57 protein-coding genes and 2 tRNA genes (2 of these 59 only partly in view) are annotated in these 55335 nt (G+C 70.5%); 34 read left to right on the top strand and 25 right to left on the bottom strand.

What is annotated here, in order from left to right; all coding sequences use genetic code 11:
- Window positions 1-1046 carry the 5' portion of an NAD-dependent succinate-semialdehyde dehydrogenase gene (locus HRU81_11865; protein QOJ32751.1) on the bottom strand. The gene continues 424 nt to the left of window position 1, outside the view, so only the first 1046 of its 1470 coding nucleotides appear in the window; its start codon is at window positions 1044-1046; the stop codon falls past the left edge of the window.
- Between the two features lie 55 nt (window positions 1047-1101).
- Here HRU81_11865 and HRU81_11860 point away from each other — a divergent pair, with 55 nt between their 5' ends.
- A complete protein-coding gene (locus tag HRU81_11860; GenBank protein ID QOJ32750.1) occupies window positions 1102-1953 on the top strand; it encodes a fumarylacetoacetate hydrolase family protein in 852 nt (283 codons plus the stop codon).
- A 6-nt stretch (window positions 1954-1959) separates the two neighbouring features.
- On the opposite strand, the gene HRU81_11855 is transcribed toward HRU81_11860, so the two are convergent.
- Complete coding sequence (locus tag HRU81_11855; protein ID QOJ32749.1) at window positions 1960-2346, bottom strand: MAPEG family protein; 387 nt, start codon at window positions 2344-2346, stop codon at window positions 1960-1962.
- 65 nt (window positions 2347-2411) lie between these two features.
- On the opposite strand from HRU81_11855, the gene HRU81_11850 reads away from it, so the two are divergent.
- The 5 genes from HRU81_11850 to HRU81_11830 all read left to right on the top strand — a co-directional run bounded on the left by HRU81_11850 (window position 2412) and on the right by HRU81_11830 (window position 8201).
- Window positions 2412-3713: a dicarboxylate/amino acid:cation symporter gene (locus HRU81_11850; GenBank protein ID QOJ32748.1), complete on the top strand. Its 1302-nt coding sequence runs from the start codon at window positions 2412-2414 to the stop codon at window positions 3711-3713.
- A gap of 43 nt (window positions 3714-3756) precedes the next feature.
- Entirely contained in the window at window positions 3757-4758 is a 1002-nt protein-coding gene (locus HRU81_11845; protein QOJ32747.1) for a DUF3617 family protein, read from the top strand.
- A 14-nt stretch (window positions 4759-4772) separates the two neighbouring features.
- On the top strand, window positions 4773-5597 hold the full coding sequence (locus tag HRU81_11840; GenBank protein ID QOJ32746.1) for a D-alanyl-D-alanine carboxypeptidase: 825 nt from the start codon (window positions 4773-4775) through the stop codon (window positions 5595-5597).
- Window positions 5575-6972: a hypothetical protein gene (locus HRU81_11835; GenBank protein QOJ32745.1), complete on the top strand. Its 1398-nt coding sequence runs from the start codon at window positions 5575-5577 to the stop codon at window positions 6970-6972. Before HRU81_11840 ends, HRU81_11835 begins: the two co-directional genes overlap by 23 nt.
- Window positions 6973-7049: 77 nt before the next feature.
- Window positions 7050-8201, top strand: coding sequence for a Rieske 2Fe-2S domain-containing protein (locus tag HRU81_11830; protein ID QOJ32744.1), 1152 nt, complete (start codon window positions 7050-7052; stop codon window positions 8199-8201).
- A gap of 71 nt (window positions 8202-8272) precedes the next feature.
- Here the strand turns inward: HRU81_11830 and HRU81_11825 are convergent, their stop codons facing one another.
- The 5 genes from HRU81_11825 to HRU81_11805 all read right to left on the bottom strand — a co-directional run bounded on the left by HRU81_11825 (window position 8273) and on the right by HRU81_11805 (window position 12952).
- On the bottom strand, window positions 8273-8935 hold the full coding sequence (locus HRU81_11825) for a dienelactone hydrolase family protein (protein QOJ32743.1): 663 nt from the start codon (window positions 8933-8935) through the stop codon (window positions 8273-8275).
- 49 nt (window positions 8936-8984) lie between these two features.
- Window positions 8985-10265: an acetyl-CoA C-acetyltransferase gene (locus HRU81_11820; protein QOJ32742.1), complete on the bottom strand. Its 1281-nt coding sequence runs from the start codon at window positions 10263-10265 to the stop codon at window positions 8985-8987.
- A 41-nt stretch (window positions 10266-10306) separates the two neighbouring features.
- Window positions 10307-10918 (bottom strand): DUF924 domain-containing protein, encoded by a 612-nt coding sequence (locus HRU81_11815; GenBank protein ID QOJ32741.1) that lies wholly within the window; start codon window positions 10916-10918, stop codon window positions 10307-10309.
- Between the two features lie 56 nt (window positions 10919-10974).
- Window positions 10975-11529, bottom strand: coding sequence for an NUDIX hydrolase (locus HRU81_11810; GenBank protein ID QOJ32740.1), 555 nt, complete (start codon window positions 11527-11529; stop codon window positions 10975-10977).
- 94 nt (window positions 11530-11623) lie between these two features.
- Window positions 11624-12952: an MATE family efflux transporter gene (locus HRU81_11805; GenBank protein ID QOJ33391.1), complete on the bottom strand. Its 1329-nt coding sequence runs from the start codon at window positions 12950-12952 to the stop codon at window positions 11624-11626.
- Between the two features lie 271 nt (window positions 12953-13223).
- Here HRU81_11805 and HRU81_11800 point away from each other — a divergent pair, with 271 nt between their 5' ends.
- Window positions 13224-13913 carry an OmpA family protein gene (locus tag HRU81_11800; protein ID QOJ33390.1) on the top strand — a complete coding sequence of 230 codons (690 nt, stop codon included), beginning with the start codon at window positions 13224-13226 and terminating at the stop codon, window positions 13911-13913.
- Between the two features lie 2 nt (window positions 13914-13915).
- On the opposite strand, the gene rpoH is transcribed toward HRU81_11800, so the two are convergent.
- From rpoH to ftsY, 4 genes are all read right to left on the bottom strand, one after another.
- On the bottom strand, window positions 13916-14779 hold the full coding sequence (rpoH, locus tag HRU81_11795) for an RNA polymerase sigma factor RpoH (protein QOJ32739.1): 864 nt from the start codon (window positions 14777-14779) through the stop codon (window positions 13916-13918).
- Between the two features lie 111 nt (window positions 14780-14890).
- Window positions 14891-15805 (bottom strand): cell division protein, encoded by a 915-nt coding sequence (locus HRU81_11790; GenBank protein QOJ32738.1) that lies wholly within the window; start codon window positions 15803-15805, stop codon window positions 14891-14893.
- 12 nt (window positions 15806-15817) lie between these two features.
- Window positions 15818-16519 (bottom strand): cell division ATP-binding protein FtsE, encoded by a 702-nt coding sequence (gene ftsE / locus HRU81_11785; protein QOJ32737.1) that lies wholly within the window; start codon window positions 16517-16519, stop codon window positions 15818-15820.
- Window positions 16516-17496 (bottom strand): signal recognition particle-docking protein FtsY, encoded by a 981-nt coding sequence (gene ftsY, locus HRU81_11780; GenBank protein ID QOJ32736.1) that lies wholly within the window; start codon window positions 17494-17496, stop codon window positions 16516-16518. The genes ftsE and ftsY overlap by 4 nt, the downstream gene beginning before the upstream one ends.
- A gap of 68 nt (window positions 17497-17564) precedes the next feature.
- Here ftsY and rsmD point away from each other — a divergent pair, with 68 nt between their 5' ends.
- From rsmD to ggt, 3 genes are all read left to right on the top strand, one after another.
- Window positions 17565-18167, top strand: coding sequence for a 16S rRNA (guanine(966)-N(2))-methyltransferase RsmD (gene rsmD / locus HRU81_11775; protein ID QOJ32735.1), 603 nt, complete (start codon window positions 17565-17567; stop codon window positions 18165-18167).
- Between the two features lie 29 nt (window positions 18168-18196).
- Complete coding sequence (coaD, locus tag HRU81_11770) at window positions 18197-18667, top strand: pantetheine-phosphate adenylyltransferase (GenBank protein QOJ33389.1); 471 nt, start codon at window positions 18197-18199, stop codon at window positions 18665-18667.
- 98 nt (window positions 18668-18765) lie between these two features.
- Window positions 18766-20397, top strand: a complete 1632-nt coding sequence (ggt, locus tag HRU81_11765) for a gamma-glutamyltransferase (protein ID QOJ33388.1) — start codon at window positions 18766-18768, stop codon at window positions 20395-20397.
- On the opposite strand, the gene mutM is transcribed toward ggt, so the two are convergent.
- Window positions 20321-21220: a bifunctional DNA-formamidopyrimidine glycosylase/DNA-(apurinic or apyrimidinic site) lyase gene (gene mutM, locus HRU81_11760; protein ID QOJ32734.1), complete on the bottom strand. Its 900-nt coding sequence runs from the start codon at window positions 21218-21220 to the stop codon at window positions 20321-20323. The two genes, ggt and mutM, sit on opposite strands and share 77 nt — an antisense overlap.
- A gap of 142 nt (window positions 21221-21362) precedes the next feature.
- Here mutM and HRU81_11755 point away from each other — a divergent pair, with 142 nt between their 5' ends.
- Window positions 21363-22559, top strand: a complete 1197-nt coding sequence (locus tag HRU81_11755) for a fatty acid desaturase (GenBank protein QOJ32733.1) — start codon at window positions 21363-21365, stop codon at window positions 22557-22559.
- A 51-nt stretch (window positions 22560-22610) separates the two neighbouring features.
- Here the strand turns inward: HRU81_11755 and rpmG are convergent, their stop codons facing one another.
- From rpmG to radC, 3 genes are all read right to left on the bottom strand, one after another.
- Complete coding sequence (gene rpmG, locus HRU81_11750) at window positions 22611-22775, bottom strand: 50S ribosomal protein L33 (protein QOJ32732.1); 165 nt, start codon at window positions 22773-22775, stop codon at window positions 22611-22613.
- 11 nt (window positions 22776-22786) lie between these two features.
- The gene (rpmB, locus tag HRU81_11745) at window positions 22787-23023 is read right to left on the bottom strand and encodes a 50S ribosomal protein L28 (GenBank protein QOJ32731.1); all 237 of its coding nucleotides are present in this window, start codon (window positions 23021-23023) and stop codon (window positions 22787-22789) included.
- Window positions 23024-23136: 113 nt separating this feature from the next.
- On the bottom strand, window positions 23137-23820 hold the full coding sequence (radC, locus tag HRU81_11740) for a DNA repair protein RadC (GenBank protein QOJ32730.1): 684 nt from the start codon (window positions 23818-23820) through the stop codon (window positions 23137-23139).
- A 106-nt stretch (window positions 23821-23926) separates the two neighbouring features.
- On the opposite strand from radC, the gene coaBC reads away from it, so the two are divergent.
- Window positions 23927-25171 carry a bifunctional phosphopantothenoylcysteine decarboxylase/phosphopantothenate--cysteine ligase CoaBC gene (coaBC, locus tag HRU81_11735; protein QOJ32729.1) on the top strand — a complete coding sequence of 415 codons (1245 nt, stop codon included), beginning with the start codon at window positions 23927-23929 and terminating at the stop codon, window positions 25169-25171.
- Between the two features lie 47 nt (window positions 25172-25218).
- Window positions 25219-25632, top strand: coding sequence for a dUTP diphosphatase (gene dut, locus HRU81_11730; GenBank protein ID QOJ33387.1), 414 nt, complete (start codon window positions 25219-25221; stop codon window positions 25630-25632).
- Window positions 25633-25674: 42 nt separating this feature from the next.
- On the opposite strand, the gene HRU81_11725 is transcribed toward dut, so the two are convergent.
- Window positions 25675-26370 carry a DUF4124 domain-containing protein gene (locus HRU81_11725; GenBank protein QOJ32728.1) on the bottom strand — a complete coding sequence of 232 codons (696 nt, stop codon included), beginning with the start codon at window positions 26368-26370 and terminating at the stop codon, window positions 25675-25677.
- An 89-nt stretch (window positions 26371-26459) separates the two neighbouring features.
- Window positions 26460-27107: an orotate phosphoribosyltransferase gene (pyrE, locus tag HRU81_11720; GenBank protein ID QOJ32727.1), complete on the bottom strand. Its 648-nt coding sequence runs from the start codon at window positions 27105-27107 to the stop codon at window positions 26460-26462.
- A gap of 70 nt (window positions 27108-27177) precedes the next feature.
- On the opposite strand from pyrE, the gene xth reads away from it, so the two are divergent.
- Both xth and HRU81_11710 read left to right on the top strand, forming a co-directional pair.
- Window positions 27178-27954: an exodeoxyribonuclease III gene (gene xth, locus HRU81_11715; protein ID QOJ32726.1), complete on the top strand. Its 777-nt coding sequence runs from the start codon at window positions 27178-27180 to the stop codon at window positions 27952-27954.
- Window positions 27955-28021: 67 nt separating this feature from the next.
- Window positions 28022-29275 (top strand): MFS transporter, encoded by a 1254-nt coding sequence (locus HRU81_11710; GenBank protein ID QOJ33386.1) that lies wholly within the window; start codon window positions 28022-28024, stop codon window positions 29273-29275.
- Window positions 29276-29284: 9 nt separating this feature from the next.
- On the opposite strand, the gene HRU81_11705 is transcribed toward HRU81_11710, so the two are convergent.
- Window positions 29285-29575, bottom strand: a complete 291-nt coding sequence (locus HRU81_11705) for a hypothetical protein (GenBank protein QOJ32725.1) — start codon at window positions 29573-29575, stop codon at window positions 29285-29287.
- A gap of 64 nt (window positions 29576-29639) precedes the next feature.
- A complete protein-coding gene (gene trmB, locus HRU81_11700) occupies window positions 29640-30347 on the bottom strand; it encodes a tRNA (guanosine(46)-N7)-methyltransferase TrmB (protein ID QOJ32724.1) in 708 nt (235 codons plus the stop codon).
- Window positions 30348-30504: 157 nt separating this feature from the next.
- On the opposite strand from trmB, the gene HRU81_11695 reads away from it, so the two are divergent.
- The 3 genes from HRU81_11695 to HRU81_11685 all read left to right on the top strand — a co-directional run bounded on the left by HRU81_11695 (window position 30505) and on the right by HRU81_11685 (window position 32433).
- Window positions 30505-30578 (top strand) — tRNA-Gly (locus tag HRU81_11695).
- A 54-nt stretch (window positions 30579-30632) separates the two neighbouring features.
- On the top strand, window positions 30633-32015 hold the full coding sequence (locus tag HRU81_11690) for an MFS transporter (protein QOJ32723.1): 1383 nt from the start codon (window positions 30633-30635) through the stop codon (window positions 32013-32015).
- Between the two features lie 16 nt (window positions 32016-32031).
- Complete coding sequence (locus HRU81_11685; protein ID QOJ32722.1) at window positions 32032-32433, top strand: CrcB family protein; 402 nt, start codon at window positions 32032-32034, stop codon at window positions 32431-32433.
- 18 nt (window positions 32434-32451) lie between these two features.
- On the opposite strand, the gene HRU81_11680 is transcribed toward HRU81_11685, so the two are convergent.
- Window positions 32452-33984 (bottom strand): PAS domain-containing protein, encoded by a 1533-nt coding sequence (locus HRU81_11680; GenBank protein QOJ32721.1) that lies wholly within the window; start codon window positions 33982-33984, stop codon window positions 32452-32454.
- A gap of 7 nt (window positions 33985-33991) precedes the next feature.
- Window positions 33992-35731 (bottom strand): EAL domain-containing protein, encoded by a 1740-nt coding sequence (locus HRU81_11675; GenBank protein ID QOJ32720.1) that lies wholly within the window; start codon window positions 35729-35731, stop codon window positions 33992-33994.
- Between the two features lie 217 nt (window positions 35732-35948).
- Here HRU81_11675 and HRU81_11670 point away from each other — a divergent pair, with 217 nt between their 5' ends.
- From HRU81_11670 to HRU81_11650, 5 genes are read left to right on the top strand one after another with little or no spacing between them, the layout of a single operon-like run.
- Complete coding sequence (locus HRU81_11670) at window positions 35949-36500, top strand: hypothetical protein (GenBank protein ID QOJ32719.1); 552 nt, start codon at window positions 35949-35951, stop codon at window positions 36498-36500.
- Complete coding sequence (locus tag HRU81_11665) at window positions 36446-36790, top strand: hypothetical protein (protein ID QOJ32718.1); 345 nt, start codon at window positions 36446-36448, stop codon at window positions 36788-36790. Before HRU81_11670 ends, HRU81_11665 begins: the two co-directional genes overlap by 55 nt.
- Before the next feature lie 51 nt (window positions 36791-36841).
- Window positions 36842-39310: an AsmA family protein gene (locus HRU81_11660; protein QOJ32717.1), complete on the top strand. Its 2469-nt coding sequence runs from the start codon at window positions 36842-36844 to the stop codon at window positions 39308-39310.
- Window positions 39307-40347, top strand: coding sequence for an A/G-specific adenine glycosylase (gene mutY / locus HRU81_11655; protein QOJ32716.1), 1041 nt, complete (start codon window positions 39307-39309; stop codon window positions 40345-40347). The genes HRU81_11660 and mutY overlap by 4 nt, the downstream gene beginning before the upstream one ends.
- Window positions 40348-40368: 21 nt before the next feature.
- The gene (locus tag HRU81_11650) at window positions 40369-40635 is read left to right on the top strand and encodes an oxidative damage protection protein (protein QOJ32715.1); all 267 of its coding nucleotides are present in this window, start codon (window positions 40369-40371) and stop codon (window positions 40633-40635) included.
- 1 nt (window position 40636) lies between these two features.
- On the opposite strand, the gene HRU81_11645 is transcribed toward HRU81_11650, so the two are convergent.
- A complete protein-coding gene (locus tag HRU81_11645) occupies window positions 40637-42349 on the bottom strand; it encodes a BamA/TamA family outer membrane protein (GenBank protein ID QOJ32714.1) in 1713 nt (570 codons plus the stop codon).
- Window positions 42350-42540: 191 nt separating this feature from the next.
- Between HRU81_11645 and HRU81_11640 the strand changes: the two genes are divergently transcribed.
- Window positions 42541-42616, top strand: a tRNA-Phe gene (locus tag HRU81_11640).
- 156 nt (window positions 42617-42772) lie between these two features.
- Here the strand turns inward: HRU81_11640 and HRU81_11635 are convergent.
- Entirely contained in the window at window positions 42773-43936 is a 1164-nt protein-coding gene (locus HRU81_11635) for a Fic family protein (protein ID QOJ32713.1), read from the bottom strand.
- Between the two features lie 357 nt (window positions 43937-44293).
- Here HRU81_11635 and HRU81_11630 point away from each other — a divergent pair, with 357 nt between their 5' ends.
- Both HRU81_11630 and HRU81_11625 read left to right on the top strand, forming a co-directional pair.
- A complete protein-coding gene (locus HRU81_11630; GenBank protein ID QOJ32712.1) occupies window positions 44294-45007 on the top strand; it encodes a hypothetical protein in 714 nt (237 codons plus the stop codon).
- Window positions 45000-46298, top strand: a complete 1299-nt coding sequence (locus HRU81_11625) for a hypothetical protein (protein QOJ32711.1) — start codon at window positions 45000-45002, stop codon at window positions 46296-46298. Before HRU81_11630 ends, HRU81_11625 begins: the two co-directional genes overlap by 8 nt.
- On the opposite strand, the gene HRU81_11620 is transcribed toward HRU81_11625, so the two are convergent.
- On the bottom strand, window positions 46295-46909 hold the full coding sequence (locus HRU81_11620) for a hypothetical protein (GenBank protein ID QOJ32710.1): 615 nt from the start codon (window positions 46907-46909) through the stop codon (window positions 46295-46297). The two genes, HRU81_11625 and HRU81_11620, sit on opposite strands and share 4 nt — an antisense overlap.
- Window positions 46910-47194: 285 nt before the next feature.
- On the opposite strand from HRU81_11620, the gene HRU81_11615 reads away from it, so the two are divergent.
- From HRU81_11615 to HRU81_11595, 5 genes are all read left to right on the top strand, one after another.
- Window positions 47195-48337 (top strand): MFS transporter, encoded by a 1143-nt coding sequence (locus HRU81_11615; protein ID QOJ33385.1) that lies wholly within the window; start codon window positions 47195-47197, stop codon window positions 48335-48337.
- Between the two features lie 71 nt (window positions 48338-48408).
- A complete protein-coding gene (locus HRU81_11610) occupies window positions 48409-48876 on the top strand; it encodes a MarR family transcriptional regulator (GenBank protein ID QOJ32709.1) in 468 nt (155 codons plus the stop codon).
- Between the two features lie 3 nt (window positions 48877-48879).
- The gene (locus tag HRU81_11605) at window positions 48880-50328 is read left to right on the top strand and encodes an efflux transporter outer membrane subunit (GenBank protein ID QOJ32708.1); all 1449 of its coding nucleotides are present in this window, start codon (window positions 48880-48882) and stop codon (window positions 50326-50328) included.
- Window positions 50325-51512: an efflux RND transporter periplasmic adaptor subunit gene (locus HRU81_11600; protein QOJ32707.1), complete on the top strand. Its 1188-nt coding sequence runs from the start codon at window positions 50325-50327 to the stop codon at window positions 51510-51512. The genes HRU81_11605 and HRU81_11600 overlap by 4 nt, the downstream gene beginning before the upstream one ends.
- Before the next feature lie 77 nt (window positions 51513-51589).
- Window positions 51590-53035: a DHA2 family efflux MFS transporter permease subunit gene (locus HRU81_11595; GenBank protein QOJ33384.1), complete on the top strand. Its 1446-nt coding sequence runs from the start codon at window positions 51590-51592 to the stop codon at window positions 53033-53035.
- A gap of 11 nt (window positions 53036-53046) precedes the next feature.
- On the opposite strand, the gene HRU81_11590 is transcribed toward HRU81_11595, so the two are convergent.
- Window positions 53047-53757 carry an MOSC domain-containing protein gene (locus tag HRU81_11590; GenBank protein ID QOJ32706.1) on the bottom strand — a complete coding sequence of 237 codons (711 nt, stop codon included), beginning with the start codon at window positions 53755-53757 and terminating at the stop codon, window positions 53047-53049.
- Window positions 53758-53858: 101 nt separating this feature from the next.
- Here HRU81_11590 and HRU81_11585 point away from each other — a divergent pair, with 101 nt between their 5' ends.
- From HRU81_11585 to HRU81_11575, 3 genes are all read left to right on the top strand, one after another.
- Window positions 53859-54206 carry a nucleotide pyrophosphohydrolase gene (locus tag HRU81_11585; GenBank protein QOJ32705.1) on the top strand — a complete coding sequence of 116 codons (348 nt, stop codon included), beginning with the start codon at window positions 53859-53861 and terminating at the stop codon, window positions 54204-54206.
- A gap of 112 nt (window positions 54207-54318) precedes the next feature.
- Entirely contained in the window at window positions 54319-54624 is a 306-nt protein-coding gene (locus HRU81_11580) for a hypothetical protein (GenBank protein ID QOJ32704.1), read from the top strand.
- Between the two features lie 200 nt (window positions 54625-54824).
- Window positions 54825-55335, top strand: the 5' portion of a protein-coding gene (locus HRU81_11575; protein QOJ32703.1) for a hypothetical protein. Its footprint extends 386 nt past the window's final position; only the first 511 of its 897 coding nucleotides appear in the window; its start codon is at window positions 54825-54827; the stop codon falls past the right edge of the window.

Below are 55335 nucleotides of genomic sequence, written 5' to 3'. Positions count from 1 at the left end.
GCCACGGCATCGGCGATGTGCGCCTCGACCTTGGCCACCGCCTGCATGCTGATCAGCGGGCCCTGGTCGGTCTCGCCCTGCAGGCCATCGCCCACGCGCAGCCTGGCGACGGCGGCGGCCAGGCGGCGCGCGAACTCGTCATGGATGCCGGATTGCACCAGCAGCCGGTTGGCGCAGACGCAGGTCTGGCCAGAGTTGCGGAACTTGCTGGCCATGGCACCGGCCACCGCGGCGTCGAGGTCGGCATCGTCGAAGACGATGAAGGGCGCATTGCCGCCGAGTTCCATCGACACCTTCTTCACGGTGCCGGCACACTGTGCCAGCAGCAGCTTGCCGACCGCGGTGGAGCCGGTGAAGCTCAGCTTGCGCACCAGCGGGTTGGCGGTGAGCTCGGCGCCGATCTCCGGCCCGGGCCCGGTGATGATGTTGACCACCCCGGGTGGCAGGCCGGCGCGGCAGGCGAGCTCGGCGAGCGCCAGCGCGGAGAACGGCGTCTCGGCCGCCGGCTTGATCACCATGGTGCAGCCCGCCGCCAGCGCGGGGGCCAGCTTGCGCGCGATCATCGCCGAGGGGAAATTCCACGGCGTGATGGCGGCGACGACGCCCACCGGCTGCTTGAGCACCAGGATGCGCCGGTCACGCTGCGGGCCGGGAATGACATCGCCGTAGATGCGCCGGGCTTCCTCGGCGAACCACTCGACGAAGGAGGCCGCATAGCCGATCTCGCCGCGGGATTCGGCCAGTGGCTTGCCCTGCTCGGCGGTCATGAGGATGGCCAGGTCTTCCTGGTGCGCGAGCATCAGCGCATGCAGCCGCCGCAGCAGTGCCGCGCGCTCCGGTGCCGCCAGTGCCCGCCAGGCCGGCAGCGCCGCCTGCGCCGCCTCGACGGCGCGGCGCGCGTCGGCCGCTCCCATGCCGGGCACGCTGCCGATGCTGGCTCCCGTCGCCGGATTGAGCACCGCGCTGGTGGCACCGGAGGCGGCGCCCACCCATTGCCCGCCGATATGGCTGAGCTGGCGCAGGAGGTTCGGGTCGGTGAGTCGCATCGGGCCGCCTATACTAGCGGATTCCGCCATCGCGACCCGAAGGGGAGGCCACGACGTGAAGTTCGCGAGTTTCCGCATCCGCGGCGTGCCGGGCTACGGCCTGGCCAGCGGGGATGAGCTGCGTCCGGTGCCGGCCACGTTTGCAGCGCGCTTCCCCGACCTGAAATCGGTGCTGGCCGCCGGCATGCTCGGGGCGGCGGCCGACGCCGCGCGTGCCAATCCGCGGCTGCCGGATCCCGCGGAGGTGGCCTTCGATCCGGTGATTCCCAATCCGGGGAAGATCCTCTGCGTGGGCGTCAACTACCTCGCGCACATCCGCGAGATGGGCCGCGACCCCCCCGCGCACCCGGTGATCTTCGTGCGCTTCGCCGATTCGCTGGTGGGCCATGGGCAGACCCTGGTGCGCAGCCGCGTCTCGACCCAGTACGACTTCGAGGGCGAGCTCGCCTGTGTCATCGGCCGTACGGCGCGCCATGTCAGTCCCGCCGAGGCGCTCGGCTACGTGGCCGGCTATGCCTGCCTGATGGACGGCTCGGTCCGCGACTTCCAGCGCCAGACCTCGCAGTTCACGGCCGGCAAGAACTTCCCGGCCAGCGGTGCCTTCGGCCCCTGGCTGGCGACGGCCGCGGAGATCCCCGATCCCGCCGCCCTGCGACTGGAGACGCGCCTGAACGGCGAGGTCATGCAGGCCGCGCCTACCGGCGACATGCGCTTCGGCGTCGCCGAGCTGGTGGCCTACGCCTCGACTTTTACGAGGCTCGAACCCGGTGATGTCATCGCCACCGGCACGCCGGGCGGCGTGGGCTTCGCCCGGCAGCCGCCCGTGTGGCTGAAGGCCGGGGATGTCCTGGAGGTGGAGATCAGCGGTATCGGCGTGCTGCGCAACCCGGTGGTCGACGGGGACTGAGCCGCCCTAGCGGAGCAGCGACCAGAGGGCGCCACCGAGACCGCCCAGCAGCAGGATCATCACCGGCAGCGCGGAGAGGCCGAAGCCGGCGGCGCGCTTCTTCGGCTCGGCGACGTAGCCGCGCAGGTAGACGATCCGGCCGATGATGAACAGCAGGCCCAGGGCCGCGGCCCAGGCCTCGCTCAGGTAGGTGGCGAACAGCAGCATGCCGGGAACGAAGCACAGCAGCTGCTCCATGGTGTTGTAGTGGACCCGGTAGTAGCGCTCGAACAGCGGATGCCCGGTGACCGCCGGCGCGGCGACGTGATAGCGGACGCGGGCGCGGCCCACCAGGGCGCCGAAGACGAAGAACTCGATCAGGGCGAGGGCGATGACGGCGTGGACGAGGGCCATGGGACTTCCCTTGTTCGGGCTGCTGGCCTCATCTTAAGCGCAAAGCCGCCAGCCCCGGTGACCGCATGATGGAAGCATCCGCCCGCCGCCCGCTGTACACCTCGCTGTATTTCCAGGTCATCGTCGGCGTGGCCCTGGGGGTGCTGCTCGGCGTGCTGGCGCCGGCCAGCGCTGTCGCCATGAAGCCGCTCGGCGACGCCTTCATCAAGCTCATCAAGATGATCATCGCGCCGGTGATCTTCTGCACCGTGGTCACCGGCATCGCCGGCATGGAGGACATGAAGAAGCTCGGGCGCACCGGCCTGTATGCGCTGCTGTACTTCGAGGTCATGAGCACGGTGGCGCTGCTGGTAGGGCTGCTGGTGGTCAACCTGGTCAAGCCAGGCGCCGGGCTGCACATCGATCCGGCCACGCTGGATCCCTCGGCCATCGCCGCCTATGCCAGTCCGGAGCGGATGAGCGGACCGGTGGATTTCCTGCTCGACATCATCCCGGCGACGCTGCTCGGCGCCTTCACCTCGGGCAACATCCTGCAGGTGCTGCTGGTGTCGCTGCTGTTCGGCTTTGCCCTGCACCGCGTGGGTGGGCGCGAATCGGCCGTGTTCCGCTTCGTCGAGCGTCTGTCCGGGATCCTCTTCGCGATCGTCGGGCTCATCATGCGGCTGGCGCCACTCGGCGCCTTCGGCGCCATGGCCTTCACCATCGGCCGCTACGGCGCGGCCAGCCTCTGGTCGCTGGCGCACCTCATGGGGGCCTTCTACCTGACCTGCCTGGTGTTCGTGTTCGGCGTGCTGGGGCTGGTGGCGCGCAGCAGCGGCTTCCGCATCTGGCGCTTCGTCAGGGCGATCCGCGAGGAACTGCTGGTGGTGCTGGGTACCTCGTCCTCGGAGGCCGTGCTGCCGCAGATGATGCAGCGGCTGGAATCCCTCGGCGCCGGCAAGTCCGTGGTCGGGCTGGTGATTCCCACCGGGTATTCCTTCAACCTCGATGGCACGGCGATCTACCTGACCATGGCGGCGGTGTTCATCGCCCAGGCCACGGACACCCCGCTCGGCATCGGCCAGCAGCTGACGCTGCTCGCCGTGCTGCTGGTGACCTCCAAGGGAGCCGCGGGCGTCACCGGCAGCGGCTTCATCGTGCTGGCCGCCACGCTGTCCGCCGTGGGCGGGCTGCCGGTGGCCGGCGTGGCGCTGATCCTCGGCATCGACCGCTTCATGTCCGAGGCGCGTGCGCTGACCAACCTGGTTGGCAACGGCGTCGCCACCCTGGTGGTGGCCCGCTGGTGCGGTGACCTGGACGAGGAGCGGTTGCGGCAGGGTCTGGCGGCGCGCACGGATGCTGACCGCGCGTGCAGGGCTCGGCTATAGTGCCCTTGCTGCGCCTGCACGAGCGCATCCAGGGGAGACCGCAATGAACACCCGCATCACCATGCTGCTGCTGGCCGGCGTCGGCCTGTTCGCGGGACTGGCAGCAAAGGCCGCGGAACCCGCGGCACCCGCGACCGAACCGGGCGAGACCTGGGAGATCACCAGCTCGATGGAAATGGCCGGCATGTCCATGCCACCGCGCACCCAGCAGGTCTGCCAGCCGCTCGCGGGCGACCAGCCGGCGGTGCCGCAGCCGGACAACGATTCCTGCGAGATGTTCGATGTCCGGCGCAGCGGCAGCACCATGAGCTGGCAGATGCGCTGCACCGGCAAGGACGCCATGACCGGCAGCGGCGAGATCAGCTACCAGGGCCGCGACAGCTACCAGGGCCGGATGACCATGAACATGGACGGCCAGACGATGACCACGAGGCTGTCGGGCAAGCGCCTCGGTGGCCAGTGCGATGCCGCCGCCGTGAAGAAGAAGATCGCCGCCGCCGAGAAGCAGAGCGCGGAGATGCTGGCACAGCAGTGCCGCGAGGCGGCCCGCAGCATGCAGGTGGCGATGTTCGACGGCCGCGTTCCGGGAGTCTGCGATGCGAAGACCAAGGCCGAATTCTGCAAGCGCCTGGGCACGGAGCAGGGCTTCGATCTCCTCGCGGCGCGTGGCCAGGTGCCAGGCGCCGACACGACGGACCTTGATTCCGCGGGCAAGGCCTGCGGCACCGACATCCCTGCAACCCGCCTGCGGCTGTGCAAGGCGGCCGTCGGCAAGGATGCCTCGCTGCCGTTCCTCGCGCGCCACTGCCCGGACGAGGCGGCACCGCTGGCGCAGGCACAATGCGCGGGCCGCAGCTTCACCTCGCCACCGGCCGAGAAGTACCGCGAGTTCTGCAGTGACTATGCGCGGCACAACCTGATGCAGGGCGGGGCGGGCACGCCGGATTCGTCGGGCCAGCCCGCGCAGCAGGAGCAACCGCCCCCGGGCAAGGACACGGCCATCGAGGAAGGCAAGAAGGCGCTGCGCAAGCTGCTGCCGTTCTGACCGGCGCCGGCGCGGTGCCCGCGGCCGCTGCCCTGCTGGCGCTGCTGGCCGCCTCGTCGGCCACGACGGTGTTGCCGCAACCGCAGGCGGCAGCCGTGGTGGACCGGTTTCCGCGCGCGGCACCGTCCTACGTCGTCGCCATCGATGGCGTCATCCGCTGGGAGCGCGGTGCCGACCTGCCGCGGCCACCGGCCTCGCTGACCAAGATCCTGAGCGCCATCGTGCTGCTCGGGCAGGACTGGGATCCGCAGCGGGTCATCACCGTCAGCCCCCGCGCCGCATCCCTGCAGGGCACGCGCCTGCGCCTGAAGGCGGGCGAGCGGCTGCGGGCCGGCGATGCCCTGACGGCGATGGTCGTCGCGTCGGCCAACGACGCCTGCCTGGCGCTGGCCGAGGCCGCCGCGGGCAGCGTCGAGGCGTTCGTCGCCCGCCTCGATGCCCGTGCACGCGAGCTGGACCTGACCGGGACGCACTATGCCAATCCCTGCGGGCTGCCTGGCACCGGCCACGTCACCACTGCCCATGACCTGCTGCGCATGGCGGATCTCGCCATGGCCTTGCCGGAGTACCGGTGGCGCGCGGGCGTGGTGAGCGGGGAGATCGTCACGCTGGACGGGCGACGCATCGCCCTGCGCACGACGAACATGCTGCTCGGTCGCGTCCCTGGCGCCCTCGGCGTGAAGACCGGCTACACGCGCGCAGCGGGCAAGTGCCTGGTGGCGCGCGCCGAGCGCGATGGCAGGCGGGTGGACGTGGTGCTGCTCGATGCGCCGGACCGCTGGTGGACGGCGGCGGCCCTGATCGAGGAAGCCTTCCATGTGGCCGGCGCGACGCCCTGAGGCGGCCGCCGCGCTTGCCGCGGCGCTGGTGCTGGCCGCGGGCGTACTGGCCTACGCCAACGCCTTCCGCGGCGACTTCCAGTTCGATGACTGGAACGTCATCGTGCAGGATCCGCGGGTGCAGTCGCTCGCCGCCTGGAGGGACTCGATGCCGGGCATCCGCCCGCTGCTGAAGCTGAGCTATGCGCTCAACCATGCGAGCGGCTTCGGGCTCGCCGGCTTCCATGCGGTCAACCTCGGCATCCACCTCGCCAACGGCTTGCTGCTGCTGGCGCTGCTGCGCCAGTGGCACGCGCCCCTTCCCGGGAGTCGTGCCGTCGCGGCCGCGGTCGCCGCCCTGCTGTTCACCGTGCACCCGGTGCAGACCGAGGCGGTCACCTACCTGTCCGGGCGCTCGACGTCGCTGGCGGCGATGTTCGTGCTCTCGAGCCTGCTCGCCTGGGTGCGCGGCCAGCGCGGCCGGCAGGCCTGGCTGAGCCGCGGGCTCTCGCCGCTGCTGTTCGCCTGTGCGCTCGCCACGCGGGAAACCGCCGCCGTGCTGCCGCTGGCCATGCTGCTGTGGCAGGCGACGGCCGGGAACGGGCGCGCCCGCGGCCTGGCGTCCTGCTGGCGTGCGACGGCAGCGCACTGGGCGGTGCTGCTGCTGGCGGCGGTCCTTGCCGGGTTGTTGCCGGCGTACCGGCAGTTCTTCGCGACCAGCATCGAGGCGCGATCGCTCGCGGACCAGCTGGCGAGCCAGGTGCAGGCCGTCGCCTACCTCGCCGGCCAGCTCGCCAGGATCGATCGCCTCAACGCCGATCCCATGCTGCCCGTGGTGGGTGCGCTGACACCGGCACTGGTCCTCACCGGCCTGCTGCTGGCCGCGGCGCTGTGCTGGGGAGTGTGGTCACTGCGCCGCCGGCCCGCCCTGGCCTTCGGCCTGCTGTGGTTCTTTCTCTGGCTGGCGCCGACCAACTCGCTGCTGCCGCGGCTGGATGTGGCGAATGACCGGCAGCTCTACCTCGCGCTGGCCGGGCCGGCGTGGCTGGCCGGGGTGGCCACGGCCTGGATGTCGGCCCGGCGCCGGGGCGTTGCCATGCTGGCGACCGCCGTGGTGGTCGCGGGCCTGCTGCTGGCGACCGTGGATCGCAATCGCGTCTACGCCAGTGAGCCCGCTTTCTGGGCCGACGTGGTGGCGAAGACGCCCGGCAACAGCCGGGCCTGGAACAACCTCGGCCATGCGCTGGCGCTCGCCGGGCGCCCGGCGGCGGCGGAGCGTGCGCTGCTCGAGGCGCTGGCCGTGGATCCCGGCAATTCCAGGGCGGCGGTGAACCTCGCGCTGCTGCGGGCCGGCGCGCTCGGGCCGGCGCCACCCGGCGAGCAGCGGGAATTCTGACCTGCATCAAGATGGGCTCCTGCTCCGCTGCCGAGAATCCGGCATGACAGCAGCGCAGATCCGCAAAGGAGCCAACCGTGTTCATCAATTTCTGGTACATCGCCGCCCAGTCCGGCGAAGTCAAGTTCGGCACCGACCGCCCCCTCAAGGTGATGATGCTCGGCCACAACTTCGCGCTGTGGCGCGACAGCAAGGGCAAGGTCCGCTGCATCAGCGACACCTGCACCCATCGCGGCGGCGCCATGGCGGACGGGCGCATCCGCGGCGACTGCGTCGAGTGTCCCTACCACGGCTGGACCTTCAACGGCGAGGGCACCTGCGTGCGCCTGCCCTCGCTCGGTGCCAACGCCAGGATCCCGGAACGCACCCGCATCGATGCCTATCCGGTCGAGGAGAAGTACGGCCTCGTCTGGGTGTTCCTCGGCGACCTGCCGGAAGCCGAGCGCCCGCCGATCATCAGCATCCCGGAATACGATGATCCGGCCTGGCGCAGCATCATCCTGCAGGCCGACTGGAAGATCGACTACAAGCGCTCGATCGAGAACACCATCGACCCCGCGCACAACGAATTCACGCATCCGACCCACGGTTTCCTCGGCGTGCGCGAGGACTACGAGGTCAAGGACTTCACGCTCGAGGACGGCACCTGGGGAACGGGCTACCACAACCGCATGTTCGCGCCACGGCTGGCGCAGAGCGACATGAGCAAGGCCTCGGGTCGCGACAAGGAGGCCTGGATCGACGGCGGTGTCGGCCATGTCGGACCGCACTGCACCTGGGTGCAGATCGACGCCTCAGACTCCATGAAGCTGCACAACTACCTGCTGCACACGCCAATCCACGAGACGCTCGACCGCTGGTACCTGATCGCCACGCGCAATAACCTGCTCGATCCGCGCTACGACACCACCTTCGCCGACCGCAGTGCCTACATCGCCGGGCAGGATCAGTACGTGCTCGAGCCGCAGCACCCGCGCATCACGCCACGCAGCAACGCACACGAGTTCCTCGTTCCCGCCGACAAGGCCATCGCCCGCTACCGCGAGTACTGCCGGGAGTGGGAGGAGCGCGGCTGGCGGATCGACGTGCAGAAATTCCGCAGCGAACATGATCGTGTCGCCTACGCGATCCCCAGCCCGGCGCGGCGCCAGCACAAGAGCTGGGTGCTGCCCTCGGTGCCGCTGCTGCCGGGCAAGGCTGCCGAGGCCGCTGCGGCACGCAAGGCCTGAGCGCGCCGCTGCAGGCGGACGGGTCCATGCGGCTGCTGTGCATCAGCAGCCCATGGGCATCCGGCGCCGCCTCAGCCGACGTGCCGCTGGAGGAACTCGCGTGTGCGCTGCAGGGCCAGTTCGGCGCTGGCGGCGTGGTAGTCGTGGCGTTCGTCGCAGTTGAAGCCGTGGCCCGCTTCGTCGTAGATGAAGAAGCTGCCCTGCGGCCGCCCCGCCTCGATGGCCGCCACGGTCTGCGGCGGGATGTACGGGTCGAGCTTGCCGAAGTGGTACATGACCGGGCACTTCGGCTGCAGCTCCAGCCACGAGGCGGTGTGGCGGCCGTAGTAGGAGACCGCGGCATCGATATCGCATTCGCAGGCGGCGAGATCGGCCAGGGCGCCGCCCCAGCAGTAGCCGATGGCGCCGACGCCACCGGCCTTGCGCACGGCCTCCACGGCCGCGCTCATGTCGAGGATGGTGTTGGCGCGGTGCAGTGAGGTCATCACCTGGCGCGCGGCGGCGATTTCCTCGTAGGGCAGGTCGACACCCGGGCGCACGCGGTCGAACAGCGCCGGCGCGATGGCCAGGTAGCCGTCCGCGGCGAAGCGGTCGGTGACGTGCCGGATGTGGTGATTGACGCCGAAGATCTCCTGCAGCACCACGAGGCCGCCGCGTGGTTTGCCCTCCGGCTCGGCGAGCCAGGCGGCGAAGCGATGGCCGTCAGATGCCTGCAGTTCGATTTGCCTGCCCATGGCGGAGTGCTCTTCCCGTGACGATTGGCCAGGCGCCGATGTTACCGGATCAGCGCTCGACGATCGCGGTGACGCCCATGCCGCCCGCGGTGCAGACGGATATCAGGCCGCGGCCCGAGCCGCGCCTGTCGAGCTGGCTGGCGAGCGAGCCGAGGATGCGCGCGCCGGTGGCGGCGAAGGGGTGCCCCAGCGCGAGACTGCCGCCCATGACGTTGAGCCGCTCGCGGTCGATCGCGCCGAGCGGCCGCCCGCGGCCGAGGCGTTCGCGGCAGAACTCGCTGCTCTCCCAGGCCTTCAGCGTGGCGAGCGCCTGCGCGGCGAAGGCCTCGTGGATCTCGTAGAGGTCGAAATCCTGCAGCGTGAGATTCGCGTGTTGCAGCATGGTGGAGACCGCGTAGGCGGGCGCCATCAGCAGGCCCTCGCCACCGACGAAGTCCACGGCGGCCACCTGGCCGTAGCGCAGCCAGGCCAGCACCGGCAGGCCGCGCCGTGCCGCCCAGTCCTCCGAGGCGAGCAGCACCGCCGCCGCGCCATCGGTGAGCGGCGTGCTGTTGCCCGCGGTCATCGTGCCCTGCGGCCCGCGGTCGAATACCGGCTTGAGCGCGGCGAGTTTCTCCAGCGTGGTGTCGCGTCGCAGGTTGTTGTCCTCGCGCACGCCGTTCCACGGCATGACGAGGTCGGCATGGAAGCCGGAGTCCCAGGCCCGCGCGGCATTGCGGTGGCTGGCCAGCGCCAGCTCGTCCTGCGCCTGGCGGCTGATGCCCCAGGCCTTGGCGGTGATCTCCGTGCTTTCGCCCATCGACAGCCCGGTGCGCGGTTCCACCACCGTGGGCAGATCCGGCCTGAAGTGGCGCGGCCGCAGGCCCAGCCAGGGTGCAATGCGCTCGGCTGCCGTGCGCCCGCGATGGCTGCGCAGCAGGATGCGGCGGTACTCGTCGGGATAGACGATCGGCGTGTCGCTGATGGTGTCGGTGCCGGCGGCGATGCCGGAATCGATCTGTCCCAGCGCGATCTTGTTGCCGATGAGGATCGCCGCCTCGAGGCTGGTGCCGCAGGCGCGCTGCAGGTCGAACGCCGGGGTCTGCGGCGCCAGCCCGCTGCCGAGCACGCATTCGCGGGCGAGGTTCCAGTCGCGCGAGTGCTTCATCACCGCGCCGAGGGACACATCGCCGAGGCGCTCGCCGCCCAGCCGGAAGCGCTCCACCAGCCCCTGCAGCACGGCGGTCATCATGTCCTGGTTGGATGCCTCGGCGTAGCGGGTATGCGCACGGCAGAAGGGAATGCGCAGGCTGCCGACGATGGCAACGCGGCGGATGGGCTGGTAGTGCATGCGGGTTCCCTCCCTGGAGGGCAGCTGTCTGGCTGGCGCCGCTACTGGCCGAAGCGCGGTGCCTCGGCGGCGAGATAGGATTCTTCCTCGGGCGTGTTGCTGCGCCCCAGGACCCGGTTGCGATGCGGGAAGCGCCCGAAGCGGGCGACGATGTCGCGATGGAGTTCCGCAAACTGCGCGAAGGTCAGGAACGTCTCCCGCAGGGTGTCGGAGACGCCTTCGGCCAGCGCGTTGTAGATGCGCACTGACTTGTCCTGGACAGCGGCGGACTCGGCGTGCTGCAGCGGCATGAAGAAGAACACCCGCTGCACCGGCGACAGCGTGCGGTACTCGTTGCCCATGGAACCCTCGATGCAGAGCTTCAGGGCGCGTCGGTCCCCGGCGAAGGCCTGCGCGGTGCCGCGATGGATGTTGCGGCAGAACTGGTCGAGCAGCAGGATCAGGGCGAGCCGCCCCTCGGCGGTGGCGGCCCAGCCGTCGAGGTCGCCTGCCAGGGCGCGCTCCAGCAGCGCGCCGAACTCGGTGCGGATCCGCTCGTCGAGGGCCTGATCGCTGCCGAACCAGCGCTCCATCCGGCTGTCGATCTGCGGCGCATCGAGCTCCGCGGCCGAGAACCAGAACTCGAGGACCTTCCGGATCGCTTCATCCTGCATGGCGGGCCATCATCGCAGGCAGGCCGTGGCGCAGCAACCGCAGCGTGCCGGGCATCTCACTGCAACCAGCCACGCAGCGCGCCCAGCTGCAGCAGCCCGGCGACGCTCAACGCATCGGTGATGCCGCCGCTGCGCGCCATGTGGATCGCCTCCAGCACCGGCAGCCTGCGGACCTCGATTTTCTCGGTGGACTCGAACTCCGTCTCGCCCTCGGTCAGGTCCTCGGCGACGAACACGTAGCCTTCCTCGTCGGTCACCGAGTTGCTGGTGTGGAGGAACAGGATCTGTTCCCAGCGTCCGGCACTGAGGCCGGTTTCCTCCTTCAGCTCGCGGCGCGCGGAGTCGAGCACGCTGGCCGGGTGCGGGGAGCCGCCCATGGGGATCTCCCAGGAATAGCGCTTGAGGCAGTAGCGGTACTGGCCGACCAGCCAGGTGTTGCCCGCGTCGTCCAGCGGAATGATGCCGACGGCCTTGCTGCGGAAGCTGACCCGGCCGTAGAGGGCGGGCCTGCCGGACGGATCCAGGCAACGCTCCTCCCACAGTTCCAGCCAGGGGTTGGCATAGACCTGGCGCACCGAAAGGGTGGTCCAGGGATTATCGCTTCTCTTCATGGGTGGCTGGCGCCAGGCCGGCGCCCTCCCTTCATGGCATCGTCCCGGAAAGCAGGCGCGATCATGACATGCGGGCGGCAGCGGCGCCGTGGATTCAGCCGGCGGCGAGGGCATCGCGGTGCACCAGGCGGCGAAACCACAGGTGCATGCCGATGCCGCGTGCGGCCATGAAGGCGGTAAACGCCAGCCAGAGCGCGTGGTTGCCCAGCGGCTGCGCCAGGTACCAGGCCGGCAGGAATACCAGCAGTGCCGCGCCCATCATCACCTGGCGCATCTCGCGTGAGCGCGTCGCACCGACGAACACCCCGTCATAGAGGAAGCTCCAGGCCGAGACCAGCGGCAGCATGGCCAGCCACGGCAGGTAGTCGCGGGCCGCGGTGCGGATGGCCTCGATGCCGGTCAGCGCATCGATGATCCGGCCACCGAGCAGGCCGTAGGCCAGGGTGAAGGCGCCGGCGAACAGCAGCGACCAGCGCAGGCCCCGGGCCACCACCTGCCGCAGTCCTTCACGGTCCGCGGCGCCGACAGCCCTGCCGACCAGGGCCTCGGCCGCATGGGCGATGCCATCGAGCGCATACGAGGTGAAGTACTGGAAGTTGAGCAGTACCGCGTTTGCGGCCAGGATCACCTCGCCGGCGCGCGCACCGCGGGCGGTGATGAAGGCGAAGACGAACATCAGCGACAGGGTGCGCAACAGCAGGTTGGCATTGATGCCGGCAAGCCGGCGGTAACTGGCGATGTCGGCCAGCCAGGCCGGTTGCCAGCGTCCCGGGCAGCGGGCGAGTTCCTGCCTGACGTACATGGCGCCCACGGCGAGGCCGGCCAGCTCGGCCAGCAGCGTGGCCAGCGCCACGCCGCGCACCTGCAGGCCGAGCCCGGTGACGAACAGCACCGAGAGCGCGACATTGACCAGGTTCGTAGCCAGCGTCAGCGCCAGCGGGCCCCGGGCGTTCTGCATGCCGAGCAGCCAGCCGACGATGACGAAGTTGGCGAGCGAGGCGGGCGCGCTCCAGATGCGCACCGCGAAATACTGGCGCGTCAGCCCGGCCACCTCCGGGCCCGGCCCGAGCACCGCCAGCCCGAAGCCGACGATCCACGCCTGCAGCACGATCATGGCCAGGGCCAGCAGCGCAGCCATGGCCAGTGCCTGGCCCAGGGCCTGGCGCGTGGCATCGCCGCGGCCGGCGCCGAAAGCCTGGGCGGTGACGCCGGTGGTGCCCATGCGCAGGAAGTTCAGCCCCATGAACAGCACGGTGAACAGGGTCGAGCCGGTGGCGACCGCGCCGAGGTACCGGGGCTCGTCGAGATGGCCGACCACGGCGGTGTCGACCAGGCCGAGCAGCGGTGTCGTCACGGAGGAGAGGATCATCGGCGCGGCGATCCGCCAGAGGGCGCGGTCGCCGTATGGGGCTGCCCCGGCCATGCGCGTCAGGGCGAACACCGACCGTGACCGGGTTCACGCAGCCGGGCCGGGGTCCCGGCTGGCGCTGGAACCGGCCGCAGTCCGGGCAGTCGAACCAGTCTCGCAGGGCCGGGCGTCATGGGATCGACGCTAAGGCTTTCCCGGGGCACCGACAACCGTGGCCACGTGGGGCAAGTGCGGGCGGACCCGGTTGCCGGGAGCCCGTGATTCTGGGATAAGGTGGCCCGCCCGCGCGGGCCTTTTTCAGGAGCGGAATATGCTGATGAATGGTATGGCGAGGAAGGCCGGACTGGCCGGCCTGATGGGGCTGATGGTCCTGGCTGGCGGCTGCGAGTACATGCAGACCACGGATCCCTACACGGGCCAGACCGAGGTCAACAAGACCACCAAGGGTGCGGCCATCGGCGCGGCCACGGGTGTGGCCATCGGGCTGATCACCGGCAACGACTCGGCCCAGCGCAAGAAGAACGCCCTGATCCTCGGCGGCGTCGGTGCGGTGGCCGGCGGCGCCGTCGGCAACTACATGGACCGCCAGGACGCGGCGCTGCGGGCCAGGCTGCAGGGTACGGGGGTCAGCGTGACCCGCACCGGCCCGAAGGGCGAGAACATCACCCTCAACATGCCGGGCAACATCACCTTCGCGGTGAACAGCGGCGACATCAACTCGTCGTTCTACCCGGTGCTCGACTCCGTGGCCCTGGTGCTGAAGGAATTCGACAAGACCATGGTCGAGGTGGCCGGCCACACCGACAGCGACGGCAGCGATTCCTACAACCAGCTGCTGTCGGAGAAGCGCGCCAACAGCGTGGTCGCCTACCTGACCTCGCGTGACCTGCGCGCCGACCGCTTCATCGCCGTCGGTGCCGGCGAGAGCCGGCCGATTGCCAGCAACGCCACGCCCGAGGGCAAGGCGCAGAACCGGCGGGTGGAGATCACCATCGTGCCGCTGACGGCGAACTAGCCTCAGGCTGCGACGGCACCCCGCAGGGCACGCATCGCCTGCTGCTCGATCTGGCGTACCCGCTCGGCCGAAATCCCGAAGCGGTCCGCCAGGTCCTGCAGCGTGGCCTTCTCCTCTGCCATCCAGCGCGCCTGGATGATGGCGCGGCTGCGCTCGTCGAGCCGGCCGAGGGCCTGGTGCAGCTGTCCGGCGGTGCGCTCCTGCCAGTCATCATGCTCCAGCTGTTCCGCCGGGTCGGCGTTGGGCGCCGGCAGGTAGGCGGCCGGAGACACGCTGTTCTCGTCGCTGTCGCTCGGCACCGGATCGAAGACCAGGTCATGGCCGGCGAGGCGCTGCTCCATCTCGGTCACCTCGCGGGCCGGCACGCCGAGGTCGCGGGCGATGGCCTCGGTTTCGTCGCGGGACAGCCAGCCGAGGCCGGTCTTGGCGCGGCGGAGATTGAAGAACAGCTTGCGCTGCGCCTTGGTGGTCGCCATGCGCACCAGGCGCCAGTTGCGCAGCACGTATTCGTGGATCTCGGCGCGGATCCAGTGGACGGCAAAGGACACCAGCCGCACGCCGACCCCGGGGTCGAAGCGCTTCACGGCCTTCATCAGGCCGATGTTGCCTTCCTGGACCAGGTCGCCGAGCGGCAGGCCATAGCCGGAATAGCCGCGGGCGATGTGCACCACGAAGCGCAGGTGGGCCAGCACCAGTTCGCGGGCGGCGTCGAGATCGCCGGCTTCGCGAAGGCGGTGGGCCAGGCGCTGCTCCTCCTCCGCCGGCAGCACCGGAATGGTGTTGACGGCCTGGATGTAGGCATCGAGGCTGCCAACCGGCCCGGCGAGGGCCAGCTGGCGTGACTGGCTGACGAGAGCGGCGTTCATCGGGATCGGGATCCTCCTTGCTGAAGTCATCCTAGCACTCGCCCGGTTTGAGTGCTAACGACTGCCAAGGTTCCCGACACGGTGTCTGCCGGACTACGGCAGATCAATGACTTACACCTGCGGTTCGATGGCCGAGAGGTGCCGGCCGACCGCCAGCCAGGCGCCGGCCCAGCCCGAGGCCAGGCCTGCTCCCAGCACCAGCAGCGCCGTGTCGGGCGACAGGCCGAAGCCCGCGAAATCAGTCCCGTACAGTTGCAGCAGCCGCTGCATCGGGCCGCGGAGCAGGAGCAGCGCCCCGGCCAGCAGCAGCAGGGCCACGGTCCCGCCCAGCAGGCCGTACCAGAAGCCGATGTAGAGGAACGGCCGGCGCACGAAGGCGTCGGTGGCGCCCAGCAGCTTCGATACCTCGATCTCCTGGCGCCGGTTCTGGATGTCCAGGCGGATGGTATTGCCGACGATGAAGATGACCGCCGCGACCAGCAGCACCGCGGCGATCCAGATCCCGCGACGGACCAGGTCGAGGATGGCCGCCAGCCGCATCAGCCACTGGGTGTCGAGCTGTACCAGGTCGACTTCGGGCTTCGCCGCCAGCTCGGCCTTCAGCGCATCGAGCGCGGCGGGCGCGGCATCGGCATCCGGGCGCACCACCAGCGTGTGGGGCAGCGGGTTCTGCCTGAGCGCCTTCAGGGCCTCGCCGAAAGCCGGATCACGGCCGAACTCGGCGAGTGCCGTGTCGGCCTCGATCACCCGCGTGTCGCTCACGCCTGGATGGCTGGCGAGCGCACGCGCGAGCTTGCGTGCCACCTCGAGGTCGGTGCCCGGCTTCAGGTAGACGGAGAAATCGCGGATGTCGGACCAGCCGCTGGCGAAGCGCTGCCCGCCCTGCACGAGGAGTTGCAGGCTGGCCGGCAGTGCCAGCGCAATGCCGATGACACCGATGGTGAGCAGCGTCGCGACCGGCTGGCGGCTCAGCTGGCCGAGGGCCGCGAGCGCGTTCTGCAAATGGCGGCTGAGGTAGGTGCCCATGGCTGGTCCTGGCTAGCCCGCCGCGGATTGCGCCGGCGGCGCGGTGGCCAATGGCGCATCCCCGGACAGCACGCGGCCCTGGCTCAGCACCACGTGCCGGCCACCGATGCGACCGGCCAGCGCCAGGTCATGGGTGGCGATGACCATGGTGACACCGACCTCGTTGAAACGGCGGAAGAGCTGCATGATCTCCAGCGACAGCTCGCCGTCGAGGTTGCCGGTGGGTTCGTCGGCGATCAGCAGCCGGGGACGTGCCACCACGGCCCGGGCGATGCCGACGCGCTGCTGCTCGCCGGCCGAGAGCGTGCGCGGAGCATGGCGTTCCTTGTCGAGCAGGCCGACCTGGTCCAGCGCCGCGCGCACGCGCTTCTCGATATCGCGCCGGGCGAGGCCGGCGATGACCAGGGGCAGGGCCACGTTGTCGAAGGCGGAACGGCCGTCGAGCAGCTTGTGGTCCTGGAACACCATGCCGACCTGTTGCCGGTAGGCGGGGATCTCCCGCGCCGGCATGCGCCCGACGTTGCGGCCGTCCACCAGCAGCTGGCCCTGGGTCGGCCGCTCGACCAGCGCCAGCAGCTTGAGGATGGTGCTCTTGCCGGCGCCGGAATGGCCGGTGAGGAAGATCATCTCGCCGGGGCCGATCTCCAGCGAGACCTCGCGCAGCGCCTCGCGGCCCCCCTTGTAGAGCTTGGTGACCTTGTCCAGACGGATCACGGTGCGGTGCCGGCCAGCGCCGCGGCGAACTGCGCGGCGTCGAAGACATCGAGATCGGCGGCGTCCTCGCCGACGCCGACATAGCGGAACGGCACCTCGAGGCGGTCGGCCAGCGTCAGCAGCACGCCGCCTTTGCCGCCGCCGTCGAGCTTGGTCATGCTGATGCCGGTGAGGCCGACGGCCTGGTGGAACTGCAGCGCCTGGTTGATGGCGTTCTGGCCGAGGCTGGCGTCGAGCACCAGCATCTTCTCGTGGGGCGCGGCCGGGTCCACGCGCCCGGCGACGCGCACCACCTTGGCAAGTTCCTGCATCAGCCCGGCCTGGTTCTGCAGGCGCCCGGCGGTGTCGGCCAGCACCACATCGATGCCGCGGGCCGTGGCGGCCTGCAGTGCGTCGAAGACCACGGCGGCGGAATCCGCGCCGGGCTGCTGCGCGACCACCGGCACGCCGTTGCGCTCGCCCCAGGCCTGCAGCTGCTCGATGGCGGCGGCGCGGTAGGTGTCGCCGGCGGCGAGCATCACCCTGAGTCCCTCGTCGCGGTAGCGGCGCGCGAGCTTGCCGATGGTGGTGGTCTTGCCGGAGCCGTTCACGCCGATCATGAGGATCAGGAACGGCTTGCCGCCGCGCGGGATGGCGAGCGGCTGCGCCCGCGGCCGCAGGATCTCCTCCAGCGTGGCGGCCAGCGCCATGCGCGCGCCGGCGACGTCGACGATGGCGTCGCGACCGATGCGCTTGCGCAGGCCTTCGATGATGCGCTCGCTGGTCTCGATGCCGACATCGGCGAGCAGCAGCTGGTCCTCGAGCTCGGCGAGCACCGCCGGGTCGAGCTTGCGCCCGGCCAGCCAGTCGAGCGCCACGCCGAGGCCGAGCCCGCGGTTGAGCTTCTGCTTCAGGCGCTGGAAGAACCCGGGGCGCGTGGCTTCCCGGGCAGGGGTCGGCTGTGTCATGCGCGGCATGTTAGCGGAAGCGGCGGGCATTGCAGAGGCATGCGGCGCGGCCGGCGTTGCGCGGCGGCGCGCGGTTTCTGCTACAACGTCGCGTCATCATGGCACGCAGCAAATCCAGGGGAACCGCAGCGGGCGAGCCGCCGGGCCAGGTCCGCATCATCGGCGGCAGCTGGCGCGGCCGGCGCGTGCCGGTGGTGGCTGCGCCCGGGCTGCGTCCGACGCCCGACCGGGTGCGCGAGACGCTGTTCAACTGGCTCGCGCCGGTGATCTCCGGGATGCGCTGCCTGGATCTCTATGCCGGGACGGGCGCCCTGGGCCTGGAGGCGCTCTCCAGGGGCGCAACCGGGGTCTGCTTCGTCGAGAGCCAGCCGCCGGTGGCGCGCGCCCTCGAGGATGTCCTCGGCCGGCTGGGCTGCACGGCGCCCCGGGCCAGCGTGGTGGTCGCCGATGCCAGGCGCTTCCTCGGCGGTGTGCCGCAGCCCTTCGACCTCGTGTTCCTCGATCCGCCCTTCGGCGAAGCCGCGCTCGACGAGTTGTGTACACTTCTCGACGGCGGCTGGCTCGCCGGCAACGCCCGCCTGTACCTGGAGATGGCGCGCGACCAGCCCCTGCCACCGCTGCCGCCGGGCTGGGTGGTCCTGCGGGAGAAAGCAGCGGGCCAGGTGCGCTTCGCGCTGGTCCAGCGTCCCGCCAGTCCCTGAGGGAGTACAGAACAGTGCCAGTCGGTGCCATGTATCCGGGGACCTTCGATCCCTTCACCAACGGCCACCACGAGCTGGTGCGGCGGGCCGCCCGCATTTTCGACGAGGTGGTCGTTGCCGTGGCGGCCAGCCCGCACAAGGCGCCGATGTTCGACCTCGAGGATCGCATGCGCCTGGCCCGCGAGGTCCTCGCCGACCTGTCCAACGTGCGCGTCGATGGCTACACCGGGCTGACGGTGGGCTACGCGAAGGCCAACGGGCTGAAGGTCGTGATCCGCGGGCTGCGCGCGGTGTCCGACTTCGAGTACGAGTTCCAGCTGGCCAGCATGAACCGCCACCTGGAGAGCGGCGTCGAGACGATCTTCATGACACCCGCCGAGCAGTACACCTTCGTGTCCTCGACGCTGGTCCGCGAGGTGGCGGCCCTCGGCGGCGATGTGACGGCGTTCGTGCATCCGCGGGTGGCCGAGGCGCTCGGCCGCCGGTTTGGCCGGCGCTGAGGCCGCGGTCCGTGCGCAGCGCAGCCCTGGGTCGGCGCCAGTCCGTGCCGTGCCGTGTCGTTCTCGCGGGTTTCGTCCTCGTCGCGCTCGGCTTCGTCGTGCCCGCCGGGGCCGCGGCGCCTGGCAGGCCGGGCAAGGCCGCCATTGCGGCGGCGCAGCCGCTGGCCGTTGCCGCCGGAGAGGAAGTGCTGGCTGCCGGCGGCAACGCCTTCGACGCTGCCGTGGCCGTGAGCGCCGCGCTGGCGGTGGCCGAGCCCTATGCCTCCGGGCTCGGTGGTGGCGGCTTCTGGCTGCTGCACCAGGCCCGCGGTGACCGCGACGTGCTGATCGACGGGCGCGAGACGGCACCCGCCGCGGCGACTGCCGGCATGTATCTCGACGCCGCCGGCAATGTCATCCCCGGTGCCAGCCTGGATGGCCCGCTGGCGGCGGGCATTCCCGGCGAGCCGGCCGCGCTGGTGCATATCGCCAGGCAGTACGGCCGCTTGCCCCTGGCGCGCAGCCTCGCTCCCGCCATCCGCCTCGCCGAGGAGGGGATCGCCATGGAAGCGGGCATGCAGGCGGGCCTGCGGTTCCGCCGTCAGGCGATGGAGAAGTCGCCGGCGCTGATGGCGGTGTTCTTCCCGGGCGGGGAGCTGCCGGCGGCCGGCGCGCGCCTGCGCCAGCCGGACCTCGCCGTGACGCTGCGCCGGCTGGCCGCTTCGGGCTTCGACGGCTTCTACCGCGGGCCCACCGCGACGGCGCTGGTGGAGGGCGTGCGTGCCGCGGGCGGCATCTGGTCCGCCGCGGACCTCGCCGGGTACAGGGTCATCGAGCGCGAGCCGGTGCGCGGCCGCTACCGCGGCGTGGAGATCATCTCCGCGCCACTGCCTTCGGCGGGAGGCATCGGCCTGGTGGACATGCTCAACATGCTCTCGGGCTGGGATCTCGACAAGCTCGATGGCGCCACCCGCAAGCACCTCGTCATCGAAGCCATGCGCCGCGCCTACCGCGATCGCAGCGTCTGGCTCGGCGATCCGGCATTCAGCGAAGTGCCCGTCGCGCAGCTGCTCAGCCCGTTCTACGCCGCCGGCCAGCGTGCCTCCATCCGCCTGGATCGCGCCACGCCGAGCGATCTGCTGCCCGCAGGCAGGGCGGATGGCAGCGAAGGCCATGACACCACGCATTTCTCCATCCTCGATGCCGACGGCAACCGGGTGGCGGGTACGCTCTCCATCAATACCTGGTACGGCTCGGCCTTCATGCCGCCCGGCACCGGCGTGATCCTCAACAACGAGATGGATGATTTCACCGTGAAGCCGGGCACCGGCAACGCCTACGAGCTGCAGGGCGCGAGCGCCAACGCCATCGCGCCGGGCAAGCGCATGCTCTCCAGCATGACGCCGACCTTCCTCGAGTCCCCGCGCGGCGTGGCCATCCTCGGCACGCCCGGCGGCAGCCGCATCATCACCATGGTGCTGCTGGCGGCGCTGGACTGGATGGACGGCCACGACGCGGCTTCCATGACGGCACTCAGGCGCTACCACCACCAGTTCCAGCCGGACGTGGTGACCTACGAGCGCGGTGCGTTCAGCGACCAGGAGATACAGGCGCTGGAGGCCATGGGACACCGGCTCAAAGCCAGCAGCCGCGATTACGGCAACATGAATGTCGTCACCTGGGACTACGTGACCGGGAAGGTGCAGGCCGCGAGCGACCCGCGCCGCGAGGGCGAGGCCCTGGTGTACTGAGGCCGCCGCGCGGCTGGCAGCCCGGGCAGTAGAACGTCGAGCGCTGTCCCTGCGTGAGCTGGCGGATCGGCGTGCCGCAGGTGCCACAGGGCTGGCCGGTGCGGTCATAGACCCGCAGCGCCTGCGCGAAGTAGCCGGGCTCGCCGCTGCTGCCGTGGAAGTCGCGCAGCGTGGTGCCGCCAAGCGCCACGGCTTCGCCGAGTACCTCGCGCACGGCGGCGGCGAGGCGCTCCATGTCCGCGAGCGGGATGCGCCCCGCCGCGCGGCAGGGATGCAGGCCGGCGCGGAACAGCGCCTCGCTCGCATAGATGTTGCCGATGCCGACGACGATCGCGGCGTTCATGATGAACGGCTTGATGGCCAGGCGCCTGCCGCGTGCCCGGTCCCGCAGCCAGGCACCGCTGAAGCCCGGTTCCAGCGGCTCAGGCCCGAGATGCGCGAGCAGCGGATGCGCCAGCGGCTCGCTCCCCGCCCAGAGCAGCGAGCCGAAGCGGCGGGGATCGTGGAAGCGGATGCGCTGGCCGCGATCGAGGACGATGTCGAAATGGTCGTGCCTGCCGGGCGCCTGGTCGCTTTCCAGCACGCGCAGGCTGCCCGACATCCCGAGGTGCAGCAGCGCCGTGCCCCGCGAGGTTTCCAGCAGCAGGTACTTGCCGCGCCGACCGACCTGTCGCACGCGCGAGCCGGCCAGCCGGGCGCCGAGCCCTGGCGGGATCGGCCAGCGCAGGCGGCGCTCGCGCACCACCAGCTCGCGGATGCGCCGGCCCTCCATCCAGGGCGCGATGCCGCGCCGCGTGGTCTCGACCTCGGGCAGTTCAGGCACGCGATGGCTTCGGCGCAGGGCGCGAAGCGTTGCGGCAAGTGGTGGTTGCCCTGGGCCGGGATCGTGACTGGTCCCTTGGTGGGCCCGGCGGGCATCCGCTATAGTGGCCCGCAGCCAACACCATGGATGGGCGACGGGGATGATGCAATTCCTTGCAGATCATGTGGATGGAGTGCTCGGCCTGGGCTTCTGGGCGAAGGTGGCCGTGGCCTTCGTGGCCGTCCACGTGTCGATGGCGGCGGTCACGCTCTACCTGCACCGCGACCAGGCCCATCGCGCCATCGACCTGCATCCCGCCATCCGTCATTTCTTCCGCCTGTGGATCTGGCTGACCTCGGGCATGGTGACACGCGAATGGGTGGCGGTGCACCGCAAGCACCACGCCTTCTGCGAGACCCGGGACGATCCCCACAGCCCGGTGGTGCACGGGCTGCGCACCATCCTGCTGCGCGGCGCGGAGGTCTATCGCGTCGAGGCAGCCAACGCGGAGACGCTGGAGAAGTACGGTCGCGGCTGCCCGGACGACTGGCTGGAGCGCAATGTCTATCGCCACGGTCTCGTCGGCGTCTGGCTGATGCTGGCGATCGACGTGCTGCTGTTCGGTGCCGGCGGCATCACCCTGTTCGCCGTGCAGATGGTGGCCATGCCGTTCTTCGCGGCCGGCGTCATCAATGGCGTTGGCCATGCCATCGGCTACCGCAACTTCGAGACCGAGGATGCCTCCACCAACCTGGTGCCGGTGGGGGTGCTGATCGGCGGCGAGGAGCTGCACAACAATCACCACGCGTTTCCCACCTCGGCGCGGTTCGCGCTGCGGCCCGGGGAGTTCGACATCGGCTGGTTCTACATCCGCATGCTGTCGGCGCTGGGCCTGTGCCGCGTCGGTCGCCTGGCACCGGTGCCGCACTTCGCGGCCGCGCCCCGACCGGTGGACCTGGAGACACTGCGTGCCGTCATGCAGAACCGCATGCACGTGCTGCGTGACTACAGCCGCCGCGTGGTGATGCCGGTACTGCGCATGGAGCGTCGCGCGCGACGTGGCGATGTGCTGCTGCGCTCGGCCGGGCAGCTGCTGACCCGCTGGCCGGGGCTGATGGATGAAGCCGCGCGCCAGCGCCTGGCCCGCATCCTGGCGACCAGCCCGATGCTGCACGCGGTGGACGAGCACCGCCGGCAGCTCATGCGCGTGTGGCAGCAGGCCAATGTTTCCAACGAGCGGCTGGTGACCGAGCTGCGCGAGTGGTGCGTGCGGGCCGAGGCGAGCGGCATCGCCGTGCTGGAGGAGTTCTCGGCACGCCTGCGGGAGTACATCCCGCAGCCGCAACCGCTGCCGGCCTGAGGCAGCCGCCGTCGGCCGACGAAAAAAAACCGCCTTCCGGCGGTTTTTTTTCTACTTGATCTTGGCTTCCTTGTACTTCACGTACTTGCGGACCACGGGGTCGAACTTGTTGACCTCCATCTTGTCCGGATGCAGCCGCTTGTTCTTGGTGGTGGTGTAGTAATGGCCGGTGTCGGCGGTGGACACGAGCTTGATCTTGTCGCGCTTGCTTGCCATGGCTGCTGCCCTCAGACCTTCTCGCCGCGGGCACGCAGGTCGGCAACGACCTTCTCGAGCCCGACCTTGTCGATGGTGCGCAGCCCGCGGGTGGAGACGCGCAGGCGCACGAAGCGCTTCTCGCTCTCCAGCCAGAAGCGGTGCGTGTGGAGGTTCGGCAGCCAGCGGCGCCGGCTCTTGTTGTTGGCGTGGGAAACGGTGTTCCCGTAGGACGGCCGCTTGCCGGTGACCTGGCAGACGCGCGACATGACGAACCTCTGTCGAATCAGGTGGTTGAATCGCCAGCTCGTGGCGAAAGGCCGGCTATTAAACCAGCCGGCCGTCATTTAGGCAACCGGCCGGGCCGCAGCCTGAGGCCCGGCTAGAGCATGCCCCGCCCGGCAAGCGAGGTGCACACCCCGTCGCCGATGACGAAGTGGTCGAGCAGGCGGACGTCGATCAGCTCCAGTGCCCCGCGGATCCGCCTGGTGATCAGCTGGTCTGCCTCGCTCGGCTCGGCCACGCCGGAGGGGTGGTTGTGGGCCAGGATCACCGCCGCGGCATTCCGGCGCAGTACCTGGCGCACGACCTCCCGGGGATACACCGTGGTGTTGTCGATGGTCCCCTGGAAAAGTTCCTCAAATGCCAGGACCCGGTGGCGATTGTCGAGGAACAGGCAGCAAAACACCTCGTGCGGGCGGTCCCGCAGGCGCGCCAGCAGGAACTCGCGGCTGTCCGCCGGCGAGCGGATGGCGCGGCCCGGCGCCAGCTTTTCCTGCAGGTAGCGGCAGCAGCACTCGCGCGCCGCCACGAGGGCCGCCGCCTTGCCCGGCCCGACGCCGTGCAGGGCCTGCAGGTCGTCCAGGCTGGCATTGAGCACCCCGCGGATGCCGCCGAAGGTGGCGAGCAGGCTGCGTGCCAGATCGACCGCCGAGGTGCCGCGAACCCCGCGGCCCAGCATGACCGCCAGCAGCTCGGCATCCGAGAGCTGGGTCGGCCCGGCGCCGCTCAGGCGTTCGCGGGGCCGCTCGCCGGGCGGCCAGTCCTTGATGGAGCGCGTTTCCATTGTCAGCCATTCTCGGGCCTGCCGACGGCGCGACCCAAGTCACGAAACTGCCCGCAGCAGGCACAAAGCGATCCACCTGGCAGGGCGATTCTTGTACGCTTGCTGCATGGCTTTGCTGACCGGCAAGAAGATCCTGCTGGGCGTCTCGGGCGGCATAGCCGCCTACAAGAGCCCGGACCTGGTGCGCCGACTGCGCGACCAGGGCGCCGAGGTGCAGGTGGTACTGACCCACAGCGCGGCACGCATGGTGTCGCCGACGGTGTTCCAGGCCGTGTCCGGCCAGCCGGTGCGCGGCGATCTCTGGGATGCGCAGGCGGAGGCCGCCATGGGCCACATCGAGCTGGCCCGCTGGGCGGATTTCGTGGTCATCGCCCCGGCCACCGCTCACCTCATGGCGCAACTGGCCGCCGGCCTCGCCCCCGACCTGCTGACCACGCTGTGCCTGGCGACCACCGCGCCCGTGCTGCTGGCGCCCGCCATGAACCACGCCATGTGGGCCCATGCGGCGACGCGCGCCAATCGCACGTTGCTCGCGGCGCGTGGCCTGCGCTTCGTCGGTCCGGCCGAGGGTGCGCAGGCCTGCGGCGAGAGCGGCCCGGGCCGCATGAGCGAGCCGGCGGACATCGTCGCGGCGCTGGCCGCACTGGCGGGCATGGCGGGCGGGGCGCTCGCGGGCCGGCGGGTGCTGGTGACGGCAGGCCCGACGCGCGAGCCCATCGATCCCGTGCGTTTCGTCAGCAACCGCAGCTCCGGCAAGATGGGCTTCGCGGTGGCCCAGGCCGCGGCCGAGGCGGGCGCCCGGGTGACGCTGGTTGCCGGGCCGGTGCAGCTGCCCACGCCGCCGGGTGTCGAGCGTGTCGACGTCGAGTCCGCTGCCGAGATGCACGAGGCAACGCTGTCGCGGGCCGCGCAGGTCGACATCTACATCGGCGCTGCCGCGGTCTCCGACTATCGCCCGGCGCAGTCCGCCGCGCAGAAGATCAAGAAGAAGACCGAGACCCTGGACCTGCACATGGTGAAGTGCGCCGACGTGCTGGCCGCCGTCGCGGCCCTGGCGCAGGACCGCCCCTTCACCGTCGGTTTCGCCGCCGAGACCGAGAAGCTCGAGGAACACGCGCTGGACAAGCTGCGGCGCAAGGGCCTGGACATGATCGTCGCCAACCTCGTCGGCAGCCAGCTCGGCTTCGATCGCGACGACAACAGCGCCGTATTGCTCTGGCCCGGCGGACGCGAGGAAATCGCCCAGACCTCGAAGGCGGAGCTGGCACGGCGCATCATCGCCAGCATCGCGCAGCGCCTGCCCGGTGCCGCGGGCGGTGTCACGCCCATCCGTCGTCCCAGGCTGTCGTGAGCCCGGGCCCGAAGATCCAGCTGCGGGTCATCGACCCGCGCATCGGCATGGATTTCCCGCTGCCCGACTACGCCACGACCGGCTCCGCCGGCATCGACCTGCGCGCCTGCGTGACGGAGAACCTGCTGCTCGAGCCCGGCGCGACGACGCTGGTGCCCACGGGGATCGCCGTGCACATGGCGGACCCCGGCCTCGCGGCGCTGATCCTGCCGCGCTCGGGTCTCGGCCACAAGCATGGCATCGTGCTCGGCAACCTGGTCGGGCTGATCGACTCGGACTACCAGGGCCAGATCATGGTCTCGGTGTGGAACCGCGGCGCCACGGCCTTCATCATCGAGCCGGGCGCGCGCCTGGCACAGATGGTGTTCGTGCCGGTGGTGCAGGCGGAGTTCGAGGTCGTTGCGGAGTTCACCGCCAGCGAGCGCGGTGCGGGCGGCTTCGGCCATACCGGCCAGCGTTGACGCCGCGCCGCGGCCCGGCCGGATGCGGCCGGCGGCGGCAGATCACTCCTGGGGTGCCGCGGCCTTCAGTTCCTTGAAGCGGGTGATGTCGGCGGTGAACTGGCCGAGGACGTCGGCCTTGCGGTTGCGGGTGTCGGCCAGGTTTTTCTCGTACAGCATGATGGAGTCCATGGTGTTCGAGAGTTCCTTCGCCAGCCGCTGGTCGATGGGTGGTGCCTGCGGATCGGGGCTGTAGGGCTTGAAGCCGGCGGCCTCGGCCTGCAGCTTCTGCAGGATGTCGCGCAGGCCCTGCAGGTAGTTCTCGGTCACCTTGATCTGGGTATCGATCAGCTCGATGCGCCGGTCGCGCAGTGCCTCGATCTCGTCCACCGAGAGGTAGGTGTCGAGCAGCACCTGGTCACGGCGCGAGGCGAGGATGGCCTTCTGGCGTTCCTCGGCCGCCTTCTTCGCGGCGGCTTTCTCCGCCGCGACCTGTTCGGCCGTCTTCAGGCCGCTCTCGGTGGCGACCGGTACCCCGTAGTCGTTCAATACCTGCTTCTGGCTGCTGGCGTATTCGGGGGGCACGCTGTCGCCGAAGTGCACCACGCCGTCCTTGTCCACCCAGCGATAGGTCTTTGCCTCGCTGGCGGACCTGGACGTCGTGTGCTTCGCTGCCGGAGGCGTGGCGGCCTGCATGCCGGCCACGGGAAGCAGGAGTGCGAGAGCCGCAGCCGCGAGGCTGCCTGCAGTACGGTTCATGACTGTGCGCCCAAACCGGGCACCCCCGCCCGGGACTTGACAGATTATCCCGCCAGCCGCCGCCGCGGAACAGTGACGCAGTTCCGGAATCAGCCCCGCACGCCGTAGCGCTGGCGGTAATCGGCCACCAGCGTCAGGTGCTGGCCGAACTCGACGCTGCCCTCGAGGTGGGCCACGAGGTCATCCAGGCCGATGATGCTGGCGACCTTCACCCCGTAGTTCGCCTCGACCTCCTGCACCGCGGATGTCGCGCCCGTGCCCCGCTCCTGGCGGTCCAGGGCGATCAGCACCCCGGCCGGCTCGCCGCCGGCGGCACGGATCACCTCCACCGATTCGCGGATGGCGGTGCCCGCGGTGATGACGTCGTCGACGATCAGCACGCGGCCACCCATCGGCGCGCCGACGATGAGCCCGCCCTCGCCGTGGTCCTTGATCTCCTTGCGGTTGAAGCAGAAGGGCCGGTCCAGGCCCTGGTGCTCGGCGAGCGCGGCGGCAGTCAGGGCAACCAGCGGGATGCCCTTGTAGGCGGGGCCGAACAGCAGGTCGTAGTCGATGCCGGAGTCGGCGGCGGCGGCGGCGTAGTAGCGGCCGAGCTTGGCGACCGCGTAACCGGTGTTGAACACGCCGGAGTTGAAGAAGTACGGGCTGATGCGCCCCGACTTGAGCTTGAACTGGCCGAAGCGCAGCGCGCCGATCTCCAGCGCCAGCTCGATGAATTCCGTCTTGTACGCGCGCATGCGGCGATCCCCGGCGCCCGCGGCGCCTTCTGGTAGAGTATCGCATGGCGGGCGGCATCGCGATCACGGCATGCGCATCATCACCCTGAACGTCAACGGCATCCGCTCGGCGGCCCGCAAGGGCCTGTTCGAATGGCTGCCGCGGCAGCGCGCGGACGTCATCTGCCTGCAGGAGATCAAGGCGGGGCCGGAACACCTGGCCGAACCGCCATTCACCTCGAAGTCCTTCTACTCGTATTACGAGCCGGCGGTGAAGAAGGGCTACTCGGGCGTGGCACTGCTCACCCGCGAGCATCCCGACGGCCTGGTGCGCGGCTTCGGCACGCCGGAGTTCGACCACGAGGGCCGCTACCTCGAGGTCCGCTTCGGTGACCTGAGCATCGTCTCGCTCTACGTGCCTTCGGGTTCCGCCGGCGCGCACCGCCAGGAATCGAAGTTCCGCTTCATGACGGCCTTCATGGCGCACCTGCGCCGCATCCGCGCCGATGGCCGGCGCTATGTCATCTGCGGCGACTGGAACATCGCCCACCGCGAGATCGACCTGAAGAACTGGCGTGGCAACCAGAAGAACTCCGGCTTCCTGCCCGAGGAGCGCGCCTGGATGGACGAGGTGCTGGGCGATGTCGGCCTGCGGGATGCCTTCCGTGTCGTCGACGACCGGCCGGAGCAGTACACCTGGTGGTCCAACCGCGGCCAGGCCTGGGCGAAGAACGTCGGCTGGCGCATCGATTACCAGATCGTCTCGCCGGAGATCGCCGCGAAGGTCGGCGATGCCGGCATCTACAAGCGCAAGCGCTTCTCCGACCACGCGCCGCTCATCATGGATTACCGCCTGGATGCCGGCTGAACCCGCGGCCGGGGACGAGGCCCCGCGCTCCGGGCTCGGCGTCTACCTGCACCGCCGCGTGCTGGCGATGCTGTTCCTCGGCTTCTCCGCCGGGCTGCCGTTCCCGCTGGTGTTCGCCACGCTCTCGGCCTGGCTGGCCACGGCCGGGGTGCAGAAGTCCAGCATCGGCATGTTCGCCTGGGTCGGCATGACCTACTCGCTGAAGTTCCTCTGGGCGCCGCTGGTGGACCGCATTCCGCTGCCGGGCATCGGCGCCTGGCTGGGCCGGCGGCGCAGCTGGATGCTGCTGGCGCAGGCCGGCGTGGCGGTGGCGCTCATGGGCCTCGCCGGCGTGGATCCCGCCGGCGACCTGCTGCGGGTCGCCTGGCTGTCGGTGGCGGTGGCGTTCTGCTCGGCGACGCAGGACATCGCCATCGATGCCTGGCGCATCGAGGCGGTGGCGCAGCGCCTGCAGGGCGCCATGGCCGCGGCCTACCAGTTCGGCTACCGGCTGGCGATGCTGGCGGCGGGGGCGGGCGCGCTGTTCATCGCCGACTTCATGTCCTGGCCGGCGGCCTACCACGCCATGGCGGCGCTGATGCTGGTGGGCGTGGTGACGGTGTTCATCATCGAGGAACCGCCGCGCGGGCCCGGTGTCGACGGCAGTACTGCCGGCAGCAGCGCTGCCGCGGGGCAGCCGCCAGCCCGGCGGCTGCGGGCCTGGTTCGCCTCCGCCGTGGTCGGCCCGTTCGCGGACTTCTTCCATCGCAACGGCGCCTGGGGCTTCGTGCTGCTCGGCTTCATCGCCTGCTACCGCATCAGCGACCTGATCCTCGGCGTCATGGCCAATCCCTTCTACATAAACATCGGCTTCTCGCTGTCGCAGATCGCCACCATCGCCAAGGTGTTCGGCTTCGCGCTGACACTGGCTGGCGCGGCACTCGGCGGCGTGGCGGTTGCGCGCTGGGGCGCGGTGCGGCCGCTGGTGGCCGGCGCGGTCCTGGTGGCGACCACCAACATGCTGTTCGCCGGGCTGGCCTGGCACGGCCAGCCGGACCTGCGCTTCCTGATGGCGACCATCTCGGCGGACAACCTCGCTGCCGGCTTCGCCGGCACGGTGTTCATCGCCTACCTGTCGAGCCTGACGAGCGTGTCTTACACCGCCACCCAGTACGCGCTGTTCTCCGCGCTGATGACGGTGCTCGGCAACTTCATCGGCGGCTTCTCCGGCATGGTGGTGGAGGCCAGCGACTGGGTGAGCTTCTTCCTCTATGCATCCGCCATGGGGGTGCCGGCCATCGTGCTGTCGATGGTGGTGGCGGGCCGGGCGCGTGCCCGGTAGGCGGGGCGCCTAGTCCTGGCGGTCGAGGTACTCGAGGGGATCGCCGAAGTTCTCCTCCGGCTTGTCCTGCAGGTCCTCGAACTCTTCCTCGTCGACGTCCACGGACCCGGTCCAGTCGTCCGGCGCCTCGGCTTCCTCGATCGCCATCTCCTGCCAGGAGTCGAAGTCGAGTTCCTCGATGGTGCCGTCGTAGTACTGGATCTCCACCGTGGCATCGGTCGTGTCCAGGGCGACGACCTCGAAGAGGTCGCCGTTCTCGTGCTTGTACCAGTTGCCCACGACCGGGGATATTTCCGTCATTGTTCTTGTTCCCAATTTGGCTTCTTCGCTGGCGACCACTGCCCGGGCACGACTCATTTATAACTCAGGCGAAAGGCCGGGTCGAGCGCCGCCAGGCGCGCTCCCACACGTCATGGCCCAGGCGTTCGCCGCGCCGCTCGAAGCGGGTGCGCGGACGCGACACCGCCGCCAGCGGTGGCTGCCCGAAGGCTGGCTCGGCGGCCACCACGGCCTCGATGTGCTCCGCGTAGGGGGTCCAGTCGGTGGCGACATGGAAAACCCCGTCCGGCGCGAGCTTGCGCGCCGCCAGCCGCGCGAACCCCGGCTGCACCAGTCGCCGCTTGTGGTGGCGCTTCTTCGGCCAGGGGTCCGGGAAGAACAGGTGGATGCCCGCCAGGCTGGCATCGGCCACCTGTTGCTCGAGCACCTCTACTGCATCGTGGCGGATGAAGCGCAGGTTGCGCAGGCCGAGCTTGTCGGCGAGCAGCAGCGCGTGGCCGACGCCGGGTTCGTGGACCTCGACGCCGATGAAATCGCGCTCCGGCTCCGCGGCCGCCATGGCAGCCAGCAGCTCGCCGTCGCCGAAGCCGATCTCCATGACCACCGGTGCCTCGCGCCCGAACAGCTGGCGGAAGTCGAGCGGCCGCGGCTCGAAGGCCAGGCCGAACCGCGGCCAGAGTTCCAGCAGCGCGCGCCGCTGGGCCACGGTGGTGCGCCCGGCGCGCAGCGTGTAGCTGCGGATGGCGCGGTGGGCTGGCGGTTGCGCGGTCTCGGTGTCCGGTGGCGTGCTCATGCTCGATGCGGGTGGCGTCTGCCGGTTGGGGAGGGGCGCACAGATTAGCCTGCCGCTGCATCCTCGGACAGTGTCGCCGCCCGGTGTCCGAGCCGGGTACGCCGGGCATTCCACGGCTTGCTGCGCCGAGCGGCGGACACTTACACTTCGCGCCAGCGCGGGTGTAGTTCAATGGTAGAACTGTAGCTTCCCAAGCTACTAACGTGGGTTCGATTCCCATCACCCGCTCCAGTTACCGCGAGGCCCCGGCGGGGCCTCGTCCCCCCTCGCAAGAACGAGACCGGCATGGACGAAAAGCAACGCAACAGGATCCTGCTCCTTCTCTTCGTCGGCGTACTGATGGGTGCGCTGGACATCGCCATCATCGGCCCGGCCTTCCCGGCCATCCAGGAGGAGTTCGGCGTCAGCAGCCGCCAGCTTGCCTGGATCTCCAACCTCTACATCCTCACCAGCCTGATCGGCACGCCGCTGATGGCGAAGCTGTCGGACCGCTTTGGCCGACGCATCATCTACATGATCGGCGCGCTGCTGTTCGGCACCGGCTCGCTCATCGTGGCGAGCGCCTCCAGCTACGACATGCTGCTCATCGGGCGCGCGGTGCAGGCCAGCGGTGGCGGCGCCATCCTGCCGGTGGCCGCGGCGGTGATCGGCGACACCTTCCCGCCGGAGAAGCGCGGCAGCGCGCTCGGCCTCATCGGTGCGGTGTTCGGCATGGCCTTCCTGGTCGGGCCGCTGGTGGCGATCCTGATCCTCAAGTTCGGCACCTGGCACTGGCTGTTCCTCATCAACCTGCCGATCGCCGTCGGCCTGATCATCGGCGCCATGCGCCTGCTGCCCGCGGTCCGGCCGGCCACTCCCAAGCCCTTCGATTTCCCCGGCATGCTGCTGCTGGCCGTGATCCTCGGCTCGCTCGCCCTCGGCATCACCGGGCTCGACCAGAACGAGCCCTGGCTCGGCATGCTGCACCCGCGCATCGGCGGGCTGATCCTGCTGTCGCTGGTGCTGATGCCGGTGTTCTGGCGGATGGAGAAGGCCGCCGGCGACCCGGTGCTGCAGACGCGCATGTTCCAGTCGCGGCAGATGAACATCGCCGGCCTCATCGCCGTGTGCACCGGCGTCTCGGAGACCAGCGGCATCTTCCTGCCGACCTTCGCCGTGGCCTCGTTCAACATGGAGCCGTACGAGGCGACGCTGTGGCTGCTGCCCACGGTGGTCGCGCTGATCATCGGCTCGCCGGTCGCCGGCCGCATGCTCGACCGCGTCGGTTCGAAGGTCGTCATCCAGGGGGGGCTGCTGCTCACCGCGCTCGGCTACTTCGTGTTCGCGCTGCTCGGCACGGACATCACCTGGTTCGTGGTCGCCCAGGTGCTCTCCGGCTTCGGCCTGTCGTCGCTGCTCGGTGCGCCGCTGCGCTACGTCGTGCTCAGCGAAGCCGGCGAGGCGCAGCGCGCCGCAGCCCAGGGATTGCTGTCGGTGGTGCTGTCCATCGGCCAGATCACCGGCACGGCCTACGTGGGCGCGGTCGCCGCCTCGCATGCCGGCACGCCGGGCGGCTTCCAGCAGGCCTTCCTCGCCATCGGCCTGCTGCTGGTCGGGGCGTTGCTGCTGTCGGGCGTGCTGAAGAACCGCGCCGCGGAGCAGGCCGCCACGGCCGCGGCCAGCGGCTGAGCCGGCACCCACGGCCATGGCTGGTGCCGTGCCGATCCCGTGGCTGCAGCTGGTGCTGGTGGCGCTGGGCGGTGCGCTGGGATCGGTGGCGCGCTTCCTCGGCAGCGGTGCCGTGCACCGGCTGTTCCCCGGGCTGGCGTTCCCGGTCGGCACGCTGGCGGTCAACGTCGCGGGCTCGCTGGTCATCGGCCTGATCGGCGGGCTGGCGGAAGGCCGCCAGTTCCTGGTGCCCGACCTGCGCGTGTTCCTGCTGACCGGCGTGCTGGGCGGCTTCACCACGTTCTCGGCCTTCGCCTTCGAGTCGCTCGGACTCGGTCTCGATGGCGCATGGACCCGCCTGGTGCTGAATGTCGGCGCGCAGCTGCTGCTCGGGCTGGGAGCCGCCTGGGCGGGCTACGGCCTCGGCCGCGCCCTGTGACCGCGTGGCCGGGCGAGGTCAGCCGGCGGCGGGCAGCTGCTGCGGTGACGCCGTGGCTGCGGCCGGCGCGGGTGGCAGCGGCTTCCAGCTGAACCTGAACGTCGTGCCCCGGCCGCCCGGACCGGGGCCGAACCAGATGCGGCCGCCCTGTCCCTCGACGATGCGCTTGACGATCGCAAGCCCCATGCCGCTGCCCTCGACGCCCTCGCGCCGCCCGGGGGCCTGGAACATCTGGAACACCTGCGCGGAGAGCGCGGCGGGTATGCCCGCGCCGTCGTCCTCCACCGCGAACACCAGGACGCCGTCCTGCCGTTCCGCATGGACGCGGACCAGCCCTTCGCCGCGCGGGTGGTGCTTGATGGCGTTGTTGATGAGGTTGCGCAGCACCTGCTCCAGCGGCGCCCGCTGGCTGCGCAGCCTGGGCAGCGAGGCGTCGGCCTCCACGCGCATGCCGGGTGGCGGCGCGAGCAGCAGGGCGATGTCGTGCACCAGCTGGCGGCTGTCCACCTCGCTGGCCTCGCCCGCGGCCTGGCCGGCCCGCGCGTAGGCCAGCAGCTCGTCGAGCAGCTGGCGCAGGCGGCTGACGCGCTGGGCGAGCTGCGCGAGGCTGTCGTGCACCTCGCTCTTGCCATGGTCGGCGAGATCCTCGCGCAGCCAGTCCACCAGCGCCGCGACGGCGCGCAGCGGTGCCTGCAGGTCGTGCGAGGCCACGTAGGCGAAGTGCTCCAGGTCATGGTTGGAGCGCGACAGCTCCCGGGTGCGCTCGCGCAGCGCCTGTTCGACCCGGCGCAGCTCGGTGATGTCCACGCCGATGGCCATGAAGCCGCGTACCTCGCCGCTGGCGCCGCGGTCGGGCTGGTAGGTGATGGCGTAGTGGCGCAGCTCGCCGTCGGGCATGCGTCGCTCGTCCTCGAAGCTGTGGACGGCACCGGCGAGCACGGCGTCGTAGAGCGGCCGCTGCTCGCGGAAGCGCGCCGCGCCGGTCAGCTCGGCCAGCGTGTGTCCGATCAGCTCGCGACGGTCCGTGCCGAGGTGCTCGACATAGCGGTTGCTGAGGAAGCGCACCACGTAGCTGCGGTCGATGTAACAGAACAGCCCCGGAAAGCTGTCCGCCAGGGCCTGCATGCGCAGCTCGGTGGCATGCAGGTTCTCCTCCAGCCGCCGCCGCTCGCTGATGTCGATGCACACGCCCTGCACCACGGGCGCCGCGCCCGGCTGCTGCGGGCGCAGATACCCCCGGGAACTGATCCAGCGGATCGAGCCGTCGCGGCGCAGGGCGCGGTACTCGAGGGAGAAGCTGCCATCGCCGGCCATCGCCTTCCGGATGGCGGCCCAGTAGGTGGACTGGTCCTCCGGATGGATGCGCTGGCGCAGGAGCTCCGGCCCGAAGCCGGCATCCTCGTCGACATCGAGCATCGCGCGGCAGGTGGCATCGAAGCACAGGCGGCGGCTCGCGGCCTCGTAGCGCCAGAGGCCCACGCCCGTCTCCTGGAGCAGCGCCTGCATCTCGGGGTCGGTGATGACCTGCTCGACGCTGACGAAGCTTGTCATGCCGGCCTCAGTTGCCGGAGGCCCGCAGCGGATCGGAGAAGTCCGGCACGCGCATCAGCGCGGTGCCATCCATGAGCTCGCGCAGCAGCGGCTCCAGCTGTGCAGCAGCCATGGGCATGCCGAAGAGGAAGCCCTGGGCGACGAAGCAGCCGCGCTCCATGAGGAAGTCCAGCTGCGCGTTGGTCTCCACGCCCTCGGCCACCGTCTCCAGCCGCAGGCTGCGCGCCAGGGAGATGATGGCATCGATGACGATGCGGCTGTCCTCGCTCTCGCCGACCTCGTGGACGAAGGAGCGGTCGATCTTCAGCACGTCGATGGGGAAGCGGCGCAGGTAGCTGAGGCAGGAATGCCCGGTGCCGAAGTCGTCGATGGCGATGCGCAGGCCGAGTTCCTTGAGCCCGGTGAGGGTGCGATGCGCGGCATCGGTGTCCTCCATCAGCAGGCCCTCGGTCATCTCCAGCTCGATCAGCTCCGGCGCCACGCCGAAGTGCTCGAGGGTGCCGGCGACACGGCGCCGGAAATCGGCCTGCTGGAACTGCCGCGTGGAGACGTTGACCGACACCGGCACCAGCGGCAGCCCCACCTGCTCCCAGGCCCTGATGGTCTCGCAGACGCTGTTGAGCACCCAGTAGCCGAGAGGCACGATGTGGCCGCTGGCCTCGGCCACCGGAATGAAGCGCGCCGGACTCACCGGTCCGCGCTTCGGGCAGTCCCAGCGCAGCAGCGCCTCCAGCCCCTGCAGGCGGCGGGTCCGCAGGTTCACCTTCGGCTGGAACACCAGGCGGAAGCCCTGCTTGCGCAACGCCTCGGCGATGTCCCGCTGCAGCTCGTGGTACTCCACCAGCTCGGTGTGCATGCGCTCGGTGAAGAACTTGAAGTTGTTGCGGCCGGAATCCTTGGCCTGGTACATGGCGATGTCGGCGTTCTTCAGCAGCCGCACCGTGTCGTTGTTGTCGGACGGATAGAAGGTGATGCCGATGCTGGTGGTCACCTTGACCTGGTGGCCGTCGATGCTGAACGGCGCCTCGATGACGCTCAGCAGCTGCTGGGCGATGTTGCCGGCGTCCACCGGCGTGCCGACACCTTCCATGAGGATGGCGAACTCGTCGCCGCCGAGCCTGGCCATGATGTCGCCGGCCCGCACCTGGGTGCCGAGCCGCTGCGCCACCTCCTGCAGCAGCTGGTCGCCGGCCTGGTGGCCGAGGGTGTCGTTGACCACCTTGAACTGGTCGATGTCGAGGAAGAACAGCGCCACCCGGCTGCCCTCCCGGCGTGCGCGTGCGGTGGCGCGCCGCAGCTGGTCCTGGAAGTACTGGCGGTTGCCGAGCTCGGTGAGCGGGTCGAACTGCGCCAGGTAGTTCAGGTGCAGCTCGGCGCGCTTGCGTTCCACGGCATAGCGGATGGACCGCAGGATGGTGCGGCCCTGGCCCTCCCACTTCACGAGGTAGTCCTGCACGCCCTTGTTGAGGACACTGACGGCGAAGGCCTCGTCGTCCTGGCCGGAGAGCGCCACCACGGCGACCCGGTCGTTGACCGCCTGGATGCCGTCCACGCATTCCATGCCGCGGGCGTCGGGCAGGTTCAGGTCGAGCAGCACGACGTCGAAACCGCCGCCGGCCAGCACCTCGCGGGCTTCCTGCAGGGTCCGGCAGTGCACCAGCTCGATGTCGCTGGCCTGCTGCCTGCGCAACGACGCGCCGAGGAAGGCGACATCGTCGGCATTGTCTTCCACCAACAGCAACTTCACGGGTTCATTGGCTGGGTGGCTGCGGGTCGCGCCGCCACCGAACCCCTTTCGCGCCCAAGTCCAGGGGACAGATGTGGCGGAAAGGCTAATGGTCCCGGGCACCTGGCTGGCGGGACCGGTTTCACATATTTCGGATCGACGCCCTCCATCGGTCCGCCGTCGATGCGGATGAATGCGCCGGATTGCCGGCTGGCGCCGGTGCCGGCCAGCCGTTCTCATGGCGGCCATGCAGCTGCCCGCAGCAGTGGCTCGCTGGCTCTCCGGCTGGGCGGAACTCGCCAGGCGCGACGCCGTGCCCGGCTATGCCGTTCGTGGCCGCCTCGCGCGGCTCGGCCTCGACATCGCCGCTCTCGGCGCGGCGCTCACCTGCGGCGGCACCGGGTTCGCCGCGCTGGTTGCCCTGGCCACGGGCCTCGGCGGCCTGGTCCTCGCCTGGGAGCTGGATCTCGCCGGCTGGCAGCGCGATGCGCTGCTCTGCCTGCCTGTCGTGCTGGTCGCGCCCTGGGTCGCGGCCGGCCGCCGACGCCGGCTCGAAGCCCTGCTTGCCGCCGGCGCGTTGCTGCCTGCGACGGCCGTCACGGACGGCGCGCGCGCGCCGGGCGACAGTCCCGCGCTCGGGCAGGCGGAGCCGGGGTGGCCGTGGCAGCGAATGCGCAGGCGGGCGACACAGGACAGGGCATCGGCGCCACGGCGGCGCTGGTGGCCGTGGCCTGCGTGGCGCTGCTGGCAACGCTGGCGATCCCGCGGCAACGCGACACGGCGAGCCTGAACCGGCGCACCGAGGTGCAGACTCTGGCCACGGGCCTGCGCAGCGCCGCGCAGCTCGCACAGGCGCTCGGCCGTGCACGACCCGACGCGACCGGCCTCGCCGCCAGTGGCCCCGCGGCGGCGCAGCTTGCCGGCCTCCTGGCGCCGGCGGAGACCGCGTCGTTCATCCTCGATGGCGACGTCTTCCGGCATCGCGATGCCGCCCCGGGCGCGCGCTGCGGCGTGCGCTACACGCCGGCGGCGCATCCCGGCGAGGAGCCGCTGCTGCAGGCGATGACCGACGGCTGCTGACGGCGCGGCGAGCGCCTTGGCCGCGCCCTGGGGGGATGGTGTAATGGCGCGGTGAAACGCCTCATGAAGATCCTCGGCGGCCTGGTCGCCATGCTGCTGGTGCTGGCCGTCGGCATCGCCATCGCCGTCGCCCTGCTGTTCGATCCGAAGGAATTCCAGCCGCTGCTGGCGCAATCGGTGGAGAAGGCCACCGGGCGCAAGCTCACGCTGGCCGGCGACATCGGCCTCGACTTCTTTCCCTGCTGCAGCATCCGCCTCGGCCATGCGGCGCTCGGCAATCCGCCCGGGTTCGCTGCCGGCAACTTCGCCAGCGTGGATAACGCCGAGCTCAGCATCCGCCTCTGGCCCCTGCTCACCGCGGGCCGCGTGGAGATCGGCGTCGTCAGCCTCGATGGCCTGGATGCCAGGCTGCTGGTGCGCAAGGACGGCATGGCCAACTGGGAGTTTGCCCCGCAGGCCGCCGCCACCGGCCCGGCACCGGACGCCACCGCGGCGCCGGCCACCGGGCTGAGCATCGGCGGCATCCGCATCCGCAACGGCCAGCTGGCCTACCGCGACGAGCAGGACGGCTCGGCCTACCGCGCCGCACAGCTGAAGCTGGACACCGGGGCCATCAGCCCGGGCGTGCCCTTCGAGCTGCGCCTCGCCACGCAGTTCAGCGAGGAGGGCGACGGTCTCGGCGGCGAGATCGCGCTGCAGGCGGAGGCACTGCTCGATCCCGCGACCTCGCGGCTCACGCTCAACAAGCCGCTGCTGGATTTCGATCTCGTCGGTGCCTCGCTGCCCGCGAAGTCGCTGAAGGGCAGGCTCGGCGCCGCCACGGCGATGCTCGACACACGGCAGGAAACCCGCCTTGGCCTCACCAGCCTCGAGGGCGAGCTGAGCGCGCCCGGGCTGAAGTCGCCGGCCGGTGATCTCGACGGCAGCTTCACCGCTGCCGAGGCGAGCCTCGCCATCGGCGCCAGCAGCGAGCTGGTGATCCCCGCCCTGAAGGCGGACGTGACGGTGAAGGGCAGCGGCATCCCGGGCGGCGCCTTCACCGGCACGCTGGGGCTGGAGGGACTGGCGCTGGACATCGACAAGCTGGCGGGCGCCGTCGAGGGCTTCAAGGCGGACCTCAACGGCCTCGGTGCACGCCTGGCGCTGGAGGGCAGCGGGCGGCTGACGCCCGGCAGCCAGGGCGGCGCCGAACTTGCCGGCCGCTTCAAACTCGACCCGCTCTCGCCCCGCAGTCTGCTCGCCGTGCTGGGCGAGCCCGAGCCGGCCACTGCCGACCCGAAGGCGCTGACCCGCCTCGCCGGCAGCGGCAGCTGGTCGCTGGGCAAGGATGCCGTGGCGCTGAAGGATCTCGACATCCGTCTCGATGACAGTCAGCTCGCCGGCAGCCTCGGCCTGCAGGACTTCGACAAGCCGATGACGCGCTTCGACCTGCGCGTGGACCAGCTCGACCTCGACCGCTACCTCGCGCCCGCGGCGGAGGCGGGCGCGAAGCCGGCGAAGGGCACTGCCCCGGCCGGTGCTGCGGCCGAGGACATCCCCGTGGAAACCCTGCGCGGGCTGCGCCTCGATGGCCGCCTCGCCATCGGCAAGCTGGTGTTCGCCAGGACGCACCTCGCCGATGTCGGCGTCACGGTGCGCGCCGACGGCGGGCGCCTGCGCCTCGACCCGCTCGCCGCGCAGCTCTATGGCGGCAGCTATCGCGGCAGCGTCGCCATCGACGCCACCGGCCCGAAGGCGCGGGTGGCGCTCGAGCAGCAGATCAGCGCGCTGCAGCTCGGCACGGTGCTGAAGGACCGCTACCAGACCGACAAGCTCAGCGGCGCGCTCAGCGGCCGCATCAGCGCCAGCGGCACCGGCAACCGCAGCGACGACATCCTCGCCACGCTCGGCGGCCAGGTGGCGCTGTCGCTGGCCGATGGCGTCTTCCGGGGCACGGATCTCTGGTACGAGATCCGCAGCGCCCGTGCGCGCCTGCGCGGTGATGCGCCGCCGCCGGCTCCGGCCAGCCCGCAGACGCCGCTCGAGGCGATGGAGATGACCGGCACGCTGGTCGATGGCGTATTGCAGAGCGACCAGCTGCTGGCACAGGTGCCGTTCCTGCGCCTCACCGGCAAGGGCGGGCTGAACCTGGTGACGCGCAGCCTGGACTACGCGCTGCGCGCGCAGGTGTTCGAGACCCCGACCTTCGCTGACGGCAGCAGCATCAAGGACCTCAAGGGCCTGACCATCCCGCTGACCGTGAAGGGACCGTTCGATCAGCCCAAGGTCGCGGTGGACGTCAAGGACATGGTCACCGGCGTGGCGGCGCAGAAGCTCAGGAACCGCCTGCTCAAGCGCCTCGGCGGCGAGGATGAACCCGCCGCGGCCACGCCGCCCGCCGAGCCGGCCGCCCCGGGCAGCGAGCCGGCCCCGGCCGCCACGCCACCGAAGCAGGAGGAGAAGCCGCGCGACCTGCTCAAGCGCGGCCTGCGCGACCTGCTCAAACAATCCCAGCCGGCGCCCGAGCCCGCGCAGCCGTGACGGGCATCGCCCCGGCGCTGCTCGCCTGGTGGGATACCCACGGGCGCAAGGACCTGCCCTGGCAGCGCAACCCCACGCCCTATCGCGTGTGGGTGTCGGAGATCATGCTGCAGCAGACGCAGGTGGCGACCGTCGAGCGCTACTACGAGCGCTTCATGGCGGCCTTTCCCGAGCCGCGCGCGCTCGCCGATGCCAGCGAGGACGCGGTGCTGCACGCCTGGTCGGGCCTGGGCTACTACGGCCGCGCCCGCCAGCTGCAACTCGCCGCGCGCCGGGTGCGTGACGAACACGGCGGCGAGCTGCCCATGGAACTCGAGGCCCTGCTGGTCCTGCCGGGCATCGGCCGCTCCACCGCCGGCGCCATCCTCGCGCTCGCCGGCGGCCAGCGCCAGCCGATCCTCGACGGCAACGTGAAGCGCGTGCTCACGCGCCTGCATCGCATCGGGGAGCCACCGGTGACGCGCGCGGTGCTCGCCCGTCTCTGGGACATCGCCGAACGCGAGACACCCGCCGACCGGCCGGGCGCCTATGCGCAGGCGATCATGGATCTCGGCGCCACGCTCTGCACCCGGCGCCGGCCCGCCTGCGACCGCTGCCCGCTCGCCAGCCGCTGCATCGCCCGGCGCGACGGCGTCGCCGAAAGCCTGCCCGCCGCGAAGCCGCGGCGCGCCCGCCCGCAGCGCGCCAGCGTCGTCATGCTGGTGCGCCTCGGCGGCGCGCGGGTGCTGCTGGAGAAGCGTCCCGCCGCCGGCCTCTGGGGCGGGCTCTGGGGACTGCCCGAGGTCGGCGCGCTCGCCGAGGTCAGCGCCTGGTGCGAGCGCGAGATCGGCCGCGCCCCGGTGCGCCTCGCCGTGCGCCCGGTGCTCCGCCACGGCTTCACGCACTTCGACCTCGACATGACCCCCGTCGAGGTGGAGGTCCCCGAGCCCGGCCGCGTTTTGGATGGCGGCCGCTGGCTCTGGTATAACCTGCATGACCCGGCCCGCGTCGGTCTCGCCGCGCCGGTGACGAAACTGCTGAACTCCCTCCTTCCGTAGCGGCCCGCGCCGCGTGGTGCCATGTCCAGAACAGTCCATTGCGTCCTGCTCAAGACGGAGGCCGACGGCCTCGACCGCCCGCCCTACCCGGGCGAACTCGGCAAGCGCATCTTCGACAACGTCTCGAAGCAGGCCTGGCAGCGCTGGCTCGGCCACCAGACCATGCTGATCAACGAGTACCGCCTGACGCCGATCGACCCCAAGGCGCGCAAGTTCCTCGAGGAAGAGATGCAGAAGTTCTTCTTCGGCGAGGGCTCGGAGCGGCCGCCGGAGTTTCGCGCCGGCTGACCTAGAAGGATTTCTCGGCCTGCAGCAGCAGCTGCACCTTCGAGACATCGCCCGGCGGGGCGACGGGGAAGGCCAGGTCGACGTGCAGCACGCTGCCTATCCCCGAGCGCGCGTTGCCGATACGCAAGCCGAAGCCGACGTCGCCGAGCCAGCCCGTGGGCGGCGGAGTGGCGGCATCCGCCGCCGCGGGGTCATCCCCGCCCCAGGCCTGGCCGGCATCGGCGAACACCGCGGCGCCGACACGGAACAGGCGGAAGGGATACCAGTCCGTGTAGTAGCGTTCCTCGACGGTCAGCAGCACACGGTTCTCGCCGGTCTCGTAGCGCAGCGGATAGCCGCGCAGGCCGTTGTCGCCGCCGAGCTGCAGCGGGTGGTCCTCGCTGAGGCCATCGCCATGGGCGCCCGCGAAGTAGGCCATGAAGGTGTTGTGCTCGTCGAAGCGGTGGTAGAAGCGGGAGTCCGCCTGCAGCACCGCATCCACCAGGCCGCCTGATTCCAGGCGGCCCTCCCAGCCCGAGCTCAGGTGCAGGTCGTTGCCCTGGCCGAAAGGCAGGCCCATGGAGCCCAGCAGCGAGAAGATGCCGGCGGAGCGGTCCGCGCCGAAGGCGGGCGCCGACCAGCCGAGCGACGCGCGCAGGCGCCGGCCGAGGAACACGTCCTCGGTGCGGCCGATCTGGTCGCGGTTGCGCGAAGTCTCGAAGTGGTCCTCGATCAGCTCGACGCCCACCCACGGATAGGACAGGGTGTAGTCCTGCGGCAGCTCGCGGGTGGGCGTGTCGCCGTCCGTCACCGCCTGGTAGCGGGCGCTCGCATAGCGGTAGCCCGCGAGCCAGCGGCGCGCCCAGCCATCCACCAGGCCCCTGGAGGTGCCGCCCTGCACCGAGTAGTCGCGGTAGCTGCTGCCGAACTCGCTCACCTTCTCGCCCGATTCGTACACCGGCGTCACTTCGTCGATGGCGTTGGCGGCGACGCCTGCGCTCCAGCGGCTGTCGAGGGCGAAGAACGGCCGTTCCAGCACGAACGAGCCGAGGCGGCCGTCGCTGGTGTCGGTGTAGTGCGCCTGCGTGGCCCAGCGCGAGTGGAACAGCTGCGGATCGATGAACTGCACGCCCAGGCCCGAGCGGTCGACGTTGCTCTTGTACTCCACCGCGAGCTGCTGGCCGAGGCCGAGGAAATTCGAGTCCGCCAGGCGCAGCCGCGAGCGGTTGGTGCCGCCCGAGCGCCCGACGCCGATGCCGGGTTCCAGCGTCCAGACATCGTGCACCTTCACGTCCAGGTCCACGGTATTGGTGTCCGGGTCGTAGTGGCGGGCCAGCACGTCCGCGTCGGAGAAATATTCCTGCTCGCGCAGCAGTCGCGCGGTCTCCGCGGCGCGCTCCGCCGAGAACAGGTCGCCCGGTTGCAGGAGCAGCTGGTCCTGCACCGTGGAGGGGCGGGTGCTGTAGTGCAGGTCGTTGGCGAGCCGGTAGAGCATGCGGTCCTCGCGCGGGTCGCTGGTGTCGAAGATGTCCCCGACCTCGATGTCGATCCGCCCGATGGTCGCGCCGCGCCGTTCCAGTTCCTCGGGGCTCGGCATGTCCTGCCCCCGCGTGACCGGCTCCGCGTCGGTGTCCGCTTCATCGCCAGCCCAGGCCGCCGGCCCGGCCAGCGCCGCCAGCACCAGCCACCAGGTGACCAGCCACTGCCGCCGCCATGATCGGGGAATTGCGTCCATCCGGCCCGTAGGACGGCCGCACGGCCCCCGCCCAACCGCCGGCACTGGCCGGCCAGGGTGCGCCCGCGGCCGCCGGATGCGCCGCTTGCCTTGACGCGGGTTGGCGGGGGCGGCTTAAATACCGCTCCCCGCGAGGCCTCGCCCGCGGGCGCCCTCCAAGGCCGCGGCCCCCGCGCGGCGCCTCCCCGGATGGCCAGGTAGCTCAGTTGGTAGAGCAGCGGACTGAAAATCCGCGTGTCGATGGTTCGATTCCGTCCCTGGCCACCATCAATCGATGGTCCATTCCGAGCACATCGGTAACGGATTATTCCGGGCACATGGGAAACACTCTAGCGCCGAAGGGATTCCCGGCGCTGGTGATGCGCTCGGTCTCCTGGTCGGCGACCTGCTTGATGCCGACGTTCTGCCCGGCGAAGACGGTGCTCAGGTTGATCTTGCGGCTGCCCAGGCAGATGCGGCCACCTCTGCGGGAGGCCCGTTCAACTCGTAGCTGGTGCTGCGACCGCCGGCGGCGGATTTGCGCAATGCGCCGTGGGCCAGCAGCTCGTTGATGTCACGCAGGGCGGTATCGGGCGAGCACTTGGTGATAGCCGCCCACTTGCTGGTGGTGAGCTTGCCTTCGAAGCCATCGAGCAGGCGGTTTAGCAGCTTCACCTGGCGCTCGTTCATCGGCGTTCCCGCGAAACGCTGCCAGAAGCGCGCCTTGGCCAGCACGGCGTCGAGGGTGTGCTGGGCCTGATCGACCGCACGGTGCAAGGCGTCGAGAAACCAGGCGAGCCACTCGGTGACATCGAGAGCTCCCTTCTGGGTGCGCTCCAGGATGTCGTAGTACGCCTTGCGCTCCCGCTGGATCTGCGCCGACAGGCTGTAGAAGCGCTGCGGGCTGCCGTCGGCGCGCGCCAATAGCAGGTCGCCGATGGCGCGGGCGATACGGCCGTTGCCGTCGTCGAAGGGGTGCAAGGTGACGAACCACAGGTGGCCAAGGCCAGCCTTGAGCAGCGGCGGTTCGTTTGATGCGCTATTGAGCCAGTTCAGGAATCGGCTGGTTTCAGACTCCAGACGATCTGCAGGCGGCGCCTGGAAATGCACGCGCTGGCGACCGATGGGGCCAGACACCACCTGCATCGGGCCGTTGGCATCGTCGCGCCAGCCGCCGACCTCGATCCTGGCAAGGCCCGAGTAGCCAGTGGGAAACAGCGCGGCATGCCAGCCGAACAGCCGCTCCCGCGACACCGGCGCATGGCAGTTGGCGGTGGCATCCAGCACCATCTCGACCACACCTTCGACGTGCCGATCCACTGGAGCCAGCGCGCCGATGTCTACGCCAAGCCTGCGGGCGATGGATGAACGCACCGATTCGACGTTGAGCCGCTCGCCCTCGATCTCGCTGGTCTTGACCACGTCTTCAGTAAGCGCGGCCAGGCTGGCCTGATCGCGCAGCGCCATGCCCACGTCGGCCAGGCGGCCCATCAGGAGCCCTTGGGCACGGCTCACCTCGGCCATGGGCTCGGCGAGTACCGCCAAGTCGAAGCGCCAGTTCGGCCAGTCACCGGCCTGCCAGATGTATTTGTAATCACCGCTATTCATGCGGAGATTATGGGCCGCATTCTCCGCGCACGCAAGCCATTCGCCGCATTTGTTGCGGTTAATGTGACTACTATTCGCCGCATGGCGGATCACCTTGCCCCAGGAATGGGTGCAAATGGGTGTGTCATTGGTTGCGGAGACGGACTCGGGTTCGATTCCCGTTTCGGGACTTGAACTGGCTCCGGAGAGCAGACGAGGTTGAGCGGCCTTTCCGGCGACCAATCAAGGCAAAAACTTGCCCGATCGCCCGCCGCCGAAGGGCGTATCGGCAGGCTTTTCGATTGAGTACGCAATGGTTCGCAGGTAACTCGGCGCTGCGGCCTGACCTGGCGGGAGTTCGCGGAGCTCTCGCGCACGGTGTTCGTCGAGGTGGCGACGCGCGAGTACGGCATCCGCGGGCGGCCGACGAACGTGTCGCGGGTGGCGATCCTCACCGGTATCGGCCGGCGCGAGGTGGGGTTGATCCGCCAGGCGCTGGCGGCGAGCGAGCCGCCGCTGCCGAACCAGACGGCGGATGCCACGCGGCTGCTGTCGGGCTGGCACCAGGATGCGGATGTCCTCGGGCCGGATGGTCTGCCGCTGGAGCTGGCGGCCGAGGGTCCCGGCCCGAGCTTCGAGAGCCTGGCGCGACGCTACTCGCCGGATGTGGCCCCGGGCACGATGCTGAAGGAACTGCAGCGGGTCGGTGCAGTGGGCCCGCTGGTGAATGCGCGGGTGCGCGTTCTGCGCCGCTTCTACCAGCCCGTGCCCCTGGATCCGCAGTGGATCCTCAACGCCGGCAGTGTGTTCGCCGATCTCGGCGTGAACATCAATCACAACCTCGCGGCTGGCGAAGGCCGGCCGAGCCGCTTCCTGGGCCGGGCGACGGAGACCCGCGTGGATGCGGATTCGGTGGCGGCGTTCCAGGCCTTCCTCGAGACCGAGGGGCAACAGTTCCTGGAGCGGGTCGATGCCTGGCTGGCGCGGCATCGCCTCGGGGAGCAGGGGTTGCAGGAGAAGACGGCGGTCCGGCTGGGTGTCGGGCTGTTCATGATCAAGGGCGATCCAGACAAGGAGTCGGGCCATGAGTAAACCAATCGGACAGGTACTGGTGGCGATGGCCGTGGCATTCGGCATCGCCGGTTGCGGCGGCGGTGGCGGTGGCGGCGGCCAGCCCTCGTTCACCGGCATCGACCGGTTGGGGGTCTCCTCGGGCACCATCACCGGTTTCGGCAGCATCTTCGTCAACGGCGTGGAGTGGCGCACCACGGGCGCCGGCATCGAGGTCGACGGCCAGCCGGGAACCGAGGCGGACCTGCAACTCGGCCAGGTGGTGGTGGTGCGGGGCAAGCTCGATGCGGGCGGCAAGTCGGGACGCGCCGACAGCGTGGCCGCGGAGGGCGAGGTCGAGGGGCCGGTGGCAGCCATCGACACCGCGGCCGGCACCCTTGTCGTGCTCGGCCAGACGGTGCGCGTCGTGACTGCCACCGTGTTCGCCGCCGATATCGCCGGTGGCCTGGCCGGCCTCGTGGAGGGTGATGGGGTGGAGGTCAGCGGTTATCGCGATTCCACCGGCGTGATCCGCGCCACCCGCATCGAGCGGCAGGAGCCCGGTGACGAGGCCGGCGTCAAGGGCCGGATTAGCGGCCTCGATCCCGGCAACCAGCGATTCATGATCGGCAGCCTGGTCGTCGACTATGCGGCCGCCACGCTCGAGGACTTCGGCGGCGCCTCGCCCGCCGACGGCAACCTTGTCGAGGTGGAAGGCAGCTACGCCGGCGGCGTCCTCACCGCGACCACGGTCGAGCTCGAGAAGGACCTCGCCGGCAGCGCGAGCAGCGACACGGAGATCGAGATCGAGGGCTATGTCACCCGGACCTTCTCGGCGAGCGAGTTCGAGGTGGCGGGCGTGCGGGTCATGACCAACGCCGGCACGGAGTTCGAGGGCGGCACGGCGGCGGACGTGGTCGTCGATGCCAAGCTGGAGGTGGAGGGCCGCTTCAACAGCGCCGGCGTGCTGGTGCGCACCGACTCCGCCACCATCTGGAAGGATGACAGTGCCGCGGGCGAGCTGGCCTTTGGCCTGGCGGACCTGGCTGTCGGCGATTACGTCGAGGTCTGCGGCGGCGAGGACCCCTCGCCACAGGCCAACGACATGCTGGCGGTGTGCGTGCAGCGCGAGGACCTGGACGACGAGGCGGTGTTGCGTGGCCCGATCCAGTCCATCGCCCAGCCCGACCTCACGGTGCTCGGCGTCACCATCAGCACCGATACCGCGGCGTTCCGCGATGCCAGCGACAACCCGATGAGCGCAGCGGCGTTCTTCGCAGCCGTGTCGGCCGGCGATGTCATCGAGGCGAGCACGGATGCGCCGGCTGCCTAGCCCCGCCGCTCCACCCTGATCACCGCCGCATCATCCGCATGCTCGAGCAGCAGCCGCCGCACGCGCTCCTGCCACGCGGCGCCGAATTGCTGCCGGTCGGCGGGCGTGGCGTCGGGCGCCATGGCGCGCGGCATCAGCTGGCGCATCTGCGGGTCGGGCGGCACGCTGGAGAGGTCGAGCGACAGATAGACGGTGTCGCCGTTGTCGTTGCGGCGGAAGCTGGCGATGCTGTGCGGGTCCTCACCGTCGTAGCGCAGCAGCCCCTGGCGGATGAAGCGGCCGCCGATGCCGTGGAAGCCGTTGTCGGCGGCGGCACCGGTGAGCAGCGTGAAGACCTGGGCGATGACGCCGGTGGTGCCTTCGTCTTCGGCGCCGTTCATGGTCACCGAGACGGCGCCGCGCACGGCGGGCGCGTCGCCGAAGAGCGCGCGCAGGCCGGCGCGCGCCATGAGGTAGGCGCTGGCCACGGTGGGGCAGGAGTGGCCGGCGAGGCGCACGGCGTCGGCATAGCCGTACTCGAGCAGGCCGCCGTCGCTGGCGCCGAGGAATTCGGCCAGTGGATCGCGCAGCCGGATGCGCGGGGCTTCGGCAAAGAATGCAGGCAGGGACATCGCCTCGATCCTCCCGGTTGAACCGTGCGTCGTATCAGGGGCGATGCTACGCCCCGGCCCGCGCGATGCCCTGATACATGTCAGCGCGGCACCGCCCTGCGGCTGCCTGCCGCGCCCCGGCGTGCGGCGTGGAATGCCCTGAAGCGCTTTGCTAGGCTGTGCGCCCCGCAGACTCGGCAAGATTCCCCGGTGAGCACTCCCTCCAACCATCCCGGCGACGCCAGTGCCGGGGGCACGGCGTTCTCCATTCTCGCGGCGATCAGCGTCTGCCACCTGCTCAACGACATGATGCAGTCGCTGCTGCTGGCCATCTATCCGCTGCTGAAGACGAACTACGGCCTGGATTTCGGCCAGATCGGGCTGTTCACCTTCACGTCGCAGGTGACCGCCTCGGTGTTGCAGCCGCTGGTGGGGCTGTACATCGACCGCAGCCCGCGCCCGTACTCGCTGGCCATGGGCATGGGCTCGACGCTCGCCGGGCTGGTGCTGCTGGCCTATGCGCCGAACTTCACCTCGCTGCTGGTGGCGGCGGCGCTCGTCGGTGTCGGCTCCTCGGTGTTCCACCCGGAGTCCTCGCGGGTGGCGCGCATGGCGGCGGGTCATCGCCACGGGCTGGCGCAGTCGGTGTTCCAGGTGGGCGGCAATGCCGGCTCGGCGATCGGCCCGCTGCTGGCGGCGTTCATCGTGCTCGGCTACGGCCAGGAGAGCATTGCCTGGTTCTCGCTCGCGGCGCTGCTCGGCATCTTCCTGCTGGTGCGGGTCGGGCACTGGTACCGGGACCACGGCCTGGAGCGCATGCGGGCGAGCGCGGCGCATGCGGCCTCGCGCCCGCCGCTGCCGCGCCGGCAGCTGGTGCTGGCCATGGCGGTGCTGATCGCGCTGATTTTTTCCAAGTTCTTCTACATGGCGAGCATGACCAGCTACTACACCTTCTACCTGATCAGCGAGTTCCAGGTGTCGGTGCGGGGCGCGCAGCTCTACCTGTTCCTGTTCCTCGCCGCGGTGGCCACCGGCACCATCGCCGGCGGCTGGATCGGCGACCGCATCGGCCGCAAGGCGGTGATCTGGATGTCGATCGTCGGCGTGCTGCCGTTCACGCTGCTGCTGCCCTACGCCAACCTGTTCTGGACGGCGCTGCTGAGCGTGCCGATCGGCTTCATCCTCGCCTCGGCCTTCCCGGCGATCGTCGTCTATGCGCAGGAGCTCATGCCCTCGCGGGTGGGCGCAGTGGCGGGCCTGTTCTTCGGTTTCGCCTTCGGCCTGGGCGGCATCGGCGCGGCGGTGCTGGGTGAGCTGGCGGATGCGACCAGCATCGGCTTCGTCTACCACCTCTGCTCGTTCCTGCCGGTCATCGGGCTGCTGGCCGGGTTCCTGCCGCGGATGGAGGGTGGCCGCAGCCGCGGGCGGGCGCTGGAGGCGGCCGCATAGGGCGCCATGCCCTTGATTTCTTTCGGTCGTCAATTTATCTTCCCGGGCAGTAATTGCCCAGGCAGCGATCCGTGCCCGCGTTCTACCAGGCCGATTCACTCACCCCCGCCAACGCCATCGGCTACCTGCTGCGCCGCGCGTACAAGCTGAGCATGGCCCGCGCCGAGGCGGCCTTCGCGGCGAGCGAGGTCACCTTCACGCAGTGGATCGTGCTGGCCCTGGTCCACAGCGGCACCGCGACCACCGGCGCGGACCTCTCGCGCAACATCGGCCACAGCAGCGGAGCGATGACCCGGCTGATCGACCAGCTCGAGCAGCGCGGCCTGCTCGGCCGCCTGCGCGATGGCAGCGACCGGCGCGTCACGCGGCTGGCGATCACCGCGGCCGGCCGCAGGACCGTCACCGACCTGGCCGAGCGCGTCGCCGGCCTGTGGAACGAGGTGCTCGAGGACTTCGACCGCGAGGAAATCCTGCGGCTGATCACCACGCTCAACCGGCTCGTCGCCCGCCTCGAGGCGGAAGCGGGCGAGGGCGGCTAGGCCATGCCGCGGTCCTGCATCACCCTGACCCACCTGATCCGCCTGGCCCTGCCGGCAGTGCTGCTCGCCGCCTGCACCGTGCCGCGAGAGCCGCTGGCCGTCACCGAGGTCACCGTGCCGTCGCTGGGGCTGGGCGCGGAGCCGGCGCCGGCGATCGCGGACGGCTGGTGGCAGGCGCTGGGTGACCCGCAGCTCGATCGCCTGATGACGGATGCGCTTGCCGGCAACCCGACGCTGGCGGCGGCGATGGCGCGCCTGCGCGAGGCCGGCAGCTTCCTCGCCAGTGCCGAGGCGGACAGGCGCCCGCAGCTGACGGGCGAGGCGAGCGTGCAGGCCCAGCGCCTGAGCGATGCCTACATCATCCCGCCACCCTACGGCGGCAGCGTGCGTGGCATCGGCCAGGCGCAGCTCAACCTCAGCTGGGACCTCGACTTCTGGGGACGGCAGGCGGCCGCGGTCAGCCAGGCGCACGCCACGGCGGCTGCGGCGGCGCTGGATGTCGATGCCGCCCGGCTGGCGCTGGCCGGCTCGGTGGCGCAGACCTATGTCGAGCTGGCCCGCGCCGAGCAGCGCCTGGCCACCGCAAAGGCGGAGCTCGAACAGCGCGAGCAGGCGCTGGCGCTGGTGCGCCTGCGGGTGCGGGGCCAGCTCGATGGGGAGCGCGAGGCCCGCGGCGCGGAGATCCTCCAGGCGCAGGCGCGGCAGGCGCTGGCGCTGGCCACGGCGCAGCGCGAGGCGCTGGTGCATGCCTGCGCGCTGCTCGCCGGCCGCGGCGGGGACTACTACGCGACGCTGCAGCCGACGCGCCTGGCGCCGGGCAGCAGCCTGCCGCTGCCGGCGACGCTGCCCGCCGACCTGCTGGCGCGGCGGCCGGACATCGTCGCGGCGCAGGCGCGCATCGACTCGGCGATGGCCGGGCGCGAGATGGCGCGCACCGCTTTCTATCCCGACATCGACCTGATGGGGCTGGCCGGGCTGCAGGCGATCGGCCTCGACCGCTTCATCAGCAGCGATGCGGCCACCTACGGTGTCGGCGCGGCGGTGCACCTGCCGATCTTCGACGGCGGCCAGCTGCGCGCCGCCTACGCCGGCGCCAGCGCCCGGGCGGATGCCGCCATCGCCGACTACAACCAGGCTGTGCTCGGCGCCGTGCGCGAGACCGCCGACGCGCTGAGCCGCGTGGACAGCGCGGCCGCCAGCCTCGAGGCGCAGCGCCAGGCCACGGCCGCCAGCGCCGGCATCCGCCGCATCGAGGACGCGCGCCTCGCCGCCGGTCTCGGCTCGCGCCTCGAGCTGATCGCAGCCGAGCTGCAGCTGCTCGCCGCGCAACAGGCGAGCGCCGACCTCGAGGCCGACCAGGCCATCGCCCGCATCCGTCTGCTGCTGGCCGTCGGCGGCGGCTTCGATCCCACCCACGCCACGCCCGTCACCGACACCAGGCCTTCCCCATGACCGACAACGCCAACGACTCCCCCCGTGAAACGCAGCCGGCCGGCAAGCCGGCCGCGACAGGCCTGGCCGCGGCACGCCGCCGCTGGATGGGGCTGCTCGCTGGCGCCGTCATCCTCTCGCTGCTGGGCTACGGTGCCTGGCTGGCACTCAGCGGTCCGCACGAGACCACCGACGATGCCTATGTCGCCGGCGACCAGGTGATGATCACCGCGCGCGACCCCGGCACGGTGATGGCCCTGCATGCCGACGACACCGAGCGCGTGCGCGCCGGCCAGCCGCTGGTGGACCTCGATCCCGCCACCGCGGATGTGGAGCTCGCCGCAGCAGCCGCCCAGCTCGGCCAGGCAGTTCGCACGGTGCGCGCCAGCTATTCGCAGGTGGCTGCCGCGGAGGCCGCGGTGGCCGAGGCGCGCACGGCGCTGGCGCGGGCCCGCGCGGATCTCGCGCGCCGCCAGCCGGTGGCCGCGGCCGGCGCGATTTCCGGCGAGGAACTCGCGCACGCCGGGGAGGCCGTCAGCGCGGCCAGCGCCGCGCTCGACCAGGCCGAAGGCCGTCTCGCCCAGGCGCGGGCCCAGGTGCAGGGGGCGGAGCTTCGCAGCAACCCGGCGGTGCTGGCGGCGATAGCCGCTTACCGTCGCGCCGCCATCCGCCGCGGGCACATGCATATCGTCGCACCGGTCGACGGCACCGTGGCCCGGCGCAGCGTGCAGATCGGCCAGCAGGTCGCCGCCGGCACGCCGCTGATGGTGGTGGTGCCGCTGGACCGACTGTGGGTGGATGCGAACTTCCGCGAGACCCAGCTCGCCGACCTGCGGGTCGGCCAGCCGGTGCGCATCAGCACCGACATCTACGGCGATGATGTCGGCTTCCGGGGCACGGTGCTCGGCCTGGGCGCGGGCAGCGGCAACGCCTTCGCGTTGCTGCCGCCGCAGAACGCCACCGGCAACTGGATCAAGATCGTGCAGCGTGTGCCGGTGCGCATCGGGCTCGATGCGCGCGAGCTCGAGGCGCACCCGCTGCGCATCGGCCTGTCGGTCACCGTCGACGTCGACACCGCTGAACGCTCCGGCTCGCCGCTCGGCCGCGAGGCGCGCAGCCCCTATGCGGCGCTGCCCGACTCCGCGCCGGAGGTGGAGGCGCAGATCGAGGGCATCATCAGCGCCAACGCCGGCGGGCATCCGTGACGCAGTCCGCCGCGCAGGCGCCGCTGCGCGGTGGCGCCCTGGCGCTGGCCGCCTTCGGGCTGGCGCTCGGCACCTTCATGCAGGTGCTCGATTCCACCATCGCCAACGTCTCGCTGCCGACCATCGCCGGCAACCTTGGCGTCAGTGCCACCCAGGGCACCTGGATCGTCACCTCCTTCGCGGTGGCCAACGGCGTGGCGGTGCCGCTGACCGGCTGGCTGATGGGCCGCTTCGGCGTGGTGCGGGTGTTCGTCGCCTCGGTGACGCTGTTCACCCTGAGCTCGCTGCTCTGCGGGCTCGCCTGGGACCTCGGCTCGCTCATCGCTTTCCGCGTGCTGCAGGGCGCGGTGTCCGGGCCGATGATCCCCGGCAGCCAGACGCTGCTGATCGCCATCTTCCCGCCCAACCGCCGTTCCACCGCGCTCGGCGTCTGGTCGATGACCACGCTGATCGGCCCGGTGGCCGGGCCGATCCTCGGCGGCTACATCTGCGACAACTACCACTGGAGCTGGATCTTCCTCATCAACGTGCCCGTCGGCCTGTTCTGCGCCCTGGTGTGCTGGCGCGGCCTGAAGGCGCGCGAGACACCGACCCGCCGGCTGCCGATCGACACCGTGGGCGTGGCGCTGCTGGTGATGTGGGTGGGCGCGCTGCAGGTGGTGCTCGACAAGGGCAAGGATGCCGACTGGTTCCACTCCACGTTCATCACCGTGCTGGCGCTCGCCGCCCTGGTGCTGTTCCTGGTGTGGCTGGTCTGGGAGCTGACCGACGAGCACCCGGCGGTGGACCTGCGGCTGTTCCGCAACCGCAACCTGCTGTTCGGCACCATCGCCTTTTGCTTCGGCTACGCGGTGTTCTTCGCCAACCTGCTGCTGATGCCGCTGTGGATGCAGACCCAGCTCGGCTATACCGCCACCTGGGCCGGCCTGGTGGCCGCGCCGGCCGGGGTGGTGGCCTTCCTGCTGACGCCGCTGGTGGCGCGGGCCGGCAACCGGGTCGATACGCGGATCATGGCCAGCATCGCCTTCGTCGCCTTCGCCGTCTCGTACTTCATGCGCGCGGACTTCACCGCCCACGACGACCTGCTGACCTACACCCTGCCGCTGCCGGTGCAGGGCATCGCCATGAGCTGCTTCTTCGTCTCGCTGCTCACCATCCAGCTCGACGGCCTCAGGCCCGAGCAGATCCCGATGGCGACCGGCATCTCCAACTTCGCGCGCATCACCGCCGGCAGCTTCGCCGCCTCGCTGATCACCACGCTCTGGGACCGGCGCGAAGCGATGCACCAGAGCCGGCTTGCCGACCACGTGACCGCGCTGTCGCCTGGTTACCAGTCGGCGGTCGAGGCGCTGCAGGGTTTCGGTGCCAGCGCCGAACAGGCCGCTGCCCTCGTCGCCCACGAGATGACGCGCCAGGCCTACCAGCTCGCCGCCAACGAACTGTTCTGGCTATCCGGCTGGATCGTGCTCGCCATGACCGCGTTGGTGTGGCTGACGCGGCGGCCCAGGACCGACCACGGCTGAGGCAGGCCGCCTCAGCGGCCGTCGAGCCGTGGCCGCCAGTCCTCCACGCCCGCGCCGCCCAGCCGGCCCTCGAACAGCCGCCGCCAGCTCGGCGTGAGCGGCAGGCCGAGCACGCCCGCGAGGTGCTCCGGCCGTGTCTCGCGGTCACGGATCAGCGCCAGCAGGCGCGCGACGCTGTAGTCCGGATGCGGGCGCTCGACCAGCGTGCAGGCATCCCCGGCCTGCAGCAGGCCGGGCTCGAGCACGCGCAGGTACCAGCCCGCGCGCAGGCTGTCCTGCACCCGCTGCGGCATGTCGGCGACGCCGAAGCGCAGCTTGAGCTTGTAGCAGGGCTGGCGGCCCTGCGTGACCGTGAACAGCACGCTGCCGATGCGCCAGAGGTCGCCGATGCACACGCCGTGCTCGTCGATCCCGTCCAGGCTCAGGTTCTCGCCGAAGGCGCCCGGCGCCTGCCACAGCGGCTGGTCGGGCAGCACGCTGCGCCAGTACTCGTAGTTCGACCAGGCATAGCAGTGCACCGCCTTGTACTCGCCGCCGTGCGCCTTCAGGTCCGCCTGCTCGTCGCCCGCCAGCCCCAGGTGGCCGACGCTCCATGGCCCCGCCACCGGCTGCTTCGCGATGCCGCTCCGCGTGCCGCGCAGCACGCCGCCCAGCCGCCGCACCGGCCCGGCCAGCACGCAGCGCACCCGCGGCGGACCGGATGTGTGCAACGGATCGCCCATCGCGGCTTATTCTAGAGGGGGAATGGTGCCGGTGTTACGGTTACGGTTACGGCATTGCACCGGCCAGCTGTCAGTTCCCGAATCATCGGGCGGAGCCGCACATGGATGACCTCGACACACTCAGGGAGGCTGTTCGGCGCTTTGCCACCGAGCGCGACTGGGAGCGGTTCCACTCGCCCAAGAACCTCGCCAGCGCGCTCGCGGTGGAAGCAGCGGAACTGCTCGAACCCTTCCAGTGGCTCACGGAGGAGCAAAGCCGCAGCCTGTCCGCGGAACAGGCCGAGGCTGTCCGCAGGGAAATGGCCGACGTGCTGATTTACCTGGTGCGCCTCGCCGACCAGGTCGAAGTCGACCTGCTCGCTGCCGCGCGGGACAAGATGGCGGAGAACGCGCAGAAGTACCCGGTGGAGAAGGCGCGGGGTTCGGCGCGCAAGTACAGCGATTTCTAGCGGGTCCTCAATCCGGAAGCGGTCGGAGTCCATAGCCATTTCCCGTGATTCGGGCCGGCAACACACCTGGCTTGCCGCATGACGCCAGGCACCGTTGTTCCCGGATTGCTGAATGGCCCGTTCCGAGAGGCATTCCGTGGATTACCTTTACTCGCTGTATGATGCCCTCGTCAGCATCAACGTCCCGAACGACAAGGCCAGGGCCGTGGTGGATGCGATGGAGCGGGACATGGCCACCACAATCGCCACCAAAGCCGATCTGCAGCTGCTGCGTACCGAGTTGCACCAGGAGTGCGCGCTGATCCGAAAGGACATGGAAATCATGACGGCGAGCATCTCCAGCACCCTGACGCTGCGCCTCGGCTCCATGCTGGTCGTCGTGACCGGGCTCCTGTTCGCTGCCCTCAAGCTGACCTGACGCCGTGGCGTAGCATTCGGTACATGGCAGGTCAGGCACCTGCCGTGAATTGGCATGAAAACGCCCCGAAATGTCCCAAAGCCGACAGGAACCCCCCGGCCAGCGCTTCGCGGCGCGGCATTACGCCGCGTACCCCTTCCGGCGCTGCGAGCCGGAAGGTAACCTAGTCACCATCACTGTCTACCGGACGGACAACAGTCATGAGTACCTATCAGAAGTACTATCAGGCACCCCTGCCGGCGATCATTGCCTTGCTGGTCGTGTTTGGCTGGCAGGGCGTGGGCCACTACGTCATGTACATGATGGAGCACGTGTGGTTCAAGGAGCATGTGTTCCTCGCCTCCTTCATCATCGGCCTGATCGGTGTGGTGATGGTGTGGGTCGGCCGCAAGAGGCCCGAGCTCGGCGCGACGCTGCTCGGCTTCGCCGGCGGCAGCCTGATCTGGCTGGCGTGGATCGAGTTCAGCTTCGTCTACGTGGCCGACGACCTCGGCGTGCAGCCGGTGGTGTGGGGCGCGAAGGAGACGCTGCCCGAGTACCGCGTGATGCTGTCCTCGGTCGGCGTGCTGATGGCCTCGCTGTTCTACTTCTTCTCCAACCGCGACACCCGCTGCAATGCCTTCATGTGGATGCATCGCAACCTGCACCTGCAGCCGGCCGGCGCGCGCAGCTCGGTTGCGGAGCGCAACATCGCCGCGCTGGTGGCGATGG

Source organism: Gammaproteobacteria bacterium (assembly GCA_015709695.1).
In the GTDB taxonomy this organism is placed as follows: Bacteria; Pseudomonadota; Gammaproteobacteria; order Steroidobacterales.
This window is presented reverse-complemented; position numbering and strand designations above follow the sequence as displayed.

Coding starts and splice junctions, on each gene's coding strand:
- HRU81_11815 (QOJ32741.1), bottom strand. CDS start 10,918: ATGCAGGATGAAGCGATCCGGAAGGTCCTCGAGTTCTGGTTCTCGGCC.
- HRU81_11790 (QOJ32738.1), bottom strand. CDS start 15,805: ATGGGCACCTACCTCAGCCGCCATTTGCAGAACGCGCTCGCGGCCCTC.
- HRU81_11845 (QOJ32747.1), top strand. CDS start 3,757: ATGAACACCCGCATCACCATGCTGCTGCTGGCCGGCGTCGGCCTGTTC.
- HRU81_11670 (QOJ32719.1), top strand. CDS start 35,949: ATGGCGGCCATGCAGCTGCCCGCAGCAGTGGCTCGCTGGCTCTCCGGC.
- HRU81_11650 (QOJ32715.1), top strand. CDS start 40,369: ATGTCCAGAACAGTCCATTGCGTCCTGCTCAAGACGGAGGCCGACGGC.
- HRU81_11710 (QOJ33386.1), top strand. CDS start 28,022: ATGCTGTTCCTCGGCTTCTCCGCCGGGCTGCCGTTCCCGCTGGTGTTC.
- HRU81_11705 (QOJ32725.1), bottom strand. CDS start 29,575: ATGACGGAAATATCCCCGGTCGTGGGCAACTGGTACAAGCACGAGAAC.
- HRU81_11600 (QOJ32707.1), top strand. CDS start 50,325: ATGACCGACAACGCCAACGACTCCCCCCGTGAAACGCAGCCGGCCGGC.
- HRU81_11605 (QOJ32708.1), top strand. CDS start 48,880: ATGCCGCGGTCCTGCATCACCCTGACCCACCTGATCCGCCTGGCCCTG.
- pyrE (QOJ32727.1), bottom strand. CDS start 27,107: ATGCGCGCGTACAAGACGGAATTCATCGAGCTGGCGCTGGAGATCGGC.
- HRU81_11820 (QOJ32742.1), bottom strand. CDS start 10,265: ATGCACTACCAGCCCATCCGCCGCGTTGCCATCGTCGGCAGCCTGCGC.
- HRU81_11685 (QOJ32722.1), top strand. CDS start 32,032: ATGGCTGGTGCCGTGCCGATCCCGTGGCTGCAGCTGGTGCTGGTGGCG.
- rsmD (QOJ32735.1), top strand. CDS start 17,565: ATGGCACGCAGCAAATCCAGGGGAACCGCAGCGGGCGAGCCGCCGGGC.
- HRU81_11590 (QOJ32706.1), bottom strand. CDS start 53,757: ATGGGCGATCCGTTGCACACATCCGGTCCGCCGCGGGTGCGCTGCGTG.
- HRU81_11680 (QOJ32721.1), bottom strand. CDS start 33,984: ATGACAAGCTTCGTCAGCGTCGAGCAGGTCATCACCGACCCCGAGATG.
- trmB (QOJ32724.1), bottom strand. CDS start 30,347: ATGAGCACGCCACCGGACACCGAGACCGCGCAACCGCCAGCCCACCGC.
- radC (QOJ32730.1), bottom strand. CDS start 23,820: ATGGAAACGCGCTCCATCAAGGACTGGCCGCCCGGCGAGCGGCCCCGC.
- rpoH (QOJ32739.1), bottom strand. CDS start 14,779: ATGAACGCCGCTCTCGTCAGCCAGTCACGCCAGCTGGCCCTCGCCGGG.
- coaBC (QOJ32729.1), top strand. CDS start 23,927: ATGGCTTTGCTGACCGGCAAGAAGATCCTGCTGGGCGTCTCGGGCGGC.
- HRU81_11595 (QOJ33384.1), top strand. CDS start 51,590: ATGCAGGTGCTCGATTCCACCATCGCCAACGTCTCGCTGCCGACCATC.
- HRU81_11580 (QOJ32704.1), top strand. CDS start 54,319: ATGGCCCGTTCCGAGAGGCATTCCGTGGATTACCTTTACTCGCTGTAT.
- HRU81_11850 (QOJ32748.1), top strand. CDS start 2,412: ATGATGGAAGCATCCGCCCGCCGCCCGCTGTACACCTCGCTGTATTTC.
- HRU81_11725 (QOJ32728.1), bottom strand. CDS start 26,370: ATGAACCGTACTGCAGGCAGCCTCGCGGCTGCGGCTCTCGCACTCCTG.
- HRU81_11635 (QOJ32713.1), bottom strand. CDS start 43,936: ATGAATAGCGGTGATTACAAATACATCTGGCAGGCCGGTGACTGGCCG.
- rpmB (QOJ32731.1), bottom strand. CDS start 23,023: ATGTCGCGCGTCTGCCAGGTCACCGGCAAGCGGCCGTCCTACGGGAAC.
- HRU81_11805 (QOJ33391.1), bottom strand. CDS start 12,952: ATGGCCGGGGCAGCCCCATACGGCGACCGCGCCCTCTGGCGGATCGCC.
- HRU81_11800 (QOJ33390.1), top strand. CDS start 13,224: ATGGCGAGGAAGGCCGGACTGGCCGGCCTGATGGGGCTGATGGTCCTG.
- HRU81_11645 (QOJ32714.1), bottom strand. CDS start 42,349: ATGGACGCAATTCCCCGATCATGGCGGCGGCAGTGGCTGGTCACCTGG.
- HRU81_11855 (QOJ32749.1), bottom strand. CDS start 2,346: ATGGCCCTCGTCCACGCCGTCATCGCCCTCGCCCTGATCGAGTTCTTC.
- HRU81_11625 (QOJ32711.1), top strand. CDS start 45,000: ATGAGTAAACCAATCGGACAGGTACTGGTGGCGATGGCCGTGGCATTC.
- ftsY (QOJ32736.1), bottom strand. CDS start 17,496: ATGCCCGCCGCTTCCGCTAACATGCCGCGCATGACACAGCCGACCCCT.
- HRU81_11620 (QOJ32710.1), bottom strand. CDS start 46,909: ATGTCCCTGCCTGCATTCTTTGCCGAAGCCCCGCGCATCCGGCTGCGC.
- HRU81_11835 (QOJ32745.1), top strand. CDS start 5,575: ATGTGGCCGGCGCGACGCCCTGAGGCGGCCGCCGCGCTTGCCGCGGCG.
- HRU81_11755 (QOJ32733.1), top strand. CDS start 21,363: ATGCAATTCCTTGCAGATCATGTGGATGGAGTGCTCGGCCTGGGCTTC.
- xth (QOJ32726.1), top strand. CDS start 27,178: ATGCGCATCATCACCCTGAACGTCAACGGCATCCGCTCGGCGGCCCGC.
- HRU81_11825 (QOJ32743.1), bottom strand. CDS start 8,935: ATGGGCAGGCAAATCGAACTGCAGGCATCTGACGGCCATCGCTTCGCC.
- HRU81_11810 (QOJ32740.1), bottom strand. CDS start 11,529: ATGAAGAGAAGCGATAATCCCTGGACCACCCTTTCGGTGCGCCAGGTC.
- HRU81_11585 (QOJ32705.1), top strand. CDS start 53,859: ATGGATGACCTCGACACACTCAGGGAGGCTGTTCGGCGCTTTGCCACC.
- rpmG (QOJ32732.1), bottom strand. CDS start 22,775: ATGGCAAGCAAGCGCGACAAGATCAAGCTCGTGTCCACCGCCGACACC.
- HRU81_11615 (QOJ33385.1), top strand. CDS start 47,195: ATGATGCAGTCGCTGCTGCTGGCCATCTATCCGCTGCTGAAGACGAAC.
- dut (QOJ33387.1), top strand. CDS start 25,219: ATGGATTTCCCGCTGCCCGACTACGCCACGACCGGCTCCGCCGGCATC.
- coaD (QOJ33389.1), top strand. CDS start 18,197: ATGTATCCGGGGACCTTCGATCCCTTCACCAACGGCCACCACGAGCTG.
- HRU81_11690 (QOJ32723.1), top strand. CDS start 30,633: ATGGACGAAAAGCAACGCAACAGGATCCTGCTCCTTCTCTTCGTCGGC.